The 57,671-nt window shown below is 49.6% G+C and carries 36 protein-coding genes (1 of these 36 running past the window's edge); 30 read left to right on the top strand and 6 right to left on the bottom strand.

Annotation, left to right across the window (positions count from 1 at the left end; genetic code table 11):
• On the top strand, positions 1 to 873 hold the 3' portion of the coding sequence (locus H583_RS0112625; protein WP_028560793.1) for a hypothetical protein. The gene continues 117 nt to the left of window position 1, outside the view; the window shows 873 of its 990 coding nt (coding positions 118–990); the start codon falls outside the window, past its left edge; the stop codon is at positions 871 to 873.
• Positions 874 to 1,020: 147 nt separating this feature from the next.
• On the opposite strand, the gene H583_RS0112620 is transcribed toward H583_RS0112625, so the two are convergent.
• From H583_RS0112620 to H583_RS0112610, 3 genes are read right to left on the bottom strand one after another with little or no spacing between them, the layout of a single operon-like run.
• Positions 1,021 to 1,803 carry an ABC transporter permease gene (locus H583_RS0112620; RefSeq protein WP_028560792.1) on the bottom strand — a complete coding sequence of 261 codons (783 nt, stop codon included), beginning with the start codon at positions 1,801 to 1,803 and terminating at the stop codon, positions 1,021 to 1,023.
• Between the two features lie 7 nt (positions 1,804 to 1,810).
• Positions 1,811 to 2,614, bottom strand: a complete 804-nt coding sequence (locus tag H583_RS0112615; RefSeq protein ID WP_028560791.1) for an ABC transporter permease — start codon at positions 2,612 to 2,614, stop codon at positions 1,811 to 1,813.
• Positions 2,611 to 3,591 (bottom strand): ABC transporter ATP-binding protein, encoded by a 981-nt coding sequence (locus tag H583_RS0112610; RefSeq protein WP_028560790.1) that lies wholly within the window; start codon positions 3,589 to 3,591, stop codon positions 2,611 to 2,613. Before H583_RS0112610 ends, H583_RS0112615 begins: the two co-directional genes overlap by 4 nt.
• A 347-nt stretch (positions 3,592 to 3,938) precedes the next feature.
• Here H583_RS0112610 and H583_RS0112605 point away from each other — a divergent pair, with 347 nt between their 5' ends.
• Positions 3,939 to 6,578, top strand: coding sequence for an SLC13 family permease (locus tag H583_RS0112605; protein WP_028560789.1), 2,640 nt, complete (start codon positions 3,939 to 3,941; stop codon positions 6,576 to 6,578).
• On the opposite strand, the gene H583_RS0112600 is transcribed toward H583_RS0112605, so the two are convergent.
• Complete coding sequence (locus H583_RS0112600; RefSeq protein WP_028560788.1) at positions 6,544 to 7,767, bottom strand: MFS transporter; 1,224 nt, start codon at positions 7,765 to 7,767, stop codon at positions 6,544 to 6,546. The two genes, H583_RS0112605 and H583_RS0112600, sit on opposite strands and share 35 nt — an antisense overlap.
• Before the next feature lie 364 nt (positions 7,768 to 8,131).
• On the opposite strand from H583_RS0112600, the gene H583_RS0112595 reads away from it, so the two are divergent.
• The 6 genes from H583_RS0112595 (at position 8,132) to H583_RS32740 (ending at position 17,216) form a co-directional block, all read left to right on the top strand.
• Positions 8,132 to 9,760: a response regulator gene (locus tag H583_RS0112595; protein ID WP_028560787.1), complete on the top strand. Its 1,629-nt coding sequence runs from the start codon at positions 8,132 to 8,134 to the stop codon at positions 9,758 to 9,760.
• 185 nt (positions 9,761 to 9,945) lie between these two features.
• A complete protein-coding gene (locus H583_RS0112585) occupies positions 9,946 to 11,757 on the top strand; it encodes a cache domain-containing sensor histidine kinase (protein ID WP_036709451.1) in 1,812 nt (603 codons plus the stop codon).
• 143 nt (positions 11,758 to 11,900) lie between these two features.
• Positions 11,901 to 12,827, top strand: coding sequence for an ABC transporter permease (locus H583_RS0112580; protein ID WP_028560785.1), 927 nt, complete (start codon positions 11,901 to 11,903; stop codon positions 12,825 to 12,827).
• 30 nt (positions 12,828 to 12,857) lie between these two features.
• Entirely contained in the window at positions 12,858 to 13,742 is an 885-nt protein-coding gene (locus H583_RS0112575) for a carbohydrate ABC transporter permease (protein WP_028560784.1), read from the top strand.
• A gap of 57 nt (positions 13,743 to 13,799) precedes the next feature.
• Positions 13,800 to 15,362 carry an extracellular solute-binding protein gene (locus H583_RS0112570; RefSeq protein ID WP_028560783.1) on the top strand — a complete coding sequence of 521 codons (1,563 nt, stop codon included), beginning with the start codon at positions 13,800 to 13,802 and terminating at the stop codon, positions 15,360 to 15,362.
• Between the two features lie 171 nt (positions 15,363 to 15,533).
• Positions 15,534 to 17,216 carry a carbohydrate-binding protein gene (locus H583_RS32740; RefSeq protein WP_081667181.1) on the top strand — a complete coding sequence of 561 codons (1,683 nt, stop codon included), beginning with the start codon at positions 15,534 to 15,536 and terminating at the stop codon, positions 17,214 to 17,216.
• Positions 17,217 to 17,313: 97 nt separating this feature from the next.
• Here the strand turns inward: H583_RS32740 and H583_RS0112560 are convergent, their stop codons facing one another.
• Both H583_RS0112560 and H583_RS0112555 read right to left on the bottom strand, forming a co-directional pair.
• Complete coding sequence (locus H583_RS0112560) at positions 17,314 to 19,044, bottom strand: cache domain-containing sensor histidine kinase (RefSeq protein ID WP_028560782.1); 1,731 nt, start codon at positions 19,042 to 19,044, stop codon at positions 17,314 to 17,316.
• A 7-nt stretch (positions 19,045 to 19,051) separates the two neighbouring features.
• On the bottom strand, positions 19,052 to 20,611 hold the full coding sequence (locus H583_RS0112555) for a response regulator (protein ID WP_028560781.1): 1,560 nt from the start codon (positions 20,609 to 20,611) through the stop codon (positions 19,052 to 19,054).
• A gap of 265 nt (positions 20,612 to 20,876) precedes the next feature.
• On the opposite strand from H583_RS0112555, the gene H583_RS0112550 reads away from it, so the two are divergent.
• From H583_RS0112550 to H583_RS0112445, 22 genes are all read left to right on the top strand, one after another.
• A complete protein-coding gene (locus H583_RS0112550) occupies positions 20,877 to 21,752 on the top strand; it encodes an ABC transporter permease (protein ID WP_081667185.1) in 876 nt (291 codons plus the stop codon).
• 74 nt (positions 21,753 to 21,826) lie between these two features.
• Positions 21,827 to 22,720 carry a carbohydrate ABC transporter permease gene (locus H583_RS0112545; RefSeq protein WP_028560779.1) on the top strand — a complete coding sequence of 298 codons (894 nt, stop codon included), beginning with the start codon at positions 21,827 to 21,829 and terminating at the stop codon, positions 22,718 to 22,720.
• Between the two features lie 24 nt (positions 22,721 to 22,744).
• A complete protein-coding gene (melA, locus tag H583_RS0112540; RefSeq protein WP_028560778.1) occupies positions 22,745 to 24,043 on the top strand; it encodes an alpha-glucosidase/alpha-galactosidase in 1,299 nt (432 codons plus the stop codon).
• 196 nt (positions 24,044 to 24,239) lie between these two features.
• On the top strand, positions 24,240 to 25,850 hold the full coding sequence (locus H583_RS0112535) for an extracellular solute-binding protein (protein ID WP_051236383.1): 1,611 nt from the start codon (positions 24,240 to 24,242) through the stop codon (positions 25,848 to 25,850).
• 242 nt (positions 25,851 to 26,092) lie between these two features.
• Positions 26,093 to 27,220 (top strand): ABC transporter ATP-binding protein, encoded by a 1,128-nt coding sequence (locus tag H583_RS0112530; RefSeq protein ID WP_028560776.1) that lies wholly within the window; start codon positions 26,093 to 26,095, stop codon positions 27,218 to 27,220.
• Positions 27,217 to 30,165, top strand: coding sequence for an extracellular solute-binding protein (locus tag H583_RS0112525; RefSeq protein WP_028560775.1), 2,949 nt, complete (start codon positions 27,217 to 27,219; stop codon positions 30,163 to 30,165). The genes H583_RS0112530 and H583_RS0112525 overlap by 4 nt, the downstream gene beginning before the upstream one ends.
• Entirely contained in the window at positions 30,162 to 31,133 is a 972-nt protein-coding gene (locus H583_RS0112520; RefSeq protein WP_036709448.1) for a carbohydrate ABC transporter permease, read from the top strand. The genes H583_RS0112525 and H583_RS0112520 overlap by 4 nt, the downstream gene beginning before the upstream one ends.
• Before the next feature lie 4 nt (positions 31,134 to 31,137).
• Positions 31,138 to 31,995, top strand: coding sequence for a carbohydrate ABC transporter permease (locus H583_RS0112515; RefSeq protein ID WP_028560773.1), 858 nt, complete (start codon positions 31,138 to 31,140; stop codon positions 31,993 to 31,995).
• A 27-nt stretch (positions 31,996 to 32,022) separates the two neighbouring features.
• Complete coding sequence (locus H583_RS0112510; RefSeq protein WP_028560772.1) at positions 32,023 to 34,038, top strand: YIP1 family protein; 2,016 nt, start codon at positions 32,023 to 32,025, stop codon at positions 34,036 to 34,038.
• Complete coding sequence (locus H583_RS0112505; protein ID WP_028560771.1) at positions 34,031 to 36,256, top strand: DUF5696 domain-containing protein; 2,226 nt, start codon at positions 34,031 to 34,033, stop codon at positions 36,254 to 36,256. Before H583_RS0112510 ends, H583_RS0112505 begins: the two co-directional genes overlap by 8 nt.
• Positions 36,256 to 37,149: a carbohydrate ABC transporter permease gene (locus H583_RS0112500; RefSeq protein ID WP_028560770.1), complete on the top strand. Its 894-nt coding sequence runs from the start codon at positions 36,256 to 36,258 to the stop codon at positions 37,147 to 37,149. The genes H583_RS0112505 and H583_RS0112500 overlap by 1 nt, the downstream gene beginning before the upstream one ends.
• Positions 37,146 to 38,117: a carbohydrate ABC transporter permease gene (locus H583_RS0112495; RefSeq protein WP_036709446.1), complete on the top strand. Its 972-nt coding sequence runs from the start codon at positions 37,146 to 37,148 to the stop codon at positions 38,115 to 38,117. The genes H583_RS0112500 and H583_RS0112495 overlap by 4 nt, the downstream gene beginning before the upstream one ends.
• Before the next feature lie 46 nt (positions 38,118 to 38,163).
• Positions 38,164 to 39,519 carry an ABC transporter substrate-binding protein gene (locus H583_RS0112490; RefSeq protein ID WP_028560768.1) on the top strand — a complete coding sequence of 452 codons (1,356 nt, stop codon included), beginning with the start codon at positions 38,164 to 38,166 and terminating at the stop codon, positions 39,517 to 39,519.
• A gap of 350 nt (positions 39,520 to 39,869) precedes the next feature.
• Positions 39,870 to 40,589: a thioesterase II family protein gene (locus H583_RS0112485; protein ID WP_028560767.1), complete on the top strand. Its 720-nt coding sequence runs from the start codon at positions 39,870 to 39,872 to the stop codon at positions 40,587 to 40,589.
• Positions 40,590 to 40,653: 64 nt separating this feature from the next.
• Positions 40,654 to 42,456, top strand: a complete 1,803-nt coding sequence (locus tag H583_RS0112480; protein WP_028560766.1) for an ABC transporter ATP-binding protein — start codon at positions 40,654 to 40,656, stop codon at positions 42,454 to 42,456.
• Positions 42,453 to 44,249, top strand: coding sequence for an ABC transporter ATP-binding protein (locus tag H583_RS0112475; protein WP_028560765.1), 1,797 nt, complete (start codon positions 42,453 to 42,455; stop codon positions 44,247 to 44,249). The genes H583_RS0112480 and H583_RS0112475 overlap by 4 nt, the downstream gene beginning before the upstream one ends.
• 59 nt (positions 44,250 to 44,308) lie before the next feature.
• On the top strand, positions 44,309 to 46,579 hold the full coding sequence (locus tag H583_RS0112470) for a beta-ketoacyl-[acyl-carrier-protein] synthase family protein (protein WP_028560764.1): 2,271 nt from the start codon (positions 44,309 to 44,311) through the stop codon (positions 46,577 to 46,579).
• Between the two features lie 30 nt (positions 46,580 to 46,609).
• The gene (locus H583_RS0112465) at positions 46,610 to 46,900 is read left to right on the top strand and encodes an acyl carrier protein (RefSeq protein ID WP_028560763.1); all 291 of its coding nucleotides are present in this window, start codon (positions 46,610 to 46,612) and stop codon (positions 46,898 to 46,900) included.
• Between the two features lies 1 nt (position 46,901).
• The gene (locus H583_RS32735) at positions 46,902 to 47,888 is read left to right on the top strand and encodes a TauD/TfdA family dioxygenase (RefSeq protein WP_081667177.1); all 987 of its coding nucleotides are present in this window, start codon (positions 46,902 to 46,904) and stop codon (positions 47,886 to 47,888) included.
• A gap of 42 nt (positions 47,889 to 47,930) precedes the next feature.
• Positions 47,931 to 54,707: a non-ribosomal peptide synthetase gene (locus H583_RS0112455; protein WP_245585905.1), complete on the top strand. Its 6,777-nt coding sequence runs from the start codon at positions 47,931 to 47,933 to the stop codon at positions 54,705 to 54,707.
• Between the two features lie 11 nt (positions 54,708 to 54,718).
• Positions 54,719 to 56,008: an ACP S-malonyltransferase gene (gene fabD, locus H583_RS32730; protein WP_051236381.1), complete on the top strand. Its 1,290-nt coding sequence runs from the start codon at positions 54,719 to 54,721 to the stop codon at positions 56,006 to 56,008.
• On the top strand, positions 55,998 to 57,671 hold a 1,674-nt coding region (locus H583_RS0112445), incomplete at its 3' end, for a type I polyketide synthase (RefSeq protein ID WP_036709445.1). The genes fabD and H583_RS0112445, both read left to right, overlap by 11 nt.

The raw sequence follows: 57,671 nt of genomic DNA, 5'->3' as shown, positions 1-57,671 counted from the left end.
TTGCAGCTTTCGGTTGTCGATGTTGGCGGCATTGATTTTTTTGCCCTGGAACCACCTTTAAATTGCCCGGTTTTACATTACCAGATCATGGATCATGAACTTGTTGATCATGTATTCCAGGACCCTGTACAATTCGTCATTCACGCTATCGATCAGGACTACTACCTTTTTGTTTTGCTGGACACCTCCCGAATTAAAGCAGTAAATGCCAGTTGGCCTCGTCCGCATCCCGTATTTATTTATGGTTATTGCGAGGAGAGCGAGACCTTCCATATTGGTGAATTTTTTAATGGTAACCGATTTGAATTCTTGAAGATATCCTTTGAGGAATTTCGCAGCAGTTGGACGAGCTATTACGGCCATGATTATTGGTTTAAGGGGAACCGTCTATTTAAATATGCGCACAAAGAAGACTATATCCTGGATTATGAGCGTGTTATAACGTTTATTGACGACTATGTAAACTCACAAAATACGATGCTCGGATTCCATAACTTTAACCGCCATCTCTCCTTCGGCCTGGACGCTGTTGCTGCCCGTCTGAAACTGGAGTTAGCCCGGCTTGGGAGTGGGGAAAGGTTTGATTGGGTGGCGTTCCCGATTATTTGCGACCATAAAGAGGTTATGCAGCTTGCAATACAGCAGTTGGAGAAGAAGGGATATCTGGACAAAAACGCTTCGTACAGCGAGGGATTTCGCCATTTGAAGCAGGAGCTGCTCATTCTGAAAAATCTGTACTTAAAGATCATTTTTAGTGAACAGCCTGGCCAGTTGCAACTCTTGCAATTGAAAGTTAGCCGATGGTTTGAGCAGGAAAAGGAATTTTTAATGAAAATGATAGAGCACTGTCGTGCAAAAACTATTGAATGCTGATAGCCGTCGCTCATACTCCTGGTCAATCAATTCACATTACAAAATCCAACGTCCGGCACACTGCTGCCGGACGTTTTTTAACATGGCTATGCCAAACGATATGCAGCTATTTGACCAAAACAGCTCACCATGCCTTCCGGAATTGCATTAGGACCCTGTCGACCGGTAGTGCCGCACGCCGATGTTCCAGACGAGCAGGCAGGGAAGGATAAAGACGATCCCGGCAACCGGAGCAAGCATATAGAGGATGCCGTTGCCTTCTGTCTTATCCAGAATGTACATCAGAGGCAGGTAGTTGATGCATCCGAACGGAATGACGAAGGTGAAAAAACGTGCAACCCATTTGTGATAAATAGATAGCGGGTACTGCGCCATTTCCCTTCCCCCGTCAGTCAATATATTCGCGACCTCAAGTCCCTGAATTGTCCAGAAGCATAATGTGGCGACCAGCATGAAAATGCCGGTAAAAATAAATACGCCGCAGCCAATCGTCAGAAATAGCGTAAGACCTTTTAACAGCGTCCATTCTACGCTTAGCCTGCTGATAGCGAATACCAGCACGAGCAGGCTCTGGAGGAGCCGACCGGCACGGGTGAATTCAAACTTGGAGCCCAGCACTTGAAGAATAGTGCCGCGCGGACGGACTAGCACACGGTCAAAGTCACCGCTTACAACCAGGCTGGAAAACAGGTCGAATCCACGCCCGAAGCATTCGCTAATTGCAAAGGCCATGTGGATGACCGCAAAGCAGAGTGCAACTTCGGCGAAGCTCCAGCCGCTAATTTGTCCGAACCGCTCAAACAGAAAATACAATCCTGCAAAAACGGACAGCGGAGTCAGGCATTGTCCGAGGGTCAGCAGCCAGAATGATGCCCGGTATTGCATCTGGGATCTAAATAAAATCAAGATATATTTCCAATAAAGTTTCATGCTTTTGCTACCCTCCTTGTACAACAACGTTACGCAGCGCCCTGCTCATCAGCCACTTGCCAAGGGCTAAAAGAACACCCAGCCAGACAACTTGCATCACAATGCCGGTCATTGCTTCATGAGCGGGAATATGTCCGGAGTAGATGCGGAACGGAAAGTCCGCAGTGAAGTGGAAGGGCAGCGTATAAATGATATTTTGAAGCCATTCGGGCAGCAGAGGGATAGGGACAATCATACCGGACAAAAATTCCCCCAGGACGGCGAACATCAGAAATGATCCTGACGGGGATAAAGTGGCAAATACGGAAATGTAAATCAGCATGGATATGGCGGTAACCAGCAGCAAGCCAAGCAGGAGCGAAAGGATGAACAACAGGAAAGCGATGCTGCCAGATGGCAGTGTAAGACGATAAGGGTAAGGCAAGAAGAATGAGACGATCAGAATCGGTGAGCATCGGAGCAAGGCACCGGACAAACGCTGCGCCAGCAGCTTGGCGTACCAGAAGTTATAAAGGCCGCTTGGCCTGCACAGCTCATAGGCAATATTGCCGCTTGTGATCAATTCTGACAGTTCATTATCACGAATCCAGAGCATGACAAGTACCAGAAATGCCTGCTTCAGCCATATGTAAGAGGTAAGCTCCGGCAGGGACATGGGCGGCTGTGACAGCGCCTGGCTGTAGAAGGCCTCAAATACCATAATCGTAATAAAGCCCCAAAAAAATTGTGTGACGACCCCGGCAAGGGCGGCAGAACGATATTGCATCCCGTTGTAAAGGCGCAGTTTGAAGACAGACCAGTACATCCTCATGATAATTGATACTCCTTGTAGAGCTGGACAATCATATCATCGATTGGCTGCGCATCAATGGTGACGTCGACGAGTTCGACCTGGCTGGACAGAACAGCGAGCACCTCGGAGACGACCGTCTCTCCTGTATCAATGCTGAACTGTGCGCGTTCAGGTGACCAGGACAGCATCGAAGCACCGGGAATTACAAGCGGACGGTGGCAGGTGCGATAGTCGGCAGTAATGGTCTTCCGCGTGCCGAATTGGCTGCGCAATCCTTGAAGACTGCCGTCATGCAGCAGCCGTCCCTTGCCGATCAGAATGATACGCGAAGCTAGTGCCTCGATGTCGCTCATATCATGGGTGGTCAGGATGACGGTAACCCCTCTCTCCGCATTAATCGTCTGTATAAAGCGGCGTACAGCGATTTTGGACACGGCATCCAGTCCAATCGTAGGCTCATCGAGAAAGAGCACACTTGGACTATGCAGCAGGGATGCAGCGATTTCGCAGCGCATTCGCTGGCCGAGGCTGAGCTGCCGGACCGGTATGCCGAGCAGTTCCTGAAGTTCAAGGGTCTCCGTCAGCAAGCTCAGATTGCTGCGGTATTCCTGTTCGGACACGTTGTAAATATCGCGCAGCAGCTCGAATGAATCGATAACGGGAACATCCCACCACAGCTGGGAGCGCTGACCGAATACAACGCCGATATGCTTGACGTAAGAGACGCGCTGCTCCCAGGGTGTATATCCCATAATGCTGCATGTGCCGCTATCCGGCACGAGGATACCGCTCATGACTTTGATCGTCGTTGATTTCCCTGCTCCGTTCGGACCGATGTAGCCTACAATTTCTCCCGGCTCGATGGAAAAGGAGATATCCTTGAGAGCCTCGACAACTTTATACTCCCGGTGAAATAATGCTTTGACCGCTTGTCCAAGCCCGGATGAGCGCTTGGCAACACGGAAGGCCTTATGAAGGCCATTGACTGTAATCACGTTATAAATCCTCCATATCTGTATTGGGAAGGAAAATATTATCATCGGGCTTGTAAACTGTCAATCTTTTTTTAGAATTTATTCTTGACATGCATATCAGTCTATGATTTTTCTGTCTTATTAAAGCTTGAAAAAGCGCAATCGTCGCAGTGAATGCCAGCAAATAAATCTCTTGTCATCCTGGCGGGTTTGCCTGAAAATAGAAGAACGGCGAATCGAAACACAAAGGAACTAAAGCTGGCCCGCATTTGTTGTCCGGAACAGACGGATACATGTGGTTTAAACCAGTACGTACCTGATTGGGCGCTTTTACATAGATAGAATTTAGACATGCAGGGGGATTGCAGGTGTCATTGCAAGGGATGGGGATGTTCAGCCAGCTTTCCAACCTGGAGCTCGCCAAGCTTCTGGGAAAGTTGAATAAGGAGAGCGTATCGCCTGGAGAAATGCTATTTGAGCAGGGCGATGCCGGAGATCGGATGTATCTCATTGAATCCGGGAAAATTGAATTGTTCTCGGCAGCGGAGGGTGGCGAGCGACAGCTGCTCACCGTTCTTGGACCGGGAGATGTGCTTGGCGAGATAGCTTTGCTGACCGGGGAGGCGCGGTCAGCCACAGCAATCGCAGCCCAGCCGTCGGTATTATTCAGTATCGACCAGCTCATACTGGATCAGCTTGTAGCCGAGCATCCTGCGGTCTCCTCGTACTTTATCCGGCAGTTGTCGCAGCGGCTTGTTGCTACCAATAGCCGGCTGCAGTCTGCCAAGGAGTCCGAGGTGAGACGGCAGCAGGAGAGATTAGGGCAGCTTCCTGAGTCTGCGCGCAAGCTTGTCATGTGGTGTTCAATAATGGGCAGCGCACCAGTTGCATTGGCTGAGCGAGCCTGCGGGGTGGAGGTGAAAGCCGGGCTGATAGAGCACCCGCAGCTGCTGGAATGGCTTGCTATTGATGGTGAAGGGGAATCACAGCTTCGAATCAGGGATGGCAGCCGTCAACTGATGAAGGAACTTTGCAAGCTAACCTATGGTCATAGGGTGATGAGCGAATGGCTTGAAGCAGCCATACAAGAATGTAAATCTTTATCGCTCTGGACGGACAAGATTCTGCTTCATGGGGAGCAGGAGAATTGGGAGACATTGCTGGGAGATCTGGAGCTGTACAGCCAAGAGATTCCAGCTTCTCGGCAGCAGGAGCTGCTCCGGCTGTTGCAAGCTTGCCCTGTTAATGTGCTTGCAGCAAGCTTCCGAAGCCTCGAGGTGTTCTTGAACTGGAGCCGGCAGTATGCGCCAGATAATGGTCTTGCTGTACTTGAAGAGGTGCTGGAGAAGAAGGCGCAGAACCTCACACGGATGGAACGGATAGTTTTGTACGGACTGGGGGCGGAGCTGGCCTTGCATGCAGGCCGCAAGCAGCTTGCGCGCCGCTATTTTCAACTTGCGGAAGTGGAGCCGGGGACGGAGTCAGCTGCCATCCGGGGAGAGTCTGGTTACAATCTGTCCAGACTGAAGCTGAATCGGCAGCGTTCCGAACTGCTGGCCGGAAGCGCGGGCCGTCTGCTCAAGCGCAACCGGCTGACAGTGCTGTTTGCAGTCCTGTTCGCATTGGCATCCATAATACTGTTTGCTTATTTGGAGCCGGTTGGCGGTTTGTCCCATGAGGCGATGCGATTCATAGGGATTGCTATTGCCGCTGTCATTTTGTGGATTATCAATGTTGTGCCTGATTACCTGGTCGGATTGGGAATGGTCATGCTGTGGATTACCGGAGGGCTGGTGACGACGGAGGCAGCCTTGTCGGGCTTCGGCTCAACGACCTGGCTGTTCATGATTTTCATCATGGCACTGAGCGCCGCGATTACGAAATCCGGCATCCTCTACCGGCTGTCACTGAACGCGCTGAAGCGATTCCCGCCAGGTTACCGGGGTCAGATGTGGGGAATTATTGCCGGGGGAATGATCATGAATCCGATGATCCCGTCCTCTTCAGCCAAAGTATCGCTCGGTGTCCCCATTGGCAGAACGCTGTCGGAATCCATGGGATTGGCAGACGGCAGCAAGGGTGCGGCGGGCTTTGGGCTGGCGGCCATGATTTTTTACGGTTTTACCGCCCCCTTTGTGCTTACAGGCTCTTACACGAATGTTATGGCATACGGTCTGGTAAGCAAAAGTGAGCCCGTTTCCTGGCTGGAGTGGTTCCTGTATGCGCTGCCCGGATTCGTCATTTTCTCGGCAGTCATGATTGCGGTGCTTCTGCGAATGTTTGGACGTACGACAGCCCCCCGGCCGATCTCGCCGGAGGTGCTGGATGAGCAGCTTAGGCTGCTTGGTCCGTTGTCCAGAGTGGAGGGGATGACGCTCGCCGCCGTCATTGGCTGCATTGGACTGATGATCCTGCAGCCGGTGCATGGTGTGGACAGTACCTGGATCATGTTAGGGGGATTTGCCTTGCTGATTATTAGCGGAGTGCTGGACCAGCGTACATTAACCTCAGGAATTGACTGGACGTTCCTGCTGTTCCTGGGCGTTGCCTTCAGCTTCTCCGCAGCTGTTGACCAGCTTGGCATTGCAACTGCAATGTCGGGGTTCTTGAAAGAGTATATCGGGTGGGTTGCCGCTTCACCGGTGCTGTTCCTGACAGCAGTTGTTTTGATTTCGTTTATTGTGACGCTTGTCATCCGGGATGACCCGGCGGTAATCCTGCTGTTGACTGCGTTGCTCCCTATCGGGTCTGAGCTAGGCATTCACCCCTGGGTGCTTGTATTTGTTATCTTGCTGTCGACGGACCCGTTCTTTTTCACCTATCAGTCGCCAACCTATTTGACGGCTTACTACAGCTCAGGGGGGAAGGCCTTCACTCACCGGCAGGGACAGCTCACCGCACTTGCGTATGGCCTGGCCGTCCTGCTCGTTACGGTATGTCTGTTCCCTATTGGAAATGGCTTGGTCTCCTTGACTAAACAGGCTTTTCCTTGGACGCTCCGGGCTTGATTGCCAGCAGGGCGGTCAGCCCGGCAGCAGCAGACACCGCAGTGAAAGTATAGAACAGGGCGGGAGCATGGTTCATAATCAGTGCGGCGATGAGAGGGCCGCTTGCAACACCGATAAATCTCATGCTGCTGTACAGCGATGTAATGGTGCCGCGCTGCTCTTTTTCAATACCTTCTGTAATCAGGGCATCGAGGCAGGGAAGGGAGAGTCCGATTCCCATTCCTGCACCGGATAACAGCAGCAGCAGACTTATTTTATGTGCCGGATTCCATATCGCAATGACCAGCAGCGCCGCGAATTGAATGACGATACCCGCTACCGTCACCCATTTCATGCGCTGCTTGTTTTTGCCGACGAATTTCCCTCCTATGAACGATGACAGGCATACAGCGACAAGAGGTATGGACAGGAGCAGCCCTTTCCAGATGCTTTTAATCTGATGACGGTCCTCCAGAATATTGGAGAGGTAAAATAAAAAGCCGAACAGCACAAACATGGCGATGCCGCCAATGGCAAAAATCGCATACAGCCAGCGTCCTTCCTCTTTTAGCAGCTTTTTGACCCCGGCAATGAATTCACGGAATGCCATTGGGTTGTTGTCCGAATTCGATTTTGGAGCTTTGACTAGCCATGCAACCGCAACAATGGAGATTAGACAGACGAACGGGATAATTAGAAAAGGGAAATACCATAGCACCATTGCGAGGGCTGAGCCAATAATCGGACTGAGTACTTTGCCCATCGTATTGGAGGTCTCCACGATGCCAAGGCTGCTGCTGACATCCTCTTCATTTTTGAACATATCGCCAATGAGCGGCAGCACAATCGGAAAGGCGCCAGCGGCACCAATTCCCTGAATGAACCGGCCGGCCAAAATAATCCAATAGGCAGCTAACCCCTGGAACAACCAGGCACCAAGACCGGACACCACGCCTCCTGCTGCAGCAATGATCAGGCTGGGAATGATGATTTTTTTCCGACCAAAACAGTCGGATAAATAGCCGGCAATCGGGATGAAAATAATCGCTACCGCAGCATAGACGGTAATAATCAAGCTTCCTTGGGCGGAACTGATGTGAAGTTTTTTCTCCATCAAGGGGAGCACCGGAATCAGCATGGAATTGGCTAACGTCATAATTACAGGAATCGATGCGATTGCTGCTAAATCCCACTTTTTTTTGGCTTGCAAGCTTTTGTCCCACCTTTCCATCGTATGAACAGCTTCATTGCATGATATTTGCCTGATCAGGCAGTTTAAAGGAGCTCACTGCTGCTGCCACACCGGAACTTGTTCTATCTGTTAGACAAGACCGATTGTCCCGGTCAATACATATGATCTGGTTGTCCAGTCAACACGAATGACAATATTATGGGTGGAATAGCTTGAATCTATACGGCTTGAAACGTCAGCTTTAGGCTTTAAAGAAATCCAGTTTATAAATTCCCTCATAAATTTTTGATTGCACCCGTGTATTCCGAAAGAGGTTCATGTAATATTAGATTAAAGGGAGCCAGAATATTGCTCGAATAACCTTAATATGGAAGGTGATCAGATGCTGAGTGCTTTAATCGTAGACGACGAATTTGAAATTCGTAACGGATTATGTAATCGCTTTCCTTGGGAAAATTTCGGATTTAACGAGGTGCTTGTCGCTGACGATGGCGATACGGCCTTGTCAATAGCAATGGACAGACGTCCCGATATGATATTGACGGATATCAAAATGAAGAAGAAGTCCGGACTTGAATTTCTCCGTTATTTGCAGTCAGCTGAAGACTACAAGCCGGAGGCTGTTGTTGTCAGCGGATATGATGACTTTGGGCTGGTAAAGCAGGCCATGCAGATGGGCGTGCTGGATTATATTTTAAAGCCGATTAACCTTGACGAGCTGTCTGAAATCGTACGCAAAACTGTGGAGATTATTCATAAAAAAAGAATGAACCAGAACAATGAGCAGATGCTCAGCCAAATCCGCTTTGCCATCCCCAAGATGCGCGAGGAACTGCTGCGGGAGCTGCTGGAGCGCAGTTATGACGCTTCCCGTATTATGCGGATACAGCACCGGATCAATACACTGAATCTGAATTGGATGACCCATGATTATATGACGTTGATTGCAATAGAGGCGGATGATTTGAAGGCAATTGGAAACCGGCGCATCAACGAAAAGGAACTGGTGATCTTCGGAATTGGCAATGTCGTCAATCAGACGCTGGAGGAAGAATATCCTTACCCGTTCACGATCTGTATGGATAGTGCAAGCCGCTGGATTATACTGTTGCGCAGCAATCCCCGGGAGCAGTCAGCCCTTGCGCGCGGAATTGCCAGCCTGTGCCTGCAGCGGATTAATGATTTTGTCAAAGTAAATGCAAGCGCAGGGCTGAGCGCGACGACAGGAACGATCGAGCACTTGCATGAGATGTTCCAGGAGGCGACAGAGCTGCTGGCCCATAAAGCCGTATTTGGCGGCAACCGTGTTCTCACCCATGGTTTGTTGCCGGGCAGCGAGGAATATGACAACGGTCTGCCTGAAGACCCCGCCGAAGTGATTGATTTTATCAAGTACGGTACAGATGAGGAAATTAGATCGGCTATGAACGGTTTTGTCGATCTCGTACAGTCGTGGCAACTTACCCATCTTCGTGATATTCAGCAGCGGATATTCGAATGGCTGTTTGAAATCTTCCGCCTTGCTTCCGCAGCGGGGGCGCCAAGATATAATGCCTTGAGCAACCCGATCGCGATGTGGGAGCTGCTGGAGCAATATGATACGCTGCAGTCACTGCGGGAGCAGACAGAGAAATTTTTGCTCAATCTGGCGGCTGATTTCCGGGAGTTGTCAGCTTCCCCGAGCCAGATCGTCAGTGAAGCAGAAAAAATCATTCGTTCTGATTACGCCGATAATTTGACACTGCAAAGCGTAGCTTCGGCAGTGCATGTCACTCCGGTATGGCTGAGCAAGCTGTTCAAGAAGGAGAAGCGCAAGACATTTCTGGAATATTTGACCGAAGTAAGGATTGAAAGGGCCAAGGAAATGCTCTCCGATATCAAATACAAAGTATATCAGGTATCCTATCAGGTCGGTTACAAGGACCCTGTCCACTTCTCCAAACTGTTCAAAAAACAGGTCGGATGTACACCTAAGGAGTTTCGCAGACAAAGAGGTCTATCCGATGAATAATGCAAGCTTATAGGTTCAGGATTTACAAGGGAGGCAGCCTGCTGGTGATCGAGCTTATCGCCGCGGGCAGCCTCCTGTCTCTATCCATAGTGGGAAATTTGCAACCTAACCGGACGAACGTGTGACTGAATGGGATTTTATTTTGTTCACAGCGGCAGACGTTACGCTTGCTAAAGGCGGGATTCATGATGAAAACATATACCTTTCAACTGTTCTCTTCACTTCGCAACAGAGTGATTTTTATTTTTTTACTGATCATTATCGTACCTTTCCTGATGTTCGCCTACTATGCTCATATTAAATCTATCGAGGGCATTTCAGAGACCAACTCGAAAATGTCGTTAAACTATCTGCTTCAGGCCAGAAAGAATTTCGAAAACTATTTGAACAAGCTTAATGACCAGTTGAATGACCTGATTGGCAACAAGCAGTTGCAGGATCTGATGGTGAATACTTCCGGCCCTCAGGCTGAAGAGGAACGGTTTGCGGTGAACCTGCTAACGCTTCTTTACCAGAGGACACCATCCATTGATGCCTTCAGGGTCCGGGTCTATCCGTTAAATCCGGAGCAGTATCCATCTTATATGATGACGATTGGCGAGTCGGCTGAACTTGCAAATCAGGAATGGTTCCGCAATTCCAAGATGACGGTAAGCCCGACCTGGTATTTGGCGATGCCGGAGCAGAGCCGGTATGACAAGCCGCTGCTTACCTTTGCGAAGCGGTTCACAGGGCTATACGACCGCAACCCGAGGGGGATTATAGCTGCCGACTTGTCCGAGGATCATCTGAACCGGTATTTTTCACCTACTGATCAGCTTAAGGGCCAAAAGCTGCTGCTGCTTAACCAGGATGGCGATATCAGTTATGATTCTTCCGGTAATGAATGGACAGGTAAGCCGTTTCCCTCTTCTGAGTTTGTAAGCTTTATACGTGAAGGACATGAGGGATCCCAGTCCATTACTGTGGAGGGCTACACGTATTTGGCAACTTATGTCAAGCTGCAGATGGAAAGCAAGTTGTGGTCAATCGTCAGCCTGACGCCCCTCCATGAACTGACTGGAACGATCGATGAAATTAACCGGGTCCTGGTCATTTTTCTGATCGTCTATCTGATCTGTTGCATTGGCGTCGTGATTTATATTACGGCCAACTTCACACAGCCGATTGCCCATCTCGTCAGACTAATGCGAAGGCTGGAATCGGATAATCTCCACAAGCTGCTGCCCTGGTCGTCCCGCCAGGATGAGGTGGGTTGGCTGTACCGCGGTGTGGGGAATCTCGTTCAGCGGATTGAAGGCTTGGTAGAGGAGGCATCACGTTCGGAGCGCAAGAAGAAGGAGTTGGAGTTTCAGGTGCTCAGCCACCAGATTAATCCACATTTCTTGTACAATACATTGGAATCGATCCGCTGGAAGGCGGAAAATCATGGACGCAGTGATATTAGCGAGATGGTGTCCGCACTTGGCAATTTGCTTCGTCTAAGTCTTAATTCGGGACGGGAAATAACGACGCTCCGCCGCGAGCTGGAGCAGGTGAAGGCCTATGTGCTGATCGAGCAGGCCCGTATGGGCGAGCAGGTTCGGATTATGTACGCCTGTGATGACAGTCTTCTGGATTTGCCGTTCTTGCGTTTGCTGCTTCAGCCGCTCGTAGAGAATGCGATTCAGCATAGTGTAAGGGACAATTTTGAAAAGGGAAAGATCATTATCTCTGTGAGAAAAGATGCGGGCGGTGATATGATTACAGAAATTTATGATAACGGCAATGGTATCCCTCAGGAGACGCTTGACCGGCTGGAGCGGAAAGAAGAGCTGGCGGAGAGCCTGACTGCACGTACGGGTGTGGGGCTGCGCAATGTGAACGACCGGCTGAAGTTATATTTTGGTGAAGCGTATAAGTTGAAAATTGAGACGGAGCCGGGCCGCGGCACGAAAATTTTAATCAGGCATCCGATCCTTCAGGATAACGCTGCAGCGTCTATCGAGGGTGAATAATTGTAATAAAATGGGGTTAATAGACCGGGCACAGCGTTCGAAAGCAGGATAAAACTAAACTGCAAAGGATAAGATTGGCTCATGGCAAGTCTTATCATGTCTCCTTACAATTAGAGTATAACTTCATGGAAAGGGACATGAACATGAAAACTAACGGAGTATTCAAGGAGCTTTTTCAAAATCGGACGCTGCTGCTTATGTTCCTGCCCGTTGCGGTGCTTTTATTCCTGTTCAGCTATTTGCCGCTTGCCGGTCTTGTCATCGCTTTCAAGGACTTTGATTTTTCCAAAGGGATCTTCGGAAGCGACTGGATGAATCCGCTGTTTGACAACTTCGACTATTTATTTTCCTCCGACTCGGCATTCCGGGCGGTCCGAAATACGATTTTGCTCAACGCCGTATTTATTGTGGTAGGACTTATTTTCGAGGTCGGCCTGGCACTTATGCTTAACGAAATCCGCAACAAGTACTTCAAGCGGGTCACCCAGTCGCTGACATTCCTGCCTTTCTTCATCTCGTGGATTGTCGTCGGCGTGTTCGCCTACAATCTGCTGAATTTTGAGAGTGGGGCTGTCAACCGTATTCTGGAGTCATTTGGCATGAGTCCGATTGATTTTTACAGCGAAGCAAGCCTGTGGCCGCTCATACTCACCATTGCGATCCGCTGGAAGGTGACGGGGTATGGCACGATCATCTACCTGGCAGCGCTTACGTCGATTGATAACTCCTATTATGAAGCTGCTTCTATCGATGGAGCGAACCGCTGGCAGCAAATCCGCTACATCAGTATTCCAATGCTCAGGCCTACGATCATTATCCTGACGCTGCTGGCGGTCGGACGGATTATGAATGCGGATTTCGGCATGTTCTACGCCATGGTTGGAGACGCGTCGCTGCTATTCCCGACAACAGATGTTATTGATACCTTTGTATACCGGAGCTTGAGAAAATCAGGAGATATCGGCATGGCTTCCGCAGCCGGTTTCCTTCAGTCGATCATTGCGTTCGTACTCGTCATCGGAAGCAACTATGCAGCACGCAAAATCGACAAGGATTCGGCCATTTTCTAAAACTAGACCTACAGATGGGAGAGGAAGCCTATGCCTGGCAAAAAAAATTCGTTGTCTCAATGGATTATTATCGTACTCATTTCGCTATTCAGCGTATCCTGTCTTCTGCCATTTATTATGGTGATCTCCGGGTCGCTCAGTACAGAGCAGGACATTGTGCAGCACGGCTACAGTCTGTTTCCCAAAACGGTTACCTTCGATTCCTATAAAATTTTATTCCTCGGTTCCAACCGGATTGTGGATGCATATGGAATCAGTATTTTTGTAACGGTCGTCGGAACGGCGCTGTCTCTGTTCGTCACCGCGATGGGCGGCTATGTGATGGCAAGACGCTCGTTCAAGTACCGGAATATTCTATCGGTTTATGTCATCATTACGATGCTGTTTAACGGGGGACTCGTTCCCTGGTATATCATTTGTGTGCGCTATCTGGACTTGAAGGATACGCTGTGGGCGTTGATTTTGCCGATGCTGGCCAATGCTTTCAATATGTTTTTGATCCGCAACTTCATGCTCTCGATTCCCGAGGATTTGCATGAATCGGCGAAGATGGACGGGGCGGGGGAATTCACTATTTTCTACCGGCTGATCTGCCCGCTGGCACTCCCTGTACTGGCAACCGTGGGGCTGTTCGTCTCCCTGAACTACTGGAATGACTGGTTCCTCGGGCTGATGTTTGTCGACAAGCAGGAGCTTCAGCCGCTGCAACTGCTGTTGCGCACACTTGTTTCGAACGTTGAGTTTTTGCGAAGTTCCAGCAATGCGGCAGCGATGCAGCGGATCTCGGCACAGATTCCGTCCGAATCGATGAAGATGGCGCTGACCGTTGTTACCATTGGCCCAATCGTCTTTTTGTACCCGTTTGTTCAGCGCTTCTTTGTCAAAGGCTTGATGGTCGGCGCAGTGAAAGGTTAAGGCTATCCCGGCTTCGGCCGTATAGTATACAACATCTCGCAGGGGGAGGAAATACAGATGCAATTTATGTTTAGAAAGCTGTCGCTTGCCATTCTTGCGACGATGATGATGGTTACAGTGCTTGGAGCATGCGGCTCCTCAGGAAATACGAACAAGCAGAGCGATCCGGCTGCACCGAACACAACGAATAAACAAGAGCAGCCTGGAAGCTCTGAGGGGGAGGTGACATTAAAATTTTATTTTGGCGGGGACAAGAAAGCGGCCACTGATGAGGTATGGTCCAAAATTAGTGAATATGTAAAAGGCAAAGGCTTGAACGTCAAATTTGACATCAACTTTATTCCGTTCGGCGACTTCAAGGACAAAATGCTTGTCATGGCAGCATCAGGCGACAACTGGGATATGAACTTCGACGGCGATTGGCTGTCCTACAAGCAAATGGCGGCCAAGGGCTCTTACATGGCATTGAATGATCTGCTGCCGGAGCATGCGCCGAATTTGTACAAAAAATATCAGGAGCAGGGCACGCTTCAAGCCGCAACAGTCAATGGGCAAATTGTAGGTCTGCCTTGGACGATGAAGATGAATGAACGCAAATTTGCAGGCTGGCGTTCTGATCTGGCCAAGAAGGCAGGTATCGAGATTGCGCCGGATTCCATTCAGACGATCGAAGATGTAGATAAGCTGCTGCGCGATCTGAGAAAAGCGTACCCGAATGAAAAGCTGTCCCGTTCCACACCGTTGTCGCTGTACTATATTCGTGATGAGTGGGTGGATCTGAACTTCCACGGACTTGGTTTTTACTTGAATGATCCGAAGATCACGGTGCAGGCAGTTGAACAACAGCCGTTCTATATGGAATCATCCAAGCTGGCTAAATCCTGGTATGACGACAAGCTGATCAACCGTGATGCCATGATTGACAAGGAAGATGGCGCTGCCCAGTGGCGCAACGGGAAGTCCTTATTCACCGTGACGTCCCATGAATGGGTATTTGCCAATCCTGGCTTTGCTGACCCTTCGTTTACCCAGGACATGTCTCTGCTCTACCCGGACAAGAAATTCGTCAACCGTACAGCACTGGCGAATGTAGTAGCCATCAACCGCAACTCCAAAAATCCGGAGCGTGTTCTGAGGTTCCTGGATATGGTCGAGACGGATCAAACCTTGTATGACTTGCTGCAATACGGTATTGAGGGCAAAACCTATGTATTGAACGGTGAGGGTGCGGAGTACCCGCAAGGCATGCAGACGACGACGAGCAACTATATGGAGTGGGGCGGCCAATGGGCGTTCTGGAAGCCGCAATTCATGCGTCCGACGATGACGTACGGCAAGGACTTCTGGGTAAAAGAGGCTGAGTTTGCCAGCCAGCCGATGAATGTGAATTCACCGATTGACGGTCTGTTCATTGCAGAAGACACGATGAAAAATGAAATCGCCAAGCGCGACCAGGCAATCGAGGAACTGCATAGACCAATCGAGTTCGGACTTGTCAAAGATGTGGATAAAGCGGTTGCCGATTACGTCGAGGCGCAAAAGAAAAATGGTCTCGATAAGATCCTCACAGAAACCCAAAAACAAATTGATGCATTTTTGGCTTCAAAATCTGGATCATAATTTACTTTTAGATCATAACCTCACAGGGAACCGGCCGCAAATCAGGGCGGTTTCCCTTTTGAGACGAATTGTAAGCGCATACATGCTATTTTAAAAATCTGCATTGCAGAGCAGCTCTTAAATTGTGGTGTATAGAGCCACGAAGTACCCAACCAATAAAGGAGGAAAAACATGAAGAACACAAGAAAAAAGCTGTTCGCTCTAATCGCCTTAGCGATGCTCCTCGCCGTCTCATCCTTTCCGCAAGGTTTTGCCCGGGCAGCCTCCTTTTCGGCATTTAATACGATTTTGGCTTCCGGCTATACCTCGCAATCCGGCACTCAGCTCGAGTCGTCGAGCGAGGGCGGCCAGAATGTAGCCTTTATTGACAATGGCGATTACATTGCGTTTGACAGCATCAATTTTGGAACCGGAGCATCATCCGTGCAATTCCGCGTAGCCAGCAACACGACAGGAGGGAACATTGAAGTAAGATTGGGGAGCCTTAACGGCACATTGGCTGCAACCTGCAGCGTACCGAATACAGGAGGGTGGCAAAACTGGGTTACCCGTACATGTACAACGAGCAATATTAGCGGTACGCATCATGTATTTCTGAAGTTCACTGGAGGTGCAGGCAACCTGTTTAATATTCATAATTTTAAATTCACAGCTGCTTCCGGCGGAACCGGGAACGATGTCGTTGGGCATATATTCGCGGGCTACCAGGGATGGTTTACCGCTGGCGGTGACGGCTCACCACTGAACAACTGGACGCATTGGACGAAGAACGGCAATTCGCCGACGCCAAATTCCAACGTTAATTTTGAACTTTACCCGGATCTTCGGGAGTATACGAATCTGTACCAGACGAATCTGGGCAATCTGGGCAATGGACAGCAGGCAAAGCTGTTCTCCTCGTATGACCAGTCGACGGTCAACAAGCATTTTGAGTGGATGCAGACGTATAATATTACCGGTGCCGCATTGCAGCGGTTCGGAGCGGACGTAAGCAATACGCCGAACAACTGGAAGAGCAATCGTGACAGTGTGGCTGTCAAGGTGAAAAATGCTGCTGAAACGTATAACCGCAAATTCTACGTGATGTATGACATTACGGACATGAATCCGAGCACATGGGTAAATGCCGTCAAAAATGACTTTACGACGAATATCCAGAACAGCATGCAGCTTACTTCTTCCACTGCTTATGCCAAGCAGGACGGCAAGCCGGTTATCTGTATTTGGGGTATCGGCTTCAATGACCGTCCGGGTACGGCAGCCGAGGCATCCGAACTGATTACATGGTTCAAGAACCAGGGCTTCTACGTCATTGGCGGTGTGCCAACCTACTGGCGTACTGGCATTGAGGATGCCAAGCCGGGCTTCCTGGATGTCTATAAGCAGCTTGATATGTTGTCCCCATGGTTTGTTGGACGCTTTAAAGGCATTGATGGTGCTGACCACTACAAGAACAATCAATATCAGCCGGACTTTACCTTTACAAGCCAGAACAACATCGTATACCAGCCTGTTATCTGGCCGGGCTTCTCATGGAAGAACCTGCATAACGGCCCGATCAACGAAATCCCGCGTCTGCACGGCGACTTTATGTGGCGGCAAGCCTACAATCTGAAGAGCATCGGCGTTAATACCGGTTATATCGCCATGTTCGACGAGTATGATGAAGGAACGGCGATTGCCAAGGCTGCAGAAAACAGCTCGATGATTCCGAACAACCAGTACTTCCTGACACTGGATGCGGACGGTGTAGCAGTCTCCTCAGACTTCTATCTGCGCCTCACCAATGATATCCATAAGCTGTTCCGCAATGAAATTCCATTGACCGTACAGCATCCGACCAGTCATCAATAATACTATAGCAGCAGGAAAGGGCCGAACGTTCGAGGAGTAAACCTTGAACGTTCGGCCCTTTTCATCATGTCTGTTCAGAAGCTGACAGTTTGGGGGATCAGCCCATCGGCAGTCTGATGTGGACCTGTGTCCCGATTCCGAGCCTGCTGGTGATAGTCACCCCGTATTCCGGGCCGTAAGCAAGCTGAATGCGCTCATGGACGTTGCGGATGCCGTAGCCGGCCTCCTTATTGCCCTCCCGTACATTCCTCAGCTGCTCTGCGGTCATGCCTGCTCCGTCATCAACAACTTCAAACAGAATGCAGCCTTCTTGCAAATAGAGGCGGATAATAATATTCAGTGGTGCTTCACCGTGCCAAATCGCATGATTAATGGCATTTTCCACAAATGGCTGAAGCATCAGCTTGAGCGTCTGGTACGGGTAGAGGGCTGTGTCGGTCTGCCAATGCACCTTGAACAGAGAGCGGAACCGCATCTGCTGGATCGCCAGATAATGCTCGGTAATTTCCAGCTCCTTCTGAATGAGAATATTCCGTTTCCCTTTATTAAGTGATGTCTTGTAGAAGTTGGACAGATGGTCGACAATATGGCTCACCTCCTCATCATTGTTGCGGATTGCCAGAGAAGAGATGATAGACAACGTATTATACAGAAAATGCGGATTAATCTGACTTTGGAGTGCGTACAGCTCCGATTCCTTCTTCAAAATTTCCTTCTTGTATACCTCATTGATGAGCTCCTTCAGACGCTGCTTCATCGTATTGAACGCTTCGGCGAGCTGTCCAATCTCATCCCGGCCCTTGCCCTTTAGTTCAAAGTTGAAATCCTCATTTTCCACCTTGCGGATAAAGCGGTACAAGGTCGAGAAGCGTTTGGAGAAGTAGCGGGCGGTGAATGCTATGAGCGCAAAGGCAATCAGGAAGCTGATGCCTGAGATGAACAGAACCCGGTTGGACGCTTGCCTTGCTTCTTTGAGCACATAATCGACAGGAACGACCGATACGGTCTTCCAGCCCAACGTCATGCTGTTATAGACAATGAGTGATTTCTGTCCCTGGATGGCAGCAGTAGCACTGCCCACAGCCCCCGATTGCCAAGGTCCATCCCCAATAATCTCCGACAATTGTCGCGCGATTAGCGATTTATCCGCAGCCGACAAGACCAGGCCATCTTCATTTACGATGTAGATATCCTTCGTCGCCGTTTCCTTCTCAAACAGGGAGTACAGCACCGCTTCCTTGACATCAATGGTCAGAATGCTGTAGGGATATTGAAGCTGATGATTGTTGAGCAGCCGGGCCAATGTGAATACAGAAGTCCGGCTGCCCTTGTCCGTTACGATGCTGTAGACTGCATTTCCGTAGGACTGCTGAAGCTCATGGAACCAGCTCTCTGAAGCCAAGGTGTAGAAGGGCTGAATAAACAGGCCGTCGCTTGGCAGCGTGTCGTTGTACGGATACAGGGTGATCGCGAAAATATCCGTATTGGCCGCCATTATTCCGTATAACAAATTATTGATATATTCATAGGCTTCCACGAACTCGATATTGCGGGTATAGGTCCGCGTCAAGTATTCTCTCAGCTTCGTATCCATATAGATCAGGCTGGAAATTTGCTTGAAGCTCTCCAGCCGGTTCTCGATATTCGAGTTAAGCTGGCTGTTCATTGTGTACATGCTCTCATACGTCTGTGCAATCAGCTGCTCCCGGTTCGTCTGATAGGAATAGACGGAGATGAGCAGCAGCGGAATCACCGATGAGAAGAGAAAGAAGATGGTCAATTTGCCCCGGATCGGGAGATTGATCAGATAATCACGAATGCAGCGCATGCCTCTCTCACCGCCCTAGTTGCTGATTGCGATATTGATTGGGGGTAAGTCCCATCTTCTTAAGGAAGATCGTACAGAAATGGGAGGCGCTCTCGTAGCCGACTCTGCCGGAAATCTCGTGCACTCTGTAGGCGCTGCTGCGAAGCATGCCGGCAGCATGCTCCATCCTTACCTGGGTAATGTACTCCAGCACTGTAAGGCCTGTATGATCCTTGAATATTGCCCGCAAATAGTTTGGTGAAAGATACACCTGCTCAGACAGATACTCAATTGTGAGCGGCCGGGCGTACTCACGCTCGATTAACGCTTTCACCTGAGCAATCAGCACCGTATGCTTGCCCGTCTGAAGCCTGCTTAACGCATCACCCAACATGGTTGTGAACTGGCGGATCGTCATGGCGATTTGCGGCACACTCTCGATGGCTGACAGCCGGTTGAACATTTTTGCTTTGTCCTCCATTTGCTGGCGGATGTTGGCATGAGGCAGAATATGAGTCAGATACAGCTCATCGATCAGCCCCATGCAGCCTTGGATAATGAATTCCGGACTCCAGTCAGACTGGATGGATTGATAGGCAATATAGTCATCGACCCACTGCTCCGCCTCCTGAAGCTTGCCCTGATTGATAAAGCTGTACAGCGACTCTGGGACTGGCGGTTCTACAATTCCCGGCCGTGCTTGCAGGGCAGGAAGTGTATCTGCCACAATGACATGGCCCGGGCCATAGAGGTAGACATGCCGGTTGCGGTGCAGCTGGAGCTCCCGGTATACTTCTGCGGCATCCTCCAGCGCCGTCTGCTGCGGGTACAGGCACAACGTAACCCATCTTGATTGCGCTTTCATTTTTGTGGGCCATTGCAGCAGCAAATCGAGCGGGTCCTTGATTCCAATTATAAAATAGGTGTGTTCATTCAGAGATATGGCGAGCATGCTTTCCTCGGCGGCCAATTGCTCCAGCTCCCGGTTAATCTCTTCTATAATCGCCGGTCCGTTCATCTGATATTTGGACAACAGCGGATATTCATCTATTGTGAGCAGCATGCAGGAATACTTGCTTGTATAAGAAGGCATCAGCTCCATCCCCAGCCTGGCAATCTCAGCGGCCTTCTCACGCTGCTGAGAGTAATCTGACAGTGCGTGCTTCATATATTGGGCGAGCAGAGCCAGCGAGGATTGTTTACTGCGCATTTCCTCCACGCATTTGGCCTTCACTTTGGCCATTAGGCTGTGCAGCTCATTCCGGTTTAACGGCTTCAGCAGATAGCCGCAGGCCTCGACCTGGAGCGCTGATTTTACATATTTGAAATCATCATAACCGCTTTGAAATACAATCTTCAGCCGGGGCATCAGCTCTCTTGCGAGCCGTGCCAGCTCCACGCCGTCCATAAGGGGCATTTTGACATCGGTGATCAGGATATCGGGAAGCAGTTCTTTAACAAGAGACAAAGCTTCTCTGCCATTCTTGGCCGTTCCAACAACTTCAAATCCCATTTCCCTCCACGGAATATACTTCGCAAGTGTGTCCAGCTCCAGCCATTCATCATCTGCCAGAACAATCCTGTACATGGTGCAGCCCCCATCCTCCCTGGAATAATTTTAAGTATCCCATCTTCTCTTCCCGGCCGTCAATTACAGAGTCTGGATATTCATTCGTTTCCGCAACGAATCATAAAATCCCGCTATAGATTATTGCCCTGAGAGGGGCTGATAATAGAAACAGACGGCCGATCGAAGTATGCAACAAATGAAATGAGGTGGTAGGTTGAATGCGTGGCATTGGATTTCACCTGCGAAGCGCAAACGAATCATCAAGCAGCGTTACTTGTATCTGATGCTTGTTCCAGCCTTTTTATGGTCAGTCTTGTTCGCTTATGGCCCGATGGTTGGCCTGTATATGGCTTTTATTGACTACCAGCCGACGCTGGGTAAATTCTGGTCCTCGTTTTTCGGAGGCAAATTTGTCGGGCTGCAATGGTTTAATCTGTTTTTTGCGGGCGATGAGTTCTTCCTAATTATGCGAAATACGCTCGTCTCCAGCGTGCTCAGCATTGCAATCGGATTCGTCGTGCCGATCGTCATTGCGATGGCGCTGAATGAGGTGAGGTATATGGCCTTCAAGCGGGTCGTACAGACGGTCTCCTACATGCCCTACTTTATATCCTGGGTCATTGCGGCGAATATTTTCGTAACGCTGCTGTCTGCGGACGGACTAGTGAATGAATTGCTCAAACTGCTGGGGTTGACCCGCGACAGTATTCTGTTCATGCAGGAGGGGCGGTATTTCTGGGGCATTGTGGCCGGTGCGAATACGTGGAAGGACATGGGCTACAACTCTATTATTTATTTGGCGGCGATCGCCTCGATCAACCCCGAGCTGTATGAGGCGGCAAGAGTGGACGGGGCCGGGAGAGTCAAGCAGGCGGCCTACATTACATTGCCGATGCTGAAGCCGACTATCGTCATCCTGCTTATCCTTGCTGTGGGCAACCTGCTCAATACAGGCTTTGACCAGTATTATCTGCTCGGCAATTCACTTAACCGCGACTATTCGGATGTCCTTGATACGTATGCCTTCCGCTATGGCCTTCAGAACGGCATGTTCTCCTATGCTTCAGCAGTCGGGCTGTTCAAGTCTATTGTCGCTTTCCTGCTGGTGCTGGGGGTGAACTCGCTGGCCAGAAGAATGAAGAGCAATTCCCTGTTCTAACGGTATCTGAGACTGCCGCAGCAGATTAGGATTGCAGGAAGGAGAACGGTCAAGCGGATAGAAAGGAGCAGGAAATGAAAAGAAGTGAGCGCGTGGTACACTGGACAGGAAATGTGCTGCTGTATGGATTTTTAATTGCTTTATTTGCCGTTACATTCTTTCCCTTCTGGCAAATTTTCATTTTGTCCATTAATGACGGGACTGATTCGCTAAGAGGCGGCTTCTTGTTATGGCCAAGAGAGATCAGCCTGGAGAGCTACCGGACGGTATTTGCCAACCCGGAGATCGTAACCTCGGTTCAAGTCACGTTATTACGGACGCTGATTGGCGTACCGCTGTCGATGATTTGTATCGCGCTGCTGGCCTATCCGCTCAGCAAGCGGGATCTGGTAGGCGGCAGGGGCATTGGGCTGTTCTTTATTTTCACCATGTATTTTAGCGGAGGGCTCATCCCTACGTATATGATCATCAAGTCGCTTGGCCTGATCGACAGCTTCCTCGTCTTTCTGTTCCCCGGCCTCATTAATATTTTCTGGATGGTGCTGGTCAGGACTTATATGGAGCAGCTCCCCAGAGAGCTGGAGGAGTCGGCGGAAATGGATGGCGCGCAGGACATTCAGATTTTTATCAAAGTGATACTGCCCGTTTGTATTCCCGTTATGGCGACAGTTGGCCTGTTCTCGGCCATCTTCCATTGGAATGCATGGTATGATTCCTATATTTATACGTACAACCCCGATCTCAAAACTTTGCAGGCTGTCCTGGTCAAAATACTCAATCAGTTCCAGACGGGGGATATGCTATCCCAGGCGCAGCAGCTGGCCAATGAGAACAAGAAAATTCCGGTCACCAGCGAGAGCATCCGCATGACGGTGACGATGGTAGCGACGATCCCGATTATATTGGTGTATCCGTTCTTGCAGCGTTTCTTCCTCAAAGGCATGCTGCTTGGCGCTGTGAAAAATTAATAAATTCTAAAGGAGAAATCAACGATGCCAAAAATCGCATTTATCGGAGCGGGAAGTACAATATTTGCAAAAAATATTTTGGGCGATTGTATGAAAACGCCTTCATTAGAAGGCTCGCATATGGCCTTGTACGATATCAACATCGAGCGGCTGGGCCAATCGGAGAAAATGCTGCAAAATCTCAATCAGAACCTCGGCGGCAAAGCTACGGTTCAAGCGTATACCGACCGCAAGGAAGCGCTGCGCGGAGCCGATTATGTCATTAATGCCATTGCTGTCGGAGAGCTGATCCCGACTATTATGTCGGATTTCGAAATCCCTGAGAAATACGGGCTGTACCAGACGGTTGCCGATACGCTCGGCATGGGCGGCTTGTTCCGCGGTCTTCGCACCATTCCTGTCATGTTGGATATGGCAAAGGATATGGAGGAGGTATGTCCCGATGCTTGGCTGCTCAACTACACAAATCCGATGGCCATCGTCACTGGTGCCATGATTCAGGCTACCGGAATCAAGACCGTCGGGTTATGCCACAGCGTACAGACCTGTGCCAGAGAGCTGCTTGAGGGACTTGGCATGGACACGGCGGATGTACGCTGGCGCATCGGCGGTATTAACCACCAGGCGTGGCTGCTGGAGATTACCCGTAATGGCGTTGATTTGTATCCGGAAATCCGGCGGCGTGCTGCACAGCGAACTGATCTCCATCCCGACATGGTGCGCTATGACTTTATGAAATGGTTCGGCTATTTCGTCACAGAATCCAGCTCACATGGGTCCGAATATGTCCCGTACTACCATAAGCGGCACTATCCGGAGCTGAAAGAGAAATACAGTCTGCCGACAGACGGCTACAAGAACTGGGGCCGCGGCAAGGCGGAATATTGGCAGGAGGTCAATGGGATGATTGAGAACAAAAACCTCGGCCATGAGCGCTCGCATGAGTATGCCTCTTACATTATGGAGGCGATGGAGACCAATATTCCGTATGAGATTGCCGGCAATGTGCTCAATACCGGGGGATTGATCAGCAATCTGCCGGAAAAGGCTTGCGTCGAGGTACCGTGCCTTGTCAGTGCCGGCGGCATACTTCCTACCCGCTTCGGCGAGCTGCCGCCGCAATGTGCTGCGCTCAACCGGACGAATATTAATATGCAGCTATTGACGATCGAGGCTGCCTTAACGGGCAAGCGGGAGCATGTCTATCATGCGGCCATGCTGGACCCGCATACCTCTTCCGAACTGTCGATCGATGATATCGTGAAGATGTGCGATGAGATGATGGAGGCCAACCGTCCGTTCCTGTCCTATCTGCAAAACTAGAGCGAGGTGGAGCTGGCGTAGTAAAAGTTTGGAGTTGTAGAAGCGGCAGCGTTCGCATTTGTCCCCGGATTTCCCACTTGAATAAGGGTTGAAACTTTAAGAAATCCGGGGACAACAGCGATCGGAAGCCCAAACTTTTACGAAGTGGCGATTAAATCACCTAAGTGCAAGTATTCTACAATATGGGGGCGTTACTATGCTGGATGTGTTAAGGAATAACCGGATACGCTGGACGATATCCTTACTGCTTCTCATTTCGTTGACAATGACGGCGTGCTCAGGAGGGAAAAGCGACTCTGCTGCTGGCGGGTCCGGGGCAGAGCCCGGCAAGCCGATAACCCTCACCTTCTTTGATAAAAATACAGGCGACCAGTTTGATAATCCGGTTGCCAAGGAGATTATCCGCAGGACGGGCGTGACGATCAAAATCCAGCAGCCGACAGGCAATCCGGAGGAGAAGCTGAACCTGATGCTGGCAAGCAACGATTTGCCCGATATTGTCCTGATGGACCGCCGCAGCGACATTGTCAACAAATATATTGCCGCTGGAGCACTCGTTCCGCTGAATGATCTGATTGAGCAGTTTGGGCCGAATATCAAGAAGATGTACGGGGATATTCTGAACAAGAGCCGGTACAAGGACGGCAAAAACTATTATTTGAACAACTGGTATGACATGGATACCGATCCGGGCTGGAGTTTCAATATGCGGATGGATATCTTGAAAGAGCTCGGCTTTGGCGACAAGGCCCTTAAGGGAGAGAGCTTTACTCAGGAGGAGTTCATCGGGCTGTTGCGCAAGTTCCGGGATAACTATCCGGCGGTTGACGGCAAGCCATCAATCCCGCTGACGCTGAATTCTGATCATATGCCAACCGTCGTCGGGACGTTCAAGGGCATGTACGGCATGAAAAATTATTATGAGCAGGACGGGAAGGTCATGCTCGATATCCGGCATCCGCGCTATGCAGAGATGATGAAATTTATCAATCAGCTAAGCACAGAAGGTCTGCTTGACGGGGAATGGGCGGTGAACAAGTCCCAGATTTTTGAGCAGAAGCTCGCGAGCGGACGGGTATTTGCTTCAGGAGGAGGACTGCCAAGCGAGCCGAACCGGCTGCTCAGACAACAGAACGGCGAGGATACGGATAAGCAGTTTTACGCCTTCAAGGTCATTGCGCCGGGTGTAAATCCCGCTGAGACGACTTATGGCCCCCGAAGCTCGCTTGGCTGGGATGCGATAGGTATTACGGTTGCGAACAAGCATCCGGAGGAGACGCTCAAGTTCATGGATTTCCTGGTTAGCGAGGAGGGTCAATATTTACTGCAATGGGGACTGGAGGGCGAGCACTGGGATATGGCAGACGGCAAACATGTGCCGCATCCGGAGGTGCTCAAGGGCTTCCGCGATAACTGGAACGAGTATGCGAAGGCGACGGGTATCCGCAAGTGGACCTGGTTCATCAAGAATGGCAATGGCTCAGACGGAACACCGTATGACTTGGCAGCTAAATATGACAGGGATCCGATCAGCAAACACGCGCTGGTATCCATGGAGAATTCGACCTGGGATACCTCCATCTATGACAATTTGGGACCGGACGGCGGAACTCCGGAAGCGCTGGTGGAGCAGAAGATCAAAGATCTGACCGACAAGGCCTTTACCTCGATGGTTTATGCGGAGTCTGCTGGCGATGTGGACCAGCTGTACAATAAACTCATTACAAATTTGAATGCAAATCATGCGGACAAAATCGAGAAAATTTTCACTGAAAAATACCAGGAGCGCCTCGCTCTCTGGAAATAACAACGCGCATGATATAAGGTGTCCCGAAGCTGCCCAAGGCGGCTTCGGACACCTTTTTTGCCTTGTCCGGCAGCTTCCGTACATGACTTCTCTGACAAGCTGTGGAAACTCTATGGGCCGCTCAAAGGATAAAGCTAAATATTGACTGTAAAAGCATAGATCAACCTATATTTTTACTTCCTTTCATAATGGTAGCATTAAAAGAAAATCTGACTCTAAGGTTATGGAAGGGAGGAACAAGGGTGGGAAGCATTACATTCAATCATGTCTACAAGCGCTACAAGGGTGAAGCCCGGCCGGCGGTCAACGATTTCCACCTGTCCATTGAAGAGGGGGAGTTTCTCGTACTCGTCGGTCCCTCCGGCTGCGGCAAGTCTACAACACTTCGCATGCTGGCCGGTCTGGAGGAAATTTCAGAAGGGGATTTGTACATCGACGACAAGTATGTCAACTATCTATCGCCAAAAGACAGAGACATTGCGATGGTATTCCAGAACTATGCATTATACCCGAACTTATCGGTCTATGAGAATATTGCGCTCGGTCTCAAGCTCCGCAAAACCGCCAAGCATGATATTGAGCTGAGAGTAAACCGGGTGGCCAGAATTTTGGAAATCTCCCATCTGCTCGGGCGCAAGCCGAATCAGCTCTCCGGCGGCCAGAAGCAAAGGGTGGCGCTTGGCAGGGCAATCGCCAGGGAGCCGCAAGTATTCCTCATGGATGAGCCGCTCTCCAATCTCGATGCCAAGCTGCGCGCCCAGACCCGTGCGGAGATCATCAAGCTGCAAAGCGAGCTTAAGCGGACGACAGTCTATGTCACGCATGATCAGGTGGAAGCGATGACGATGGGGACTAGGATCGTGGTCATGAAGGACGGAATCATTCAGCAGGTGGCGCCGCCCCGTGAGCTGTATGACCAGCCGGCCAATCTGTTTGTCGCCGGCTTTATCGGCTCGCCGCAAATGAATTTTATCCAGGGTTCAGTTACCAGGGAGGATGGCCGCTTTTATTTTGTGAACAAACGGATTAAGCTGCCGGTTCCAGAGCACCATTATCCGGGCTTTAACCGGGACAGGAACGGTATTAGCTTCATAATGGGCGTGCGTCCTGAACATGCGCTTTTGAAAGCGGATACAGGCAGGGAGGAAGAGGAAGGCTGGGTGCGCTGCGAGGTGGAGATGACGGAAATTACCGGTGCGGATTCCTATGTTTACGTCAGGTTGGGGGAGCAGACGGTAATCGTCCGCACCGATCCTGACAAGCTCCACAGGAAGGACGACAAGCTTCTGGTTTCCTTCGCGATGAACAAGGTTCATTTCTTTGAGGAACAATCCGGCGATTCAGTCTCACTCAAAGGGGATGCACAATGAGAAGGCGCAGAGTGTGGTCACTTACGATCCGGTTTGCTTTGGCAATAGCAGTTATCGCCGGCCTTTACGTGTGGGTTTCCGCTGAACAGCCGGTTCTCTACAACAGCAACGTTCAGACAAAGCAGCTGCTGTCCTACGAGTCCCGTGATTCGAGGCTTCCCTACGCCAAGCTGATGCTTCAGCACCCGGAAGCATTCGAAGACAACGCAGCGTCATCCCCCATCGATATTGTGCCGTCTGACTACGCAGCTTCCGCACCTGAAGCGGTGTTGCAAACGGGCAGTGGAGAAGAGCAGCAGGCACTGAGCTGGGACAATGACCGGGGATGGGTGGAATGGAAGTTCCAGGCGCCAAACGCCGGTTGGTATGAGCTGGAAATTGGCTATCAGCCGCTGGAAGGCGGCAACAGCGCGGTAATCCGCGGTGTTCAGATCGATGGCAGCTACCCCTTCGCCGAGTCGGAGCGGATCGAGCTGCAGCGATTATGGAAAGATTCCAAATTCCCGTATGACCGCAATGAAATCGGGCAGCAGATCCGGCCGCCGCAGGAGGAGATCAGGGGATGGTTCACCAAGACGGCGGATAACCTTTCCGCTTCTCCGGAGCCGCTGCTGTACCGGCTGGAGCAGGGGGAGCATACGCTGCGGCTCGTCGGGGTGAAGGAGGGCGTGGCGCTGAAGCAGCTGACCTTCCGCCCGCGGAACCAGATTCTGTCCTATGAGAGCTACAAGAGCTCGCATCCGGCAGATACAGAGGCGATAGGCTGGCATCAGGTCATTGAAGCAGAGCAATTCAAGCAAAAGTCGAGTCTGTCCATACAGACGGACTTCTGGTCGGAGCCTGAGATTTCACCCAATCCCAAGGGCCGCATTACCTACAATGTGCTGGGCGGCAACCGCTGGCGTCTTCCGGGCGAATGGGTGGAATGGGAGTTCTCTGTACCGCATAACGGCTGGTATGAGCTGGATATGAAGGCGTACCAGAATTACCGGAACGGCTTCTATGCTTACCGGACCATTGCAATTGACGGCGCTGTCCCGTTCAGGGAGATGCTTCATTACGGCGTGGATACGAATAAGGAATTTGAGATTGTCCCCCTTGCTGATGATGAAGGCGTGCCATACCGTTTTTATCTGGAGGAGGGCAAGCACACGCTGCGCATGACGGCTGATTCCTCAACAGTACAGCCGCTGTTCCTCGCCCTCAAGGCTGCGCTGGACGATCTGGCGGATTTTGACCGTCACCTGCGCCTGCTGACAGGGAACTACAGCAAGTCTGCCTTTGACAGCAATACGGATTCTACCCGTACGTGGAATATGCTGCGGCTGGAGCCGGATATTCATAACAAAGTCGAGGGTTTCATCCACAGGCTGAGAGAAATTCAGGATTATATGAACGGAATGAACCGCAAAAACTCGGATTTGTCACAGGCGATCAATTCATCGGTTGCGCTGCTGGACAAAATGCTGGAGGACGTGGACGAAATTCCGAACCGGATTAATGATTTCTCCACTATTCAGAATAATATCGGCACATGGATGGCGACGCTGACTCAACAGCCGCTGCTGCTGGATTACATTGTTGTGAAGACGCCGGGGACGAAGACGGGTCTAAAGACCGCTTCCGTGTTATCGCGCATCCCTTATTCGCTTGGTGAGTTCGTCAACTCCTTTATTCTGGACTATGATGTCCGCAAGCATAACCGCAAGGAGGCGATAACTGTCTGGGTACAGCGGGGACGCGACTATGTCGAGCTGCTGCGGGAATTGGTCGACCAGGACTTCACTCCGCGGACGGGCATTGAGGTCAATATTAATCTGATGACCAACCCGAATATTCTGATCCTCGGCAATGCAGCCGGAGACGTGCCGGATCTGGCGCTGGGCATCGCTGAATCGACCCCTGCCGACTTTGCCATGAGGGGTGCGGCAGAGGATTTATCAGGCTACCCGGGCTTCCCGGAAGTCAACGAGCGTTTCATTCCGGGCGTCAGACGGGCGATGAGCTATGACGGCGGTGTATACGGGCTCCCTGAGGTACAGAACTTCCAGATGCTGTTCTACCGGACGGATATTCTGGAGCAGTTGAACCTCAAGGTTCCGCAGACATGGGATGATATGTTTGACATTCTGCCAACGCTGCAGGAGAACGGCATGACGATGAGCTTTCCGAAAGGGGACTTCCCGACCCTGTTCTTCCAGCATGATGCAGAGGTCTATTCACCGGACGGCCTCAAGAGCAATCTGATGAGCGCAGGCGGCCAACAGGCATTCAACCGCTGGGTTGACCTGTTCCGAAAATACAATTTGCCAATTGATATTCCGGCCTTTTTCCAACACTTCCGGGATGGTGACATTCCGATCGGGGTTGCAGACTTCAATACGTATGTCCAGCTTCTGGTGGCTGCTCCGGAGATTACGGGGCACTGGAAAATGGCGCCGCTCCCTGGTATTCAAGGCAGCAGCGGCGAGATCGAGCGCTGGTCGCCTCAAGGCATCAGCGGGGCGATGATCATGAAGAAGAGCGAACGCAAAGACGAGGCGTGGGAATTCCTGAAGTGGTGGACTTCAGATGAGGTGCAGGCGCAATACGCCAAGGATATCGAATCCTTCTACGGTCTGGAATTCCGCTGGAACACAGCCAATGTCAACGCCATGGGCTCGCTGGGCTGGCCGAGCGAGGACCTGAAGGCGATTCAAGAGCAGACGCGCTGGGCGAAAAATTTGCCGTATATTCCCGGTTATTACTTCCTCTCAAGGGAAATGGAATTTGCCTGGAACCGTACCGTGCTTGACGGAATTCCGGCGCAGGAATCGCTAGAGCAGGCCAATCTGTCTCTGCAGCGGGAGATGAACCGCAAGCAGAATGACTTTGGGATCAAGGGGAGAAGCCTTGACATTCCCCAAATTGACAGACCTTATGAATGGGAGGATGCCGCAAAATGAAAATAGAGCTTTCTCCCGGTTTGCCGCAAAAGCGGCGTCCATCAGCTATCCGTCTCAAGTGGAACCGGTTTTGGCTGCAAATCTGGCGTGACCGGGTCAGCTATCTGTTTTTGGCACCGTTTCTGATTTGTTTCATGCTGTTTATCGTTATCCCCGTCATCATGGCGGGAACGCTCGGATTCACGTCGTACGATGGCTTCGGAGTACCGCGTTTTATCGGGTTGGACAATTATATCGTCATGTTCACACAGGATATTATCTTCCTGACGAAGGCGATTCCCAACACATTCCTGTTTGCCCTGATCGTCGGTCCGGGCGGGTACATTCTCGCTTTCCTGTTCGCGTGGTTAATCCATCAGCTCCCGCTCCGGATTCGCGATTACTATACACTCGCCTTCTACGCGCCCTCAATGGCGGGAGCGGTCGCACTGTCCGTCGTCTGGATTGCTGCTTTCAGCGGCGACCGGGTGGGTTACGTGAACGATTTTCTGCTGAACATGGGCTGGATTGACAGTCCGATTATCTGGCTGCAGGACAAAAAATATTTGCTGATCATTATGATCGTCGTATCGCTGTGGACCAGCTTCAGCGTGGGCTTCCTGTCCATGCTGGCGGGCTTGCAGACGGTGAACCGGGAGCTGTATGAAGCCGGGCGTATTGATGGAATATCGGGTCGGCTGCAGGAGGTATTCTACATTACCCTGCCTTCGATGAAGCCGCAGATGCTGTTCAGCGCAGTCATGTCGATTGTCGGAACGCTCAAGGCCGGCAGTATTTCGACCCAGTTGACCGGGATGCCGGTCACCCCTTCTTATGCGGGGCATCTGGTTATCAATCATATCGATGACTACGCCTTTATCCGGTTTGAGCTGGGATATGCGTCTGCGGTCTCCGTCATCCTGCTGATCATCAGTTATTTTGCGATGAGATTTGCCTACAGGCTGTTCGGCTCAAAGGAGGAACTGTAGAACCATGATGCGCAGACTACGTAAAATTACGCCGTTTCAGGTCGCTTTGGTAACTAGCTTTACGGCACTGGCTGCCTTCATGTCGCTGCCAATCATTTTTATTTTGAACCATGCCTTCAAGCCGCAGAACGAGCTGTTTTTGTTCCCGCCGAGATTTCTGGTGCAAAATCCGACGATGCGCAATCTGGAGTCGCTGCTGCTGCATGCTTCCAATGCTACCGTACCGTTCACCCGTTACTTGTTCAACAGTATTATTGTCGCTGGGCTCACGCTTGCATGCGTCATCCTGGTGAGTACGATGGCGGGGTATGTGCTGGCGAAGCACAAGTTTCATTTCAAGCAGCTTGTTCTCGCCCTGATTACGCTCTCGCTGATGTTCGCACCGGAGACGGTCGGCATCCCGCGGTATTTGATCATTAGCGGACTGGGAATCAACAACACGTATCTCGGACATATACTGCCAGCTCTTGCTTCTCCTGTTGCCGTATTCATGCTGGTCGGGTTTATCTCACAAATTCCGGGAGAAGTGCTGGAGGCGGCAAAAATAGACGGAGCCAGCCAGGTCGGAATATTTACCCGAATGGTTCTGCCGTTATCAATGCCCGCCATTGCCACGATCTCGATCTTTACCTTTCAGGGCGTATGGGGCGATGTGGAAACCTCCACGTTGTTCATGCAGGAGGAGACGATGCGGACGATGGCCTTCTATGTCAACAGCTTGCTGAGCGGGCTGCAGAACAGTGTTGCCGGACAGAACATGGCCGCTGCCGCCGCCTTGCTCATCTTTGTGCCCAACCTGATTATTTTCCTGTTGTTCCAGCGAAGAGTGCTTGAGACGATGGTTCATTCCGGGATCAAGTAATTCCAATATGTAAAGGAAGTCGTGAACATGAAGAGATTAATTGTATTCCTGCTTCTTGCGGCGACCTCCATGCTTGTCCTGCCAGAGGCGGTCCATGCACAGCTTCCCTACCGGACCTTCTATTACGACAGCAACCAGACTACATGGCTGCGTATCCAGGCGGTATATGCCCCCGTGAATACGCATACAGCCAGTCTGTCTGAGCCGTCCGACCTCCATGTAGGGGCCGATGACAAGGTGTACGTCGCGGATAAAGGGATGAACAAGATTGTGGTTCTGGACAGCGGGGGAGCCCTGCTGCAGACGATGGGAGGCGAGGAGGGGATCAGCCAGCTCAGCGCCCCGGAAGGGCTGTTCGTTACCCCGGAGCGAGAGGTTTATGTGGCCGATTCAGGCAACCAGCGGATAGCCGTGTTTGGAGCAGACGGCCAGTTTCTCCGGGAGTACAAGAAGCCGGATTCCCCTCTGCTCGGGCAGGAGCATTTTGTGCCGACGAAACTGGTTGTTGACCGGAGAGGTGTCATGTATGTCAATTTGAATTCCTCGTACCAAGGGCTGGTGCGCATCAATCAGGACGGGGAATTCATGGGCTATTTTGGAGCCAACAAAGCGAAGCAGACGGTAATGAGCTGGCTGAAAAGAGCGCTGCTTAACAAGGAGCAAATGGCCAAGGAACTTGCCAACCTGCCGGCCCCGATTACGAATGTGGCGCTGGATAAGGACGGCATGATTTTCACCATGACGGCGGGCGACTTCGGTAAAGGAGCTATCCGCAAGCTGAATGCCGGCGGCGTGGACGCCTTCAAGAACAAAACCTTGAATGGCGGTCACGGAATTGTGGACGCGGCAATGGATTCAAACGGGTTTATCTATAACATCGATACGGTCTCTTCGGCCATCAATGTGTATGACCAGAACGGGGAAGCGCTATTCTCCTTCGGCCTGATTGATAACGAGACCCAGCAATACGGGGTTATGGGCTACCCGACAGCCATCGGCGTCGATTCCAAGTTTAATCTGTGGGTATCCGACAGCCGGACCGGGACTGTGCACAAGTTTACCCGCACAGGCTTCGGCAGTGATGTGTTGAACGCTCTCGCGCTTTATATGGATGGGAAGTATGCAGAGAGCAAGCCCTACTGGGATAAGGTCTATGAACGCAACGATATGTATAACGGTGTTTTCCAGGGGCTTGGCAAGGTATATCTTCATGAGGAGAGCAATGCAGACGCGCTGTCCTTCCTCAAAATCGCCTTTGACACCAAGAGCTATTCCAAGGCCTTCTGGCAGATCCGGCTGGAATGGATTCAGACCCATTTTATCGCTTTGATTGCCGGAATAATCGGACTGATTGTACTGCTGCGGCTGATCCCGGTTCCCGTGCGCAAGCTGCTGAAGCGTTATCCGCCAACCGGGAGATGGAAGCAGTGGCTTGAACTTCCGGGCCAGCTCTGGCATGTGATGCTGCATCCGTATGAAGGATTTTACCGGCTCAAGGAGAAGCGGATGGCACCGTGGGTTATCCTGTCCATTCTCGCCTTGACGCTGATTATGAAGCTGCTATCCCTCTACTATACCGGGTTCCTGTTCCATCCTGTGGAGCTGTCGCTGATTAATTATTACGGCAGCCTTGGCCTGTTCGTCCTGCCATGGGTAACCTGGGTCATTGCCAACTATCTGGTGTGCAGTGTCAAGGACGGGGAAGGGAGATTCGGAGAGGTCATTCAGGGCAGTACCTACGCGCTGGCGCCCTACCTGTTCTTCTCCGTTCCGATTATGATCTTATCCAATATTGTGACCCTGGATGAAAGGGTCATTGTAGATGCCCTGAATGCCATCATGTATATCTGGATGGCTGTCATGATGCTTGTGATGACACAGGTCATTCATAATTTTGATTTTCTGGAGACGATCAAGAACATTGCCATTACGATTTTCACAATCGGCCTGATCTGGCTGTTTGCCTTTATCGTATTCGGGCTGTCTTACAATCTCTATGATTTCTTCTACCAGCTGTACAAGGAGGTTACGCTCTATGTTTAAACTTGTCAGGCATCCTCCTGTATGGTTGAAGCTGTCGGGAGCGATTCTGCTCATCGTGCTCGCGGTCCTGCTTATCGTGCTGTCGCAAGGGGGAGAGCTGGCGCCGGAGACGGCTCTGGAGCGAACCGGAATTGAGAAGCCCCAGACCCAGCGTGCTCCTCTGTTCGAAGGGCCCGAATGGAAGCCAGCTGCCGGTTCTGACGGCTATGCGTTGGCGGCGGAGAATGCATCGTACGCCTTGTATGCCGATCCTGCCAGCTCCCAGGTTGCAGTCCTTGACAAGCGGACCGGGTTCCGCTGGACCAGCAATCCCTCCAAAGAGCAGCTTGAACGGGAGACGGTGAAGGGCGGACTGCTCGCCAATCTGCAATCACCCTTCGTACTGACTTATGTCCGCACGGAAGGGAAGGATCAGACGATCCGCGAGGTGCTGAATGCGCTGGACCCGAAGATCAAGATGGCGATGGTCAAGTCTGATACGGGCTTGCAGGTGGCATATCAATTCCCTGAGAAGGGCATTACACTGACGATTCAATATGAGCTGACGGATAAAGGACTCAAGGTGCGGCTGCCAGGGGACGGAATCAAGGAGGAAGGCGAGTTCGCCGTATTCTCCGTCGATCTCCTGCCCAGCTTTGGGGCTGCGTCGCCAGAGGAGGACGGATATCTGTTCCTTCCGGATGGTCCGGGGGGACTGGTCCACTTTGACCGCAGCCGGGCGAATGTATCCAAAGGCTACATCCATCAGGTTTATGGCATGGAGATTACGAATGCGGCGAACTGGTCTCGCTCAGGCGAGAGAAGGGAAAATATTGCCTACCCTGTATTCGGAGTCAAACGCGGTGAACATGCATTTATGGCAGTGCTGTCTTCAGGGGGAGATTCGGCCAACATTGCAGCGATGCCTCCGGGGATGAAATCATCATTCTATAATGTCTACACCAGCCAGATATTCCGTGAAGAATATTTGTACCGTACCAGCCGGCTTGCCGCACCGCTCAAGGCTGTACAGAAGCAGAGACTGGATACGGACCGCGAGGTGGAGTACCGGTTCTTAAGCGGTAAAGATGCAGGCTATGTCGGCATGGCGGGCGCATACCGGGAATATTTGACGGAGCACGGCAAACTGGCCGAGCCGCTTGCGCCGGTAGAACATATCCCGATGAGGGTGAAAATTATGGGCGGCGATTATGCCGAGGCATTCAGCCAGATTCGCTATATTGCCGCAACGACTTTCGACCAGGCGGGAGCTATTGTAGAGGACTTGAAGCGCCGGGGCGTGGGCAATTTGAATGTCGTTTATTACGGCTGGCAGCATAGGGGGGACTACGACAAGTACCGCCGCTTCCCCATTGAACCTTCGCTCGGAGGCGAGCAGGCAGCCAGGGAGTTTATTGCCAAAATGAAGCAGGCGGACGTGCCGGTTCTGTTCGAGGAGGATTTTGTCTGGCTGGACCCGTATTCCAGCCTTTCGGGCAAAACGAACGGCATCCGCGGCATCGAGGGCACGGTGTTCGTTGATGGGGACTGGTATATCAGCAAGCCGTCACGCACCGTGGCGATGGCCTATGAAACGATTGAGAAGCTGAAGGATATCGGCGTATCCGGCATCCATTTCAACTGGATCGGGGAAATGGTATTCCATGACTACGATCCGCATGGAATTTCCACACGTGCGGATACGATCGGCATGTATAAAGGCTTGCTTGATTATACGCGCAGGACGCTTGGGCAGGCATCGGTCTACCAGGGCAATGACTATACGCTGAACCAGACCGATTTCATTACAAATATGTCGTCCGAATCCAGCTATGACTTTATGGTGGATGAGACGGTCCCGTTCTACCCGATCGTGCTTCACGGGCACATCCCGTATTCGTTCGAGGAAGGGAACCTGCGCAATGACGCGGAGGAGGAGTTTTTGAAGGCGATCGAGTATGGCGCAGTACCGTCCTATTTTCTGACGAATGACGATTCCAGGAAGCTGAGGTACTCGGCATCCGGTTATTTGTACAGCACCCGGTACGACAAGTGGGCGAATCGTATTCAGGCTGAATATGAAGCCTTCGACTCCCTGGCCAGCCTGTACGCGCAGCAGATTGTAAATCATGAACGGCTGTCGCCGGAACGTTATGCAACGACTTATGAGGACGGAACACGTGTCATTGTCGATTACGGCAGCAAAACGTTCAAGGTAGAGAAAGGAGCTGGCGCCTGATGCAAGCAAAAGAGAGAGTGCGCGCCAAGCGCCTGTATAACATGGGACGTTACGGCACCGGACTGCTGTTCATGCTGCCGTGGATCATCGGCTTTGCCGTATTCGTGCTTGTCCCGGTCAGCTGGTCGTTGTTCATGGCCTTCAACAAGGTACAGGTAGCGGCAGGAGGACTGAAATATGAGTGGATCGGGATGCGCAACTTCCGTGATGCTTTTCTGAAGGATAATATTTTTCCAATCGAGCTCATTACCTACTTTCAGGAAATGCTGCTCATGGTTCCAATTATTGTAATATTTGCGCTTCTAATTGCCCTGATGCTCAATCAGAAGTTTCCGGGACGGTTCATTTACCGGGCACTGTTCTTCCTGCCGGTCATCTTCGCGACCGGGCAGGTGCTCTCAGAGCTGTTCCTGCAAGGAGCGGGAGATATTCCGTTTCTGGACCAGTATAATTTGCAGCCGATGGTTGAGGAGTACATTGGCGAGCAGTTTTCCACGACAGTAATGGCGGTTCTTGGCCGTGCAGTACTTATTTTATGGTACTCAGGCGTACAGATTCTAATCTTCATTGCGGGATTTCAGACGATTTCGCCGACGATCTATGAGGCCGTGCGCATCGACGGAGCCTCCCCTTGGGACAGTTTCTGGAAAATTACGCTTCCGGCATGCGTACCGTTTATCAGCCTGAACGTGCTCTATACGATTATTGACCTGTTCACCTTCCCGCTTAATCCGGTGCTTAAGCATATCCGGGACAATATGTTCAAGGTGGATACCGGATACGGCTATGCAAGCGCGCTTGCGTGGGTCTACTTTGCCTTCATCTTCGCGCTTATCGCCATTGTATTGTGGCTGTTCAACCGCAGCCTCAATAAAAGGAGGGTTCACTCATGAATGCCAGGCTGGAGAAAATCACCCGCATAGCCAAGGCCGGCCTGTGGGGCCGCCGGACGCAAAAGACCAAAATGCTCATCCTGGGGCGCAGCTTATCCGACGGACTATTGTTCAAGCTTGTAATCTATCTGCTGCTGTCGATTGTCGCTTATCTGTATTTGCAGCCGATTCTGTATATGGTCAGTACAATGTTCAAGACGCTCAGCGACCTGCTCGATCCGACGGTCAAATGGATTCCGCGCGAGGTGACTTGGGAAAATGTAACCAAAGCGATCAACGGTCTGCAATATCCGCAGGCCCTGCGCAATACAGCACTGATTGCGCTTAGCTGCTCAATCGCTCAGGTAATCGTGTGCGCGATGACCGGATATGCGCTCGCCAGGCTGGCACTCCCTTTCAAGGGATTGTTTACAGCACTGATTATCCTGACTTTTCTGATTCCGCCCCAAATTATTATCATTCCGCTTTATGTCATTTTTAGCAAGCTGGGGCTGCTCAATACGATTTTTGTCTTCCTCATTCCCGCTATATTCGGTCAGGGACTCAAGGGAGCGCTGTTCATTCTGATCTTCAGGCAATTTTTCAAATCGCAGCCGCCGAGCCTGGAGGAGGCTGCCAGACTTGACGGGGCATCGACCTCGCGGCTGTTCTTCGGCATTATGCTGCCGCTGGCGCGCTCGGCATGCCTTGTAGTTTTCCTTTTCTCCTTCATTTGGTACTGGAATATGTACTATGAGCCGTCGATGTTCCTGGCCAAGGGCTTCACGCCGTTGTCCATCCGGCTCGATATGCTGGAGGAAGTGCTGAATCCGACGCTGCTCGGCAACACCCGGACGATTGTAAACCCGGTCACCGAGAGCACGAAGATGGCCGCCGCATTTCTGATCATTGCACCGCCTATCCTTGTCTTTATGTTCCTGCAGCGGTGGTTCGTAAGCGGCATTGAAAGAACCGGGATCGTGGAGTAGAGAGAGAACATCCATCACATACACATTCATAGGAGGGTTTTGAACAATGACAAACAAGCACAACATCGGTTGGAAGCTTATGCTGCTGGGGCTCATCTTCGTCTTCCTCGCCGCATGCTCGGGCAATACACCAGCCAATACTCCGCCTGTCCAGAGCGATAATGTGAACAAGGGAGCGGAAAATACGCCGCCGCCTGAAGAAAAGAAAGACCCTGTGACAATTAAGCTGATTTCCTGGTCGGACTCCTACACCGAGCTGTACAAAATGTTTATGGAGAAATATCCGTGGATTACCATCGAGCAAATTCCGGTCAATTCCCAGCCGATTATGGAAATTATCGCGGCCCTGGAAGCAGCGGGAACACCTGCTGACCTGACATGGATTGATACCGACCTGATCAGCTACAATCAGAGCGGCCTGCTGGAGGACCTGACTTCTTATATCGAGAAAGACACTACTTTCCAATCTGTTAAACTGCCCGACGGGTTCTATGATACGATGACTTATGGCGGCAAGAAGCTGGCTGTTCCGTTTGTAGATGTGCCAATGTGGATTCTTGTCAACAAGACACTGTTGGATAAACACGGTGTAGAAATGCCGGGCAATGACTGGACATATGATGATTTCCGCAGCATTGCCAAGCAAGTGACAGACCCGGATGCGGGCGAGTATGGCCTGACGACCCAGCCGGAATTCCAGATGCGTCTGGCGAATACGAAAGCGATTGCTGACGGCCATGCTGCCAATCTGCAATACATGAATGAAGATTTGACCCAAAGTGTGCTGAATACACCTGATGTCATGAATGATATCCGCTGGCTGGCCGAGTTCGTCTCCAAGGATGGCTCCATGCAGAGCAATGCCAAAGCGGCTGAGCAAGGCGATGTTACGCGCGAATTTATTAATGGAAAGACTGCATTCGCTATCGGCGGCGACTGGGTGCTGCCGAACCTGAAGGAAAACGCCAAGTTTGAGTGGGATGTTCTGCCTTTCCCTAGAGGCAAAGTAAGCCAGCCTGGCTACAGCATTTACGGTCCGCTTGCGCTTTTGAGCGGCTCCAAGCATAAGGAAGAAGCGTTCCTGTGGATCAGCTTCCAGTTCAGCAAAGAAGCGCAGAAGTGGAAGATTGACCAGGGTGCAAATGCATCGGTTATCGATCCTGAGCTGACGGCTTACTACGAGCAGACGCCGATGTGGCAGGGCAAGAACATTGAAGCGGTCAAAATCGCCAAGGAAAATGCCGTTATTCAGCCGGGAGCAACAGTTCCTGCCTGGTCCGATTACAATTGGAATAATCTCGTTAATGAAGTTGTATTTGACGGAGCTGACATTAACAAGCTGATACCAGAGACGGACAAATGGAATAAGAGAACGCTTGAGGTGCGCGAACAATTAAAGTAGAAGATGGAAGGATAGTTGATGAGAAAGGGGCTTTCCTGCAGGTCGAAAGTTGATTGCAGGAGGGCCTTGTTTTTCCCGGAAAACCTAAGGAAATTGTCGAAAACTAGCATCTCATGTCCTGTATTTATCTGGTAAAAAACGTCCGTTTGCATCAAGTTCTATCAACCGACATATTATTGGATTTTACAAGGCAATTTAAGTTGACAAAACTAATTACATGGTTGATACTGGTAATATAACTTTTTTATGTTTTTTATTTTAATTTAAGATTATTAACCGTATTTTTATATAATATGGACTTTTTCTGGAATATGATAAATTTATTATCCTTTTGAAGTTGAGGTGTATCCATGTCGAAGACAATGCTTTTTTGTCTCAATCATGCAGGTGGTTCAGCAAGCGTTTACTATCCGTGGATCCGGGTTGTGGATGCATCCGTTGAGGTTGTCCCGATTGAGTTGGCTGGCCATGGGGCAAGAATGGGAGAGCCGTGCTACAGTAATTTTGAAGAAGCTGTGCAGGACATTGTACAAAGCATTCGTTCCAGGCTGAAGGATGGAAGATTTATTCTATTCGGACACAGCATGGGGGGATTGCTGGCTTATGAGACTGTTCTGCGTCTGGCATCCGAGGCGAATCGTCAGGCCGATATGCTGGTCATCTCAGCAACCGAACCTCCGCATTTGCGGCGGCAGCGCAATCTTCACCTGTTACCAGATGACAAATTGTTGCAAGAGCTCGTTTTATATGGAGGAATGAGAGAAGAAATTTTCGAAGACCCTATGCTTTTGGAGCAGTTTCTTCCTATTATCCGGAGTGACTTCAAACTGCTCGCTTCTTATACACCTGCCTTGGACATTCGTCCCGTGTCATGCCCTATCCAAGTTCTGAACGGAGATGGCGATCAAACGCTTGATCAAGCAAAACTCCCCGAATGGCGGACCTACACTACAGATCATTTTAACATAAATACGCTAGGGGGCGACCATTTCTTTATTCGGGAGCATTCCCTGGAAATCATCCAAATCATCCAATCTCGCCTAAATCACTTTTACAACAAATATGCATAGACAGATATTTAGCCGTACAGAACCGTGAAGATAAGGAATCTATCTAATGAAAGGTGGGAAGTAATTGGACGAACAAGCCAATTTACATCAGTATTCCCCTTCCCGTACCTTTATGCGGATGTTGCGTATGGGGAGGCCGTATCTTGCTTTTTATCTGCTTATAGCTGTCGCTATTTTGTTTGAAGCAGCCTTATCTGTCGCATTTGCTAATATGTACCAGGTTATCGTTAGCGGCATGGTCAATAGCGAATATCGCGCACTGATTCAAGCCGTGGTGTTCATGTCATTTATTACGTTTTTCATGTCATGTGTTATTATGGTTCGTACTTATTTGGGGAGTAAATTAGATAATAATTCCAGATTGCAACTTCAGGGAGCGATGCTTCGCAAATTTTCGGACATTCAGTTGGGAAGCTTCGACAAATATCACACGAGTGACAAAATCGCTAGAGTGTTGGAGTCGGCGAGTGTTGCTCAAGCAGGTATTAACCATCGGCTGATCGGTTTAATCGCAGATACCACAAAAGTAATTGCTATTTTGTCTTATTTATGCTTTTTAAGTGTCAAATTGACGATTGGGAGCCTTGTTATGGCCGCAATCATTCCTCTTCTGTTGTTGCCGTTTTCGAAGATAAGCCGCAAATTTTTTGACAAGCAAAATCGATTGTCTGCTGAAAAGGACGGTATTGCCCAGGAAGCAGTACAGGGCGGAGAAGTCGTCCGCAGTTATCAGTTGCAGGAAGAAATGAACAACCGTTTTTCTGCCCGGTTTAGCCAATATGTTCGCACTCGTATGAAAACGCTATCTATTGAATCTTTTACTGGGTCTGTAAATTCAGTAGTTCCTTTTTTGTCTATTATTTTTATTCTTGGATATGGCGGTTTTTTAGTTTACAGCAATGAGATGGAAGTGGGGGCAGTGGCGGCCTTTCTGGCAGCAAGTAACTTGCTGATCGGTCCCATGCTTAACCTGTTCGGAACCTGGAACGCACTTCAATGGAGCATTTCCCAGGCGAAGCGTGTATTTGAGATTATGGATCTGCCGGATGAGAAGAAGGAAGGTGCGCAGATAGCCGAAATTACCAATGCGCAGGAATCGACCCGAAAGATGGACTTAAGCATGGAAAAGGTAAGTTTCAGCTATGAAGATGAAGGAGAGGAAGTGCTCAGGAACGTCAGTTTTACGATTGCCAAAGACCAGACGGTTGCAATCGTTGGTCCCAGCGGTTCAGGGAAATCAACATTGTTCAAGCTGTTAATGAAATATTATGAGCCTTCTTCCGGTTCTGTCCGGTGGAATGGTATTGATTGTACGGCCCTGAATGCCGAAAACTGGCGGAGTAAACTTGCTCTTGTGTCACAGACCCCGTTTCTTTTTCACGGTACGGTATATGACAACATTCATTACGGAAACGCCCAAGCTTCAAAAGAGGATGTCATTGAAGCAGCTAAAGCTGCAAACATTCACGAAGTGATTATGAATCTTCCTCTTGGCTATGATTCTATCATTGGCGAGCGGGGCCAGACCTTGTCTGGCGGCGAGCGACAGCGGGTTGCAATTGCAAGAGCTTTTTTGCGTAATCCGGACATATTACTTCTCGATGAGCCTACTTCGGCACTGGACAATGAGAATCAATTCGTGATTCAGCAGGCGATTAACCGGCTGATGAATAATAAAACCTGCCTCATTATTGCGCATCGCCTGTCTACCATTATTAATGCTGACAAGATCATCTATATGGAGGAAGGCAGAATCTTGGAAGAGGGAACCCATCAGGAATTAATGATGCTTGGACAGCGTTATTTCCAGATGTACAGAAGCAACGGCCGCGACCATGAAGAGTGGGAATCGGAGGTGACAGCATGAGTGAGACAGTGGTAACTCCTTCGAAGAACAGGTTCCGTCGTTGGGTGGACAATGATGTTTTCAGATTTGTCCGAGTCCTCGGCTACGCAAAGAAATATTGGCTCGCCATGACCATTGGGCTGCTGCTTGTAGGGGTTGATATTTATTTTGAGCTCTACATTGCCAATGCTCAAAAAGTCTTTATCGACAATATCAATGATAAGAACCTCGATGGGATTACAGCTTTTATCAAGCAATCTCTTTTGGTAGTAGCGGGTGTTGTCGTCCTGGTGGCTGTACAGGGGTTGTTGAAGGGTCTGGTTCAGCAATATATGATCCGGGATATGGCGGTTCATTTATTTTCCCGTATTAACTGGATGCCGCTCAAGCGGCTTCAGTCTATGCATTCAGCCGATCTAGTATCCAGAGTGACCCGTGATGTACCAGAAGCGGCATCCATTGGAAATGCAGTGTTCGATTTAAGTAAGGATATGCTGCTCATTATTTTTAGCTTTTTATATTTGAGTAGTTTCAATGTCTATTTGGCGCTTGTTGCGCTGCTAAGCGGGCCGCTGATTTTCACGATTGGCCGATTGTTCGACCGGACGATTCGAACGTTGTCTCAGCGTATTCAGAAGCGGGAGGCAGACGCAAGGGAATCATTGCAGGAGATCTTTCAGGGAATGCCGGTCATTCGGGCGTATGGACTGAATGAGATGTTCGAACAAAGCTTTCTGGAGAAGAAAAAACAACAGAACAAAGATATGCTCAAACGCGACATGGTCACGACCACAATGTACCAGCTTATGGATCTTATCATTAATGCCATAATTATTTCAGTTGTCTATTTCGTTTGTTTAGCTGTATTACGTGGGGAAATGACAGTCGGGACGATACTTTCTTTCATTTATTTGCTGATTCGGATTCAAGTTCCTTTCTCAAATATATCTAGAACGCTCAGCCATATCCAGCAGGGACTAGGAGCCTCAGACCGGGTACATACATTGATCGGATGGGAGAATGAGCTTCCTAAACAGGCGGAAGGAATGCCAGTCAAACTGAAACCGGATACAGAGTGGTCGGTACTCAGCCTGAACGACGTCTCTTTCAGCTATCGTGACGAGGAAGGGAATGAGAGGCGTGTTCTTCATGAGATTCAATTCTCTATCAAGCCCGGGGAGACAGTTGCTATCGTTGGAATGAGCGGCTCGGGAAAATCCACACTGGCTAAACTATGCTGCGGCTTGCTGGAGCCGGATGACGGTTCGATTCATATAAACGGTAAGCTTGTATCTGGGGGGCTTGATGAAGCTTGGTCCAAAGTCGGGTATGTACCTCAAACATCCTTTATGTTTACCGGAACTATTCGTGACAACATCACGATTGGCCTATCCGGGGTAACGGAAAAGCAACTCATTTGGGCTGCGGAAATGGCAGGTGTAGAGCATTTCATAGGTAAACTGTCTGATGGCTATAATACTCCGCTGTCAGAGGCAAGCAGCACCCTGTCAGGTGGAGAAGTTCAGCGTCTGGCTATTGCACGAGCCATTTTGCGAGACACGAAGCTCCTTATTATGGATGAATCTACTTCTGCACTAGATAACGAGATGGAGAACTATCTGGAGAAATCCCTCCAGAAGCTATCCAAGGACAGGGCAATGATTATGATTGCACATCGTATGAACACGATAAGGAATGCAGACCGCATCGTTGTCATGGATAAAGGTACTATTATTGCTGAGGGCAAACATGATGAGCTGTTACAGGAATGTGAGCTTTACGAGAAACTTTGCCGCAGTGAAGTCGCGTTGTAGACAAGGGCAGAAGCAGTAAAAAAAGCAGGCTTAAGATTCTAGGTTTGGGAGAGGTCTGAATGAATGGAAGACGGGTTGTAATAACCGGAATTGGTGTAATAAGCGGACTCGGCAATACTCTTGAAGCTATAGAGCGGCGGATATATGAGAACGAGAGCTCAATTCGGGAAGTGACACGTTTTGATACATCGGGTATGGGATGTTCTGTCGCTGCGGAGGTGAGCCTGAAGCCGGATGAAAGAGCGTATGATACGTGTGTCCATTTTGTAGTAGCTGCGGCGGAATCAGCAATTAACAACAGCGGTCTGGAACTTGGTCAGATTCAGACACTCAGAGCAGGACTGGCTCTGGGAACTTGTTGCGGCGGGAACACATTGGAGAATGCTATTGTTGAAGGAGTGTTTGAAAGCACAAATGCGTTGATTGCCCAAAGTCCGGTATATGAGCAGGCAGATACCGCAGCGCAGCATCTGGGGCTTACGGGCCCGGTTACAACTTTTAATAGTGCCTGCTCTGCCAGCGGAAGCGCAATAGGTTTCGCCGCGGAGCTAATCGCAAAGGGGTATACAGATATCATGCTTGCAGGCGGGGCTGATGTACTACAAAAATGGACAATGATCGGCTTTAATCAGGTAAGAGCTTTAAATCCCAACCCTTGCACGCCCTTTGGAGAATTATTCGGTTTATCTTTGGGAGAAGGGTCATCCATTGTCGTGTTGGAATCTCTTCAAAGCGCGCTGGAAAGGGGAGCGAACATTTATGCTGAATTGCTTGGGTACGGGTTGTCCAACGATGCTTACCATGCGACGGCCCCGGCACCAGGTGGTGATGGAATTCGGGATGCCATCAGGATGGCCTTGCAGGACGGGGGCACGGATGCAGAAAGGATTGACTATTTGAATGCTCATGGAACGGGAACCAAGCTTAATGACCATTCAGAGCTTTCAGGCATTCGAGCAGCTATCGGCGATACACGTTTCCCTGAGCTGCCTATTAGCTCGTTCAAGGGACATGTGGGCCATATGCTTGGGGCAGCAGCCTCGACGGAGCTCGTGTTTTCACTATTAGCTCTACAAAAAGGATATTTACCGGGAACAGCTAACACCAGACAAGTCCGGGACGGCCTTGGCGGGGCCAATATATTAACCGGTCCTGTTCCATTTGATCAAGCGACTACATTTCTCTCCAGTAACGCCGGAATGGGTGGGCATAACTCCGTATTGCTTGCCCGTAAATGGGAACCGGAAAGCGAAAATACAGATGATGATAATATCCCTTTTTTTACCAAACGAGTTTACATAACAGGAATCGGCATGGTCGATTCATATGGTGCTGATCGTGGGGCTTCATTTGAGCGGATCGGGACAATGGCCGTTGAAGGGAGCTGCTCCTTTCATTTGAGAAATTATGATCCTTCCTTGAATGAGCGCGGAGCGGACCGGGTTGTACACTTTGCATTAGGGGCGGCTGACCTTGCAATCAAAGACACCAACTGGATGGAGATGGAGAGTGACAGGCCAATTGGTATGGTGTTTGGAACTTCATTCGGAGAAGCGGAGTCGATTATGGAATACTATCGCGCCGTTCTTACGGATAAAAAGGGGGGCTCAACTACTATTAATTTTCCCAAAGGTGCATTAAATTCAACAGCCGGCATTGTGTCCAAAGCGCTCAGTCTGAAAGGGTTCAGCAGTTCGCTGACGACAGGCGGGAATGATGGATTGTATGCGCTAACATACGCATTTGAAGCGATTAACGGGAACAAGGGAGTCAATCGTTGCTTGGTTGCGGCAGCAGAAGAATTTTCCGAGTGGATGAACCTTGCATTAGAAAGCAGGCCCGATTCTATCAGCTTTCCATTTGCAGAGGGGGCCTGTACGGTTGCAATCCAGGAAGCAATGGAGGATGGGCTGCCTCCATCCGGTGCATATGCTGAAATTTCCGGCTTCGGTTTCTCATCTGGAGGGGAGGTGGGACAAGAAGGAAAAGCAGTATGGAATGCAGTCCTGCAATGTCTTGAACGCTGTAATACTACAGCAGCAGAAGTGGATGCGGTGTTGTTCAGTTCTCTTGCAGCACAAACCAGGCACACATTACAGGAAATATTCACAGACAAGCCTGTCACAACGCTTCATGAGGGGATAGCGCTGTCTGTTCATACGCTCCAACATGTCTGCTATGCAGCTCATTGGTTGTCAGACCGCAGAGAAGAAAAATTAGCGGGTCAGCTTCCACATGTTAATCTGCCGGAAGCGGCTGAGAAAATAATGATTGTCGGCAATTCGATCAACGGCGGGGCCGGTGCAGTATTGCTAAGGAAAATGATCTGATTATGATCTTAATTAAGGGAGATGATGTTTGTGGAAAAGAACAAAATTGTACAAATCATTACAGAGAATATTCTTATTAAGCGATTAAAGTATAATGCGGAGGAGTTATCTGGAATTACAAACGATGAGTCGCTTGCTGACCGGCTATCGCTTAGCTCTATCGATGAATTTGAAATGATTCTTGGAGTAGAAGATGAATTTGAAATTGATTTAAGTGCAATTGACCAGGATGAGCTGCACGAGCATTTCCGTACAATTGAAACCATGGCCGGATTCATTCAGGGTGAGCTGGCTCTACAATTAAACAGGGAGGCGAACTAATTTGTCTAAGAACTTTAGCGAACTTCAAAACAGCATATCTCCAAAGGCGAGAACGTTACCTGTCATCATTACACCAGACTCTACAACTGACATTATGGAATATGCCCATCAAAATCGGGATTTGATTGCTAACTATCTTCGCAATGAAGGCGGTATTCTATTCCGCGACTTCCCTGTTCCATCACTGGAATTATTTGAAAAATTCACATCTGTATTTGTAGATCGTCTTGAATCCTATAATGAGCGCTCCACACCGCGCAGCGAGGTGCAGGGGCAAATTTATACATCTACTGAATATCCGAATGACCAGCATATCCCGATGCACAATGAGAACTCCTACTCTCATCAATGGCCAAGGTTGATCTGGTTTCACTGCGTCCATAATGCGGATGAGGGTGGTGAGACACCAATCGCCGATTCAAGGGTTATTTATAACAACCTTGATCCTTCTATAATTTCCAGATTTAAAGAGAAAAAAGTCATGTACGTCCGCAATTTGGGAGGCAAAATTGATCTTCCATGGCAGACAGTCTTTCAATCTGATGATAAAGCATATGTAGCTGAATATTGCGCTAAAGCCGGATTGGAGCTGGAATGGCTTGATAACGACCGTGTCCGTACCAAAGCGGTTCGTTCTGCTATCGCCAAGCATCCTGAGACTGGAGAAATGCTTTGGTTCAATCAGGCACATCTGTTTCATTACACCAGCCTTCCAGAGGATATCCGTGATTTCATGCTAAGCTATCTGAAGGAAGAAAACTTGCCTCGTCATGTTTACTACGGAGACGGTACGCCAATCGAAGAGTCCATACTGCAGGAAATTCGAGGTGTTTACGATCAGCATACAGTTAAATTGCCATGGCAAGAGGGAGATATTATGATGCTGGATAATATGCTTATTGGACATGCAAGGGAGCCGTACAAAGGAAAACGTAAAGTTGTTGTTGCAATGGCGAATATTTGCAGTGACTACGGATTGGATATGTAGCTCTAAAGGGAATGTTAAAAGAGAGGAAGTGAACAGTTGTTTGTGAAAGCACAACAGTGGCATCCTTTGTCCCCATCCCAGAAGCGCATATGGCATCTTGAGAACAAATACGGATGCGAAGTAAACAATAATAATGCCTTGATTCATTTACAAGGCATAATTTCTCCCAAACTTTTGGAAGAGGCTGTACTTGAGACAATTCAGCGTCACGACAGCTTGCGGCTCCAATTTATGGAGGAGCGGGGCGAGGCCCTGCAGCGTGTGGCTGATAAGTTTCCACAATACATTCCGGTTCATGATTTTCGCAATGAATCAAGCGAAGCCTACGCATTGTGGCTGGACAGACTCATTCATACGCAGCCTGGCATTCAGCAGGAGCAGCTTTATGTATTTGAAATTGCATTAAAAGATTCATCTACAACGGTACTCTTTTTGAAGCTCCACCATATTATCGCGGATGGCTGGTCCATTCAACCCATCTTCAATACAATTATAGCTGTTTATGCAGAACTGGCTAATAGAGTTCCAGAACTGCCCAAGTCGGCTACCGGGTATTCTTATCTCGATTCAGTCAGAGAAGAATATGACTATATCGAATCGAATACCTACATCCGTGACAAGGCCTTCTGGACCCGGCAGTTAAGTGATCTTCCTGAATCATTTCTGACTACAGCTTCAGACAATACGGCTGCACGCTCTACAAGGTATATTCTTCCTCCGGAGCTTGTGGGAAAAATTCAAGGCTACTGTCAATCACATCATGTCCAACCCTCATTGTTTTACTCCTACCTCATGTATCTCTACATACATCTTACGACAACTCACAATGATTTACTTTTAGGCATACCGTTCCTGAATCGAAGCGGTACGGAATCCAAACAGCAAATTGCAGGCATGTTCAGTAATTATCTTCCATTACGGCTTATGTTGAAAGACGAGGAGACTGTGCTGGAGAGCCTAAGACAGGCTGGAAAACAATTTTTCCTTGCCTATAAGCATCAGCGTTTCCCGTTGGAAGATATGGTTCGTGATATTCCCAGGCTAAGGGAGCATAGCGGACTCTTTCAAGTAACCGTTAATTACTACAATCAACAATTTGAAACAGATGTTTTGGGCAATAGCTTTTATGTGGAAGAGCTGCACGGCGGCCATCAATCCTACGCTTTGCAGTTTAAGATTAAAGAATGGAACCGGTTCGGACAAACAGAATTGTCCTTTGAATTCGATTATAAGACAGCTTATTTTAATGAAGCTAAAATTAATGCCATGTATCGTTCACTCATGCATTTAATGAACTTAATTTCGGAGTGTTCCAGTATCCGTCTATCAGAACTGTCTTTGCTGTCTGAACAGGAGAAAAATCAGGCTATTTACAGCTGGAATAACACAACAAAGCAATATCCCGCAGACAGCACGCTTACACGGTTGGTCTGTTCACAGGCGCGACAGGCACCAGACCGTGTTGCACTTGAATTTGAAGGAGCACAGCTTACGTACCGTGAGTTGGAGGAAAGGGCAAGCGTGCTTGCCGGGGAGTTAATTCGGATGGGGGTCGGGCAGGGCCAGATTGTCGGCCTGCTCACCTGTCATTCCTTTGAGTCTATCATCGGAATGCTGGCGATTATGAAGAGCGGTGCTTCTTATTTGCCTTTAGACTCCCAATATCCTATGGAGCGGATTGCTTACATTGTTCAAGATGCAAACGTTAAACTCGTACTGACAAATAAAGGGCTTCATAAACTTTTGCCTAAAGAACTGGCCTACATGAATTTGGATATACCCAATAACACCCCAGTGCTGGTGCCAAACGCTGAACAGGATAAAAGTGACCCTTCGGGTATTGCCTATGTGATCTATACATCAGGATCTACAGGCAAACCAAAGGGGGTTGCCATATCGCATCGCTCCGCAGTTAATTATTGCTGGTGGGCAAAGCAAGCCTACGTGAGGAAGGATTCAGACATATTTGCAATCTATTCATCGCTGGCTTTTGATTTAACGGTGACATCGATCTTTGTTCCGCTCATTGCTGGAAACAAAGCTATTATATACAAACAGACTGAGCCGGGAGAGTTTGTCCTCTCCCGAATCATTCGTGACCAGGCTGCTAATATTATTAAGCTGACACCAGCTCATCTGGAGATTGCGGTTAAGGAAGCTTATCCACAGCCAGCCGTCAGACGTTTCATTGTAGGTGGTGAACGTTTCGGTTGTGTGCTTGCAGATCAGACTTTGTCGGCCTTTGGAGATATCGAGTTGTATAACGAGTATGGTCCTACAGAAACGACAGTCGGCTGCATGATCTATTTATACAATGGTCAGCATCATCCTTCCGGCAGCGTTCCGATCGGCCGTCCGATTGATAATATGCGTATCTATTTGCTGGATCAACGATTGAATCCGGTAGCGGTCGAACATGAGGGGGAAATTTATATTGCGGGTGACGGCTTAGCTGCCGGTTATCACAACCGTCCTGCCCTGAATGAAGAACGGTTTTTACCTGATCCGTTTGTCCCTGCCAGCTTCATGTACAAATCAGGTGACTTGGCACGCTTTGATGCAGATGGCAACCTGATCTATATTTCCCGCATGGACGAACAACTGAATTTAAGAGGGTACCGGATTGAAGGCGGGGAAATTGAGTCTGTCATCTCCAGTTGTGAAGGTATAGATCAGGTATGTGTGACCGTTAAGGAAGATGCCTCGGGGCATCAAATCTTATGTTGTTACTTTACGGGAAGCCCGCATATAAAGGCTAATGTTCTCAAGAGGAAACTTGAAGAGCACTTGCCTTCTTACATGATTCCAGGTTTTTTTCAGCAACTTGAGTCGATTCCGATTACGACCAATGGCAAGAAAGATACGAAGCTTCTTCCACCTCCTTCTATTACTGGAAGATCAGACAATATGACTAAGCCGGAAACTGAAATGGAACGTATGCTATGGGAGATATGGTCAAACATCCTTGGGACGGAAGAATTCGGAGTTGACGACTCTTTCTGGGAAATTGGGGGAGATTCATTACGGGCCAGCTTGCTGATCGCGGAAGTGTATTCGAAACTCCAGAAATCAATGACAATCCGACAGCTTTATGCCAGTTCAACTATTCGTATGCTTGAAGATTCTATACAGGCAATACCCTTGATAAAAGGATTGCAACCAGTAGCCGTAGATCGCCAGTTCTACCCTTTAACAGATATTCAACAAACGATGTTTGCGGCTGTTCATTTTGATGAAGGAGTTCATAGTTATCTTGTTCCCGGTGCATTATCCTTCCCGGAAAAAATTGATGCCCTACGTATGGCGGATGCCTGGCATAAATTTTTGATGCGTCATGAAGCATGTCGTACTGGATTTGAATGGGTTAATGGAGAGGCGGTGCAGCGGATTCATAGCGGGCTTGCATCTGCAGAGGAGATTCCGGTATTTTCTATCGATGACAAGGAAGCCCTGAAGGCTTTTGCAGCTCAACGATTTGTGCTTGAGCAGCCGCCACTTATTCGATGCTGTATTGTCACTGGGCAACATGAAGACATTTTATACTATATTGCCCATCACCTTATTTTTGACCAATATTCGGAAGCGGTATTGAAGCGTGAGCTTTCTTCATTATATGACGGTTCTGATTTTTCTGATTCCGGAATCCGGTATAAGGATTATTTGGAAGATCAAATGACCTTTCAGGACAGTGAGGAATGGAAAGAACTTGAGAACTATTGGCTGAAGCAGTTTGCTGACCGGCCGCCACAGTTAGAACTGCCTGTCAACAAGCCTGCGGATGTCAAGCCGGTCTATAAAGGCCAGTGGGTTCGTCATGTAATGGAAGAGAAACTATCCGGAGAGCTGACATTATTTTCAGCCCGGCAAGGTACTACGCCGTTCATGGTAATGTTCGCTGCCTTTCATCTGCTTCTATCTAAATATTCGGGACAAGCGGATCTGGTTGTGGGTACCCCTTCATCCGGCCGTTACCACCCGGAATTAAATGAGATTGTAGGCAGCTTTATATCAATGATTCCTGTACGTAGTTATTTGCAAAAGGAGGATGTGTTTAGCATCTACCTGGAGCGATTTGTTCGTAACTGTCTGTTAGGCATAGAGCATGGCCGTTATGCCTTCTCGCATCTTACAGAGAAGCTGGGCCTGTCTAGAGATCCCGGAGTCCATCCTCTTTACCGGGCGATGTTCGTTATGGAGCAAGATTCTGTCCAAGAGGTTGCAACCCCGTTGTTGGACGCGATTGAATTGTTAGGGGCAGCAGCCAAAACAGATCTGACCTTCCGTATCCAGACCCAATCGGGGACAGAGGGTTCATTTGTTGTTGATTGTGAGTTTAATGCGGAACGTTATGACTCCGTTACGATGATCCGTATGATGAAGGACTATGAGAATCTGCTTCAACAGGTGACGGCTTACCCCGGACATACAATTGCGGAGTTTATGCTGGCCTCGGCGCTGGAAGGGATGCAGCTTGCAGAACAGGTTTATCAGGAGTTGTCCGTGCCACAGCTTCCGTGGCAAGTCATATTTGAACGTCAGGCGGAGAAGACTCCGGATGCGATTGCTGTAACAGACGGGCGCCGGACTTTGACGTATCTGGAGTTGAACCATGCGGCCAACAGGCTGGGAGCTCTGTTATTAGAGCGTGGAGCACAACGGGATAAGCCTATTGCGCTCTATATGAAACGCTCAGTCGAGTGGATAGTAAGCACATTGGCCGTATTAAAGGCAGGTGCAGCTTTTCTTCCTGTTGACCCTTCATTACCTGAAGAACGGGTACGTTATCTCCTTTGTGACAGTGATTCCCGCTTGTTGATTTATACAGAGGATGTAGAGGTTGTACAGGGATGTGAATCGGAATGTATCTTGTTTGATTGGGATATGGCTCAGAACGGTAACGTGGAAAACTGGCCATGCATCAATGAGCCTGATGACCTGGCCTATTATATCTATACTTCAGGCACAACCGGAAAGCCGAAAGGAACGATGGTTCCTCATCGGGGGATTGGAAATATGCTGGAATTTTATATTGGTAATGTGGGGATAAACAGCCAAGATCATATCCTGCAATTTTCAAGCATGTCATTTGATGTTTCCGTATTGGAGTTTACGATAGCCCTGCTGGGCGGGGCTTCGCTGTATATAATTTCTGACGACTGTATTAAGGATGGAAAAGCTTTTGAACGGTATATAGAACAGAATCGTATAACCGTCTGTTTCTTGCCGCCACCATATTTGAATTTATTTGATCCGCAGCAATTGCCTTCATTAAAAAAGGTGATTGTCGGAGGTTCGGCACCTTCCGTAGAAATGTCCAAAGTCTGGGGAAGTAAAGTAAAGTTGTTCAACTGCTACGGGCCTACAGAAGCAACCGTCATCATGATGACGTGGGCGGTGGATTCTGAATGGCTTGAAGACAAGGCGCTGGTTCCGATTGGAAAACCATTGCCCAATTTCCGCATTTCTATCTTGGATGGCAACAACCAGCCACAGCCTGTTGGCGTTCCCGGTGAATTATGCATATCAGGAATTGGCCTTGCCAGAGGTTACTTGAATAAGCCGGAGATGACTGCCGCAAAGTTCATTGTAAACCCTCAATATCCGGACATGATTATGTATCGTACCGGTGACCTAGTAAAGTGGCTCCCTGACGGCAATGTCTTATTTCTCGGACGGATGGACGACCAGGTGAAAATTAGGGGTTACCGCGTAGAGCTTGGGGAAATTGAGCATCACTTGCGGAAGATGGAAGCTATTCACGAGGCAGTTGTACTGGTCCGTAAAACACCGAACAGTGAAGATGAATTGTGTGCCTTTGTTGCAGCTGATCCACACATGGATCGCGAATCAATCCGTATGGAACTTGGAAAATGGCTTCCGCAATGGATGATTCCGGAGTGTATTCTGTTAATACCAAAGATTCCACTAACGATAAACGGCAAGCCGGACCGGATACAACTATTGCAGCTCCCATGGCAGGAAGAGACTGTTGCCTGCTCTTTAATTGAAAGTGTCGCAGAAGAAAGGATGACACAGATATGGGGAGAGCTTTTGCATATTCCGGTAAAGCGGATTGGACGTCGGGATTCATTCTTTGAGCTTGGGGGTAATTCGCTGGCAATTTTGCAATTGCAAAAGCGGTTGAACACCGAATGGCAGGCCGAGCTTGCGGTTACCGATCTCTTTGCGAATCCGACGGTAGAGCGTATGGCTAAGTTACTGGAGGATTACGGGCCGGAGATTGATTTTATTCCAAAAGAAATTACTGTACCTGGTGAGTCTAAAGCCAGATCAGGAACAAGGGGCCAGACCGTATTGCTCAAAGGAAGATTTAAAGATCCGTTGCCTGAATTCGCCTTTCAAGAAACTTTACTGGAGCAGGCGATGCTGTCGTCCTTTGCATACTGTTTGCGGGAATGGTCGGGCAGTGAAGCTTTCGAATTGGTTGGGTTGAGCGTAGCCGGCGGTAGAATAATTTCCGTTGGCCCTGATCATTCAGGCACCTTCCAGTCTCTATTTGATTCGGTTCAAGCCCAGTTCGGTATTGTTGCTTCTCCTGCAATTGCCGGAATGCTGTCCGCTTATCGTTCTACCAATAAGGATCGGATATTGCCTGTGCTCTACGATCGTATGCCTGTTAACGAGTCGGATCAAAGCTGTGAGCTGGCACTGGGTATCGAGTCCATTCATAACCTGATTGAGTTGTCTTTGTATTATAACAGCCAAAAATTAAATCCCGAATCGATGAAAATTTTGTTTGGACGCATCGGTTCTATTTTCCAACAAGTGTTGCATACAACCTTTGCGATTAAACAATAAAGGAGCGGAGAATGACAATGCTAGGATTTATGTTTCCCGGACAAGGGTCGCAGTATATAGGAATGGGACAGAAGCTCTATCATGCTCATGCATCGGCACGGGCGGTATATGAAGAGGCATCTGAGGCACTTGCAACAGACATGGCAAAACTGATTTTTGCTGGAAATGCGGAACAACTTGCAATGACGGAGTGGACACAGCCGGCATTGCTTACGGTAGGCGTCGCAGCCTACCGTGTCACTTTGGAGCAAACAGGCTTGCAACCACAATGGATGCTGGGACACAGTCTTGGAGAAATAACCGCTTTAACCTGTGCATCCTCCATCCGTCTTTCGGATGCCGTTAATATTGCCCGTTTTAGGGGTCAGGTCATGCAAAATTGTATTCAGCAGGAAGACTGCATCATGATTGCAGTCAAGGGCGTTAATGCAGATGAAGTGTTGTCTATTTGCGGGGAGGACAACGGGCAGGAACGCGCTGTCAGGTCAGTTGCTGGCATTAATTCCCCGACACAGGTTGTTCTATCGGGTGTAAAAGCCAGAGTATTGGAGTGGAAGGAGCGCCTTGAAGCTATAGGCGCTTCCTTCACTCCATTGAAGGTTAGCGCGCCCTTCCACAGTCCACTGATGGCCCCGGCAGCAACAGCATTGGAAGAGCATCTGAAGCAGTATACATTTTCTCCGCTAAGCTGCAAAGTGGTCTCTAATGTTACAGCACAGCCTTATGCATCCCATGAGCAGATTGTACCGCTTCTTGTCCAGCAAGTGACTCAACCTGTACAGTGGCGGAATTCGATGCAATATTTGCTTCGGCAAGGTGTCAATGAGTTGGTTGATCTAGGCCCAGGAACGGTAATGAAAAAGCTGGCCGAAGCTAATGGTTCCTTTCAAACAGCAGCTATCGAGAGAAGTGAAGAATGGAACGTTTGGGTTGAGACGCACTCAGGCGGCAGACAAAACCTGGCTGCTGCCATAGAACTGGCTGCTCAATGTCTCCGTCATGCGATCAGCACACCAAATTTGAACTGGGATGAGTCGGAATATGAGCAAGGCGTTCTGAAGCCAATCCAGTTTATCAACTCAAAGCTGGGTGAGTGGGAGAAGGGGGATGTATCCCATAAAATTGAAGGTGCTGACATCGGAGAGCTTCTAAAGGCCGTCAGGCTTGTACTGGAGACTAAGAAGCTTCCTTCGGAAGAGAGAGATAGAAGGTTGGAACGATTAATTCTTGCATCTAGAAACCTGGACAACATGGACATAACTGACATGGATAGTCTGAGGAGGACTGCAAGTGAATTTTAATTTTGACTCATTAACGACTGATACGAGTTCATTCCTCATGGATGATCTTTCATCTGATGAAATGGCGGTTGTAGGTGTTTCTTTTGAGCTGCCTGGCGCTAACACTTGGGAAGCCCTATGGGGTCAATTGACAGGGCAAAGGGATAATATTAAGACTTTTCCAAAAAAACGCCACAATGATTTGTCGTCCTATTTGAAAAGAATCCGTTTTGGCGAAAACAATTTTGTCCGGGGCGGTTATATAGATGAAATTGATAAATTCGACTATGCCTACTTCCGGCTCTCACCGAAGGAAGCGAGTCTGATGGACCCGCATCAGCGGATGTTTCTGGAGACTGCCTGGTCAGCACTAGAGGATGCCGGCTATGGGGGTAAAGCTTTATCGGGGAAACGGGTTGGCGTATATATTGGCCATTCAGGTTTTAGCCCTTTTAGCTATTTCCGGATGTTAATGGATATCTGCCCTGATGAGATGGCCATGTCATTTGCAGGTAATTTGCCTGCGGTTATTGCGAGCCGGATCTCCTATCTGCTTGACCTTCGAGGACCCGGTATGCTAATTGACACGACGTGCTCTTCCTCTCTGGTAGCCTTGCATACCGCTTGTCAGGCGATTCGTAATGGTGAATGTGATGCTGCTCTTGTCGGCTCAGCCAAGTTGTCCATAGTCCCACAGACTACGGATATGCGGGTTGGAGTCGAGTCTTCTGATGGTAAAACCAGAACCTTTGACACGGCCTCCGACGGCACAGGAAACGGAGAAGGAGTCATTGCAGTCATGATCAAGCCCTTATCGCGTGCGGTAGCTGACCGGGATCACATCTATGCTGTGATTAAAGGGAGTGCAGTGAACCAGGATGGCAGTTCGATTGGACTGACAGCGCCTAACGCGGCGGCACAGGAAGACGTAATCGTGCGGGCCTGGCAAAATGCGGGCGTAGAGGCGGAGAGCATCTCCTATATGGAGGCACACGGTACCGGAACCCGGCTTGGCGATCCGATTGAGATCGACGGGATGAAGCGGGCGTTCGGCCGGTATACGAAGCGGAAACAATTTTGTGCGGTCGGCTCGGTGAAGACGAACATGGGGCATCTGGACCATGCAGCGGGACTGGCTGGCCTGCTGAAGGTGATTGCGGCGTTGAAGTATAAGGAGCTGCCGCCCAATGTGCACTTTGAACGTCCGAACCCGGAGATTGCGTTCGAGCAGTCGCCGGTATATGTGTTGGATGAGGCACGGGCATGGACGACAGTGGAGGGAGTGCCGCGCCGGGGAGGAGTCAGCGCGTTCGGTCTAAGCGGGACGAACTGTCATGTGGTCGTCGAAGAAGCTCCGAAGAGCGAAGAAAGCCCGCAGAGCCCAGGGCCGCATCTGCTGACGCTGTCGGCGAAAGGTGCGGAAGGACTGGGTGTTTTGATCAGCAGGTACGCTTTGGCACTGGAGACGCTGTCCGGGGAGGATGCAGGAGCCATCTGCAGTACAACGAATACAGGCCGAGGCCACTACACCCACCGTCTGGCGATCATGGGAGCGGATCGGGAAGCGCTGTTGGAGCGTCTGCGTGAGCTGTCCAAGCAAGGGCCGGGAGCATGGAGCGGGGCAGATGTCTGGTATGGGGAAAGCAGCGTTCAGGCAGAAGCGGAGAGATCCCTGCGTGAGGCA

Source organism: Paenibacillus pinihumi DSM 23905 = JCM 16419, from assembly GCF_000422505.1.
GTDB lineage: Bacteria > Bacillota > Bacilli > Paenibacillales > Paenibacillaceae > Paenibacillus_D > Paenibacillus_D pinihumi.
Note: the sequence above shows the minus strand (reverse complement) of the source record. Positions and strands in the feature narration are given on the sequence as shown.

What these genes read in the sequence shown, in the direction of transcription:
- H583_RS0112620 (WP_028560792.1), bottom strand. Translation starts at nt 1,803, where the DNA reads ATGAAACTTTATTGGAAATATATCTTGATTTTATTTAGATCCCAGATG.
- H583_RS0112615 (WP_028560791.1), bottom strand. Translation starts at nt 2,614, where the DNA reads ATGAGGATGTACTGGTCTGTCTTCAAACTGCGCCTTTACAACGGGATG.
- H583_RS0112595 (WP_028560787.1), top strand. Translation starts at nt 8,132, where the DNA reads ATGCTGAGTGCTTTAATCGTAGACGACGAATTTGAAATTCGTAACGGA.
- H583_RS0112585 (WP_036709451.1), top strand. Translation starts at nt 9,946, where the DNA reads ATGATGAAAACATATACCTTTCAACTGTTCTCTTCACTTCGCAACAGA.
- H583_RS0112580 (WP_028560785.1), top strand. Translation starts at nt 11,901, where the DNA reads ATGAAAACTAACGGAGTATTCAAGGAGCTTTTTCAAAATCGGACGCTG.
- H583_RS0112575 (WP_028560784.1), top strand. Translation starts at nt 12,858, where the DNA reads ATGCCTGGCAAAAAAAATTCGTTGTCTCAATGGATTATTATCGTACTC.
- H583_RS0112570 (WP_028560783.1), top strand. Translation starts at nt 13,800, where the DNA reads ATGCAATTTATGTTTAGAAAGCTGTCGCTTGCCATTCTTGCGACGATG.
- H583_RS32740 (WP_081667181.1), top strand. Translation starts at nt 15,534, where the DNA reads ATGAAGAACACAAGAAAAAAGCTGTTCGCTCTAATCGCCTTAGCGATG.
- H583_RS0112560 (WP_028560782.1), bottom strand. Translation starts at nt 19,044, where the DNA reads ATGCGCTGCATTCGTGATTATCTGATCAATCTCCCGATCCGGGGCAAA.
- H583_RS0112555 (WP_028560781.1), bottom strand. Translation starts at nt 20,611, where the DNA reads ATGTACAGGATTGTTCTGGCAGATGATGAATGGCTGGAGCTGGACACA.
- H583_RS0112550 (WP_081667185.1), top strand. Translation starts at nt 20,877, where the DNA reads ATGCTTGTTCCAGCCTTTTTATGGTCAGTCTTGTTCGCTTATGGCCCG.
- H583_RS0112545 (WP_028560779.1), top strand. Translation starts at nt 21,827, where the DNA reads ATGAAAAGAAGTGAGCGCGTGGTACACTGGACAGGAAATGTGCTGCTG.
- melA (WP_028560778.1), top strand. Translation starts at nt 22,745, where the DNA reads ATGCCAAAAATCGCATTTATCGGAGCGGGAAGTACAATATTTGCAAAA.
- H583_RS0112535 (WP_051236383.1), top strand. Translation starts at nt 24,240, where the DNA reads ATGCTGGATGTGTTAAGGAATAACCGGATACGCTGGACGATATCCTTA.
- H583_RS0112525 (WP_028560775.1), top strand. Translation starts at nt 27,217, where the DNA reads ATGAGAAGGCGCAGAGTGTGGTCACTTACGATCCGGTTTGCTTTGGCA.
- H583_RS0112520 (WP_036709448.1), top strand. Translation starts at nt 30,162, where the DNA reads ATGAAAATAGAGCTTTCTCCCGGTTTGCCGCAAAAGCGGCGTCCATCA.
- H583_RS0112515 (WP_028560773.1), top strand. Translation starts at nt 31,138, where the DNA reads ATGATGCGCAGACTACGTAAAATTACGCCGTTTCAGGTCGCTTTGGTA.
- H583_RS0112510 (WP_028560772.1), top strand. Translation starts at nt 32,023, where the DNA reads ATGAAGAGATTAATTGTATTCCTGCTTCTTGCGGCGACCTCCATGCTT.
- H583_RS0112505 (WP_028560771.1), top strand. Translation starts at nt 34,031, where the DNA reads ATGTTTAAACTTGTCAGGCATCCTCCTGTATGGTTGAAGCTGTCGGGA.
- H583_RS0112500 (WP_028560770.1), top strand. Translation starts at nt 36,256, where the DNA reads ATGCAAGCAAAAGAGAGAGTGCGCGCCAAGCGCCTGTATAACATGGGA.
- H583_RS0112495 (WP_036709446.1), top strand. Translation starts at nt 37,146, where the DNA reads ATGAATGCCAGGCTGGAGAAAATCACCCGCATAGCCAAGGCCGGCCTG.
- H583_RS0112490 (WP_028560768.1), top strand. Translation starts at nt 38,164, where the DNA reads ATGACAAACAAGCACAACATCGGTTGGAAGCTTATGCTGCTGGGGCTC.
- H583_RS0112485 (WP_028560767.1), top strand. Translation starts at nt 39,870, where the DNA reads ATGTCGAAGACAATGCTTTTTTGTCTCAATCATGCAGGTGGTTCAGCA.
- H583_RS0112475 (WP_028560765.1), top strand. Translation starts at nt 42,453, where the DNA reads ATGAGTGAGACAGTGGTAACTCCTTCGAAGAACAGGTTCCGTCGTTGG.
- H583_RS0112470 (WP_028560764.1), top strand. Translation starts at nt 44,309, where the DNA reads ATGAATGGAAGACGGGTTGTAATAACCGGAATTGGTGTAATAAGCGGA.
- fabD (WP_051236381.1), top strand. Translation starts at nt 54,719, where the DNA reads ATGACAATGCTAGGATTTATGTTTCCCGGACAAGGGTCGCAGTATATA.